At 55.2% G+C, this 57,671-nt stretch carries 52 protein-coding genes, 3 tRNA genes and 1 other annotated feature (1 of these 56 running past the window's edge); of the genes, 44 read left to right on the top strand and 11 right to left on the bottom strand.

From position 1 onward, the window contains the following. The 5 genes from TCARDRAFT_RS01835 to TCARDRAFT_RS01815 all read left to right on the top strand — a co-directional run. On the top strand, positions 1 to 846 hold the 3' portion of the coding sequence (locus TCARDRAFT_RS01835; protein WP_007288304.1) for a putative bifunctional diguanylate cyclase/phosphodiesterase. Its footprint begins 690 nt before the window's first position; the window shows 846 of its 1,536 coding nt (coding positions 691–1,536); its start codon lies beyond the left edge, outside the window; the stop codon is at positions 844 to 846. 60 nt (positions 847 to 906) lie between these two features. Further along, on the top strand, positions 907 to 2,166 hold the full coding sequence (locus TCARDRAFT_RS01830; RefSeq protein WP_007288303.1) for a methyl-accepting chemotaxis protein: 1,260 nt from the start codon (positions 907 to 909) through the stop codon (positions 2,164 to 2,166). 179 nt (positions 2,167 to 2,345) lie between these two features. Further along, positions 2,346 to 2,720 (top strand): response regulator transcription factor, encoded by a 375-nt coding sequence (locus tag TCARDRAFT_RS01825; RefSeq protein ID WP_007288302.1) that lies wholly within the window; start codon positions 2,346 to 2,348, stop codon positions 2,718 to 2,720. A 19-nt stretch (positions 2,721 to 2,739) separates the two neighbouring features. Continuing rightward, positions 2,740 to 3,078, top strand: coding sequence for a hypothetical protein (locus TCARDRAFT_RS01820; protein WP_040682945.1), 339 nt, complete (start codon positions 2,740 to 2,742; stop codon positions 3,076 to 3,078). A gap of 250 nt (positions 3,079 to 3,328) precedes the next feature. Beyond that, on the top strand, positions 3,329 to 4,117 hold the full coding sequence (locus tag TCARDRAFT_RS01815) for a flagellar motor protein MotB (protein WP_007288301.1): 789 nt from the start codon (positions 3,329 to 3,331) through the stop codon (positions 4,115 to 4,117). Positions 4,118 to 4,215: 98 nt separating this feature from the next. Here TCARDRAFT_RS01815 and TCARDRAFT_RS16135 read toward each other — a convergent pair whose 3' ends face one another. Next, entirely contained in the window at positions 4,216 to 5,064 is an 849-nt protein-coding gene (locus TCARDRAFT_RS16135) for a methyl-accepting chemotaxis protein (RefSeq protein WP_007288300.1), read from the bottom strand. A 652-nt stretch (positions 5,065 to 5,716) separates the two neighbouring features. On the opposite strand from TCARDRAFT_RS16135, the gene TCARDRAFT_RS01805 reads away from it, so the two are divergent. The 11 genes from TCARDRAFT_RS01805 to TCARDRAFT_RS01755 all read left to right on the top strand — a co-directional run bounded on the left by TCARDRAFT_RS01805 (position 5,717) and on the right by TCARDRAFT_RS01755 (position 18,260). Continuing rightward, positions 5,717 to 5,793, top strand: a tRNA-Gln gene (locus TCARDRAFT_RS01805). A 2-nt stretch (positions 5,794 to 5,795) separates the two neighbouring features. Continuing rightward, positions 5,796 to 5,871 (top strand) — tRNA-Lys (locus tag TCARDRAFT_RS01800). A 178-nt stretch (positions 5,872 to 6,049) separates the two neighbouring features. Then, positions 6,050 to 6,736 carry a BMQ_0737 family morphogenetic spore coat protein gene (locus tag TCARDRAFT_RS01795; RefSeq protein WP_007288299.1) on the top strand — a complete coding sequence of 229 codons (687 nt, stop codon included), beginning with the start codon at positions 6,050 to 6,052 and terminating at the stop codon, positions 6,734 to 6,736. An 87-nt stretch (positions 6,737 to 6,823) separates the two neighbouring features. After that, positions 6,824 to 7,348 carry a hypothetical protein gene (locus TCARDRAFT_RS01790; protein WP_040682944.1) on the top strand — a complete coding sequence of 175 codons (525 nt, stop codon included), beginning with the start codon at positions 6,824 to 6,826 and terminating at the stop codon, positions 7,346 to 7,348. Positions 7,349 to 7,692: 344 nt separating this feature from the next. Beyond that, entirely contained in the window at positions 7,693 to 8,823 is a 1,131-nt protein-coding gene (locus TCARDRAFT_RS01785; RefSeq protein WP_007288298.1) for an efflux RND transporter periplasmic adaptor subunit, read from the top strand. Then, a complete protein-coding gene (locus TCARDRAFT_RS01780; RefSeq protein ID WP_007288297.1) occupies positions 8,820 to 12,038 on the top strand; it encodes an efflux RND transporter permease subunit in 3,219 nt (1,072 codons plus the stop codon). The genes TCARDRAFT_RS01785 and TCARDRAFT_RS01780 overlap by 4 nt, the downstream gene beginning before the upstream one ends. A gap of 372 nt (positions 12,039 to 12,410) precedes the next feature. Next, positions 12,411 to 15,902: a helicase-related protein gene (locus tag TCARDRAFT_RS01775; RefSeq protein WP_007288296.1), complete on the top strand. Its 3,492-nt coding sequence runs from the start codon at positions 12,411 to 12,413 to the stop codon at positions 15,900 to 15,902. 30 nt (positions 15,903 to 15,932) lie between these two features. Further along, entirely contained in the window at positions 15,933 to 16,271 is a 339-nt protein-coding gene (locus TCARDRAFT_RS01770) for a DUF3800 domain-containing protein (RefSeq protein ID WP_198003877.1), read from the top strand. Between the two features lie 68 nt (positions 16,272 to 16,339). Next, entirely contained in the window at positions 16,340 to 16,666 is a 327-nt protein-coding gene (locus TCARDRAFT_RS01765) for a transposase (protein WP_007288295.1), read from the top strand. Positions 16,667 to 16,701: 35 nt separating this feature from the next. Next, entirely contained in the window at positions 16,702 to 17,622 is a 921-nt protein-coding gene (locus TCARDRAFT_RS01760) for an IS3 family transposase (protein ID WP_007288294.1), read from the top strand. A 218-nt stretch (positions 17,623 to 17,840) separates the two neighbouring features. Continuing rightward, positions 17,841 to 18,260 (top strand): DUF3800 domain-containing protein, encoded by a 420-nt coding sequence (locus TCARDRAFT_RS01755; RefSeq protein WP_083795362.1) that lies wholly within the window; start codon positions 17,841 to 17,843, stop codon positions 18,258 to 18,260. Between the two features lie 191 nt (positions 18,261 to 18,451). Here TCARDRAFT_RS01755 and TCARDRAFT_RS01750 read toward each other — a convergent pair whose 3' ends face one another. Then, on the bottom strand, positions 18,452 to 19,852 hold the full coding sequence (locus TCARDRAFT_RS01750) for an ISLre2 family transposase (protein WP_007288292.1): 1,401 nt from the start codon (positions 19,850 to 19,852) through the stop codon (positions 18,452 to 18,454). Positions 19,853 to 19,983: 131 nt separating this feature from the next. Between TCARDRAFT_RS01750 and TCARDRAFT_RS01745 the strand changes: the two genes are divergently transcribed. From TCARDRAFT_RS01745 to TCARDRAFT_RS01730, 4 genes are all read left to right on the top strand, one after another. After that, positions 19,984 to 22,782 carry a DUF1156 domain-containing protein gene (locus TCARDRAFT_RS01745; RefSeq protein WP_007288291.1) on the top strand — a complete coding sequence of 933 codons (2,799 nt, stop codon included), beginning with the start codon at positions 19,984 to 19,986 and terminating at the stop codon, positions 22,780 to 22,782. A 15-nt stretch (positions 22,783 to 22,797) separates the two neighbouring features. Then, on the top strand, positions 22,798 to 26,178 hold the full coding sequence (locus TCARDRAFT_RS01740; RefSeq protein WP_007288290.1) for a Swt1 family HEPN domain-containing protein: 3,381 nt from the start codon (positions 22,798 to 22,800) through the stop codon (positions 26,176 to 26,178). A gap of 7 nt (positions 26,179 to 26,185) precedes the next feature. Further along, positions 26,186 to 26,620 (top strand): gamma-glutamylcyclotransferase family protein, encoded by a 435-nt coding sequence (locus tag TCARDRAFT_RS01735; RefSeq protein ID WP_007288289.1) that lies wholly within the window; start codon positions 26,186 to 26,188, stop codon positions 26,618 to 26,620. A gap of 118 nt (positions 26,621 to 26,738) precedes the next feature. Then, positions 26,739 to 28,142, top strand: a complete 1,404-nt coding sequence (locus TCARDRAFT_RS01730) for an SLC13 family permease (RefSeq protein ID WP_007288288.1) — start codon at positions 26,739 to 26,741, stop codon at positions 28,140 to 28,142. A gap of 90 nt (positions 28,143 to 28,232) precedes the next feature. Here TCARDRAFT_RS01730 and TCARDRAFT_RS01725 read toward each other — a convergent pair whose 3' ends face one another. Genes TCARDRAFT_RS01725 through TCARDRAFT_RS01715 form a run of 3 tightly spaced genes read right to left on the bottom strand, consistent with a single transcriptional unit; the run spans position 28,233 to position 31,785 of the window. Beyond that, the gene (locus TCARDRAFT_RS01725) at positions 28,233 to 30,692 is read right to left on the bottom strand and encodes an ATP-binding protein (RefSeq protein WP_007288287.1); all 2,460 of its coding nucleotides are present in this window, start codon (positions 30,690 to 30,692) and stop codon (positions 28,233 to 28,235) included. Position 30,693: 1 nt separating this feature from the next. Further along, entirely contained in the window at positions 30,694 to 31,467 is a 774-nt protein-coding gene (locus tag TCARDRAFT_RS01720) for a metallophosphoesterase family protein (protein ID WP_007288286.1), read from the bottom strand. A 54-nt stretch (positions 31,468 to 31,521) separates the two neighbouring features. After that, positions 31,522 to 31,785 carry a metallophosphoesterase gene (locus tag TCARDRAFT_RS01715; protein WP_007288285.1) on the bottom strand — a complete coding sequence of 88 codons (264 nt, stop codon included), beginning with the start codon at positions 31,783 to 31,785 and terminating at the stop codon, positions 31,522 to 31,524. 294 nt (positions 31,786 to 32,079) lie between these two features. On the opposite strand from TCARDRAFT_RS01715, the gene recJ reads away from it, so the two are divergent. The 4 genes from recJ to TCARDRAFT_RS01700 are packed head-to-tail and all read left to right on the top strand — an operon-like array spanning position 32,080 to position 35,550. Beyond that, entirely contained in the window at positions 32,080 to 33,792 is a 1,713-nt protein-coding gene (recJ, locus tag TCARDRAFT_RS01710; RefSeq protein WP_007288284.1) for a single-stranded-DNA-specific exonuclease RecJ, read from the top strand. 16 nt (positions 33,793 to 33,808) lie between these two features. Next, positions 33,809 to 34,717 carry a CCA tRNA nucleotidyltransferase gene (locus TCARDRAFT_RS15680; RefSeq protein ID WP_007288283.1) on the top strand — a complete coding sequence of 303 codons (909 nt, stop codon included), beginning with the start codon at positions 33,809 to 33,811 and terminating at the stop codon, positions 34,715 to 34,717. Beyond that, entirely contained in the window at positions 34,626 to 35,273 is a 648-nt protein-coding gene (locus tag TCARDRAFT_RS15675; protein ID WP_232199075.1) for an HD domain-containing protein, read from the top strand. The genes TCARDRAFT_RS15680 and TCARDRAFT_RS15675 overlap by 92 nt, the downstream gene beginning before the upstream one ends. A 46-nt stretch (positions 35,274 to 35,319) precedes the next feature. Then, on the top strand, positions 35,320 to 35,550 hold the full coding sequence (locus TCARDRAFT_RS01700) for a hypothetical protein (RefSeq protein ID WP_040682943.1): 231 nt from the start codon (positions 35,320 to 35,322) through the stop codon (positions 35,548 to 35,550). A 55-nt stretch (positions 35,551 to 35,605) separates the two neighbouring features. Here TCARDRAFT_RS01700 and TCARDRAFT_RS14790 read toward each other — a convergent pair whose 3' ends face one another. Both TCARDRAFT_RS14790 and TCARDRAFT_RS01690 read right to left on the bottom strand, forming a co-directional pair. Then, a complete protein-coding gene (locus TCARDRAFT_RS14790) occupies positions 35,606 to 35,941 on the bottom strand; it encodes an MFS transporter (RefSeq protein WP_198003876.1) in 336 nt (111 codons plus the stop codon). Beyond that, positions 35,878 to 36,825, bottom strand: coding sequence for an MFS transporter (locus TCARDRAFT_RS01690; protein WP_007288281.1), 948 nt, complete (start codon positions 36,823 to 36,825; stop codon positions 35,878 to 35,880). Before TCARDRAFT_RS01690 ends, TCARDRAFT_RS14790 begins: the two co-directional genes overlap by 64 nt. A gap of 274 nt (positions 36,826 to 37,099) precedes the next feature. On the opposite strand from TCARDRAFT_RS01690, the gene TCARDRAFT_RS01685 reads away from it, so the two are divergent. Further along, a complete protein-coding gene (locus tag TCARDRAFT_RS01685; protein ID WP_007288280.1) occupies positions 37,100 to 37,777 on the top strand; it encodes a TerC family protein in 678 nt (225 codons plus the stop codon). Between the two features lie 55 nt (positions 37,778 to 37,832). On the opposite strand, the gene TCARDRAFT_RS15410 is transcribed toward TCARDRAFT_RS01685, so the two are convergent. Further along, complete coding sequence (locus tag TCARDRAFT_RS15410; protein ID WP_156784619.1) at positions 37,833 to 37,970, bottom strand: hypothetical protein; 138 nt, start codon at positions 37,968 to 37,970, stop codon at positions 37,833 to 37,835. 463 nt (positions 37,971 to 38,433) lie between these two features. On the opposite strand from TCARDRAFT_RS15410, the gene TCARDRAFT_RS01680 reads away from it, so the two are divergent. The 3 genes from TCARDRAFT_RS01680 (at position 38,434) to polX (ending at position 42,753) form a co-directional block, all read left to right on the top strand. Then, positions 38,434 to 38,952: a DcrB-related protein gene (locus tag TCARDRAFT_RS01680; protein WP_040682941.1), complete on the top strand. Its 519-nt coding sequence runs from the start codon at positions 38,434 to 38,436 to the stop codon at positions 38,950 to 38,952. Between the two features lie 72 nt (positions 38,953 to 39,024). Then, positions 39,025 to 41,010, top strand: a complete 1,986-nt coding sequence (locus TCARDRAFT_RS01675; RefSeq protein WP_007288278.1) for a penicillin-binding protein — start codon at positions 39,025 to 39,027, stop codon at positions 41,008 to 41,010. Between the two features lie 12 nt (positions 41,011 to 41,022). Next, positions 41,023 to 42,753 carry a DNA polymerase/3'-5' exonuclease PolX gene (gene polX / locus TCARDRAFT_RS01670; protein ID WP_007288277.1) on the top strand — a complete coding sequence of 577 codons (1,731 nt, stop codon included), beginning with the start codon at positions 41,023 to 41,025 and terminating at the stop codon, positions 42,751 to 42,753. Positions 42,754 to 42,798: 45 nt separating this feature from the next. On the opposite strand, the gene TCARDRAFT_RS01665 is transcribed toward polX, so the two are convergent. After that, positions 42,799 to 43,059, bottom strand: a complete 261-nt coding sequence (locus TCARDRAFT_RS01665; protein ID WP_007288505.1) for an alpha/beta-type small acid-soluble spore protein — start codon at positions 43,057 to 43,059, stop codon at positions 42,799 to 42,801. Positions 43,060 to 43,269: 210 nt separating this feature from the next. On the opposite strand from TCARDRAFT_RS01665, the gene TCARDRAFT_RS01660 reads away from it, so the two are divergent. The 9 genes from TCARDRAFT_RS01660 (at position 43,270) to TCARDRAFT_RS01620 (ending at position 50,778) form a co-directional block, all read left to right on the top strand. After that, on the top strand, positions 43,270 to 44,940 hold the full coding sequence (locus tag TCARDRAFT_RS01660; RefSeq protein WP_007288276.1) for a formate--tetrahydrofolate ligase: 1,671 nt from the start codon (positions 43,270 to 43,272) through the stop codon (positions 44,938 to 44,940). A gap of 22 nt (positions 44,941 to 44,962) precedes the next feature. Further along, a complete protein-coding gene (locus TCARDRAFT_RS01655; RefSeq protein WP_007288275.1) occupies positions 44,963 to 45,802 on the top strand; it encodes a bifunctional methylenetetrahydrofolate dehydrogenase/methenyltetrahydrofolate cyclohydrolase in 840 nt (279 codons plus the stop codon). Then, a complete protein-coding gene (locus TCARDRAFT_RS01650) occupies positions 45,799 to 46,263 on the top strand; it encodes a hydrogenase maturation protease (protein ID WP_007288274.1) in 465 nt (154 codons plus the stop codon). The genes TCARDRAFT_RS01655 and TCARDRAFT_RS01650 overlap by 4 nt, the downstream gene beginning before the upstream one ends. After that, positions 46,256 to 46,597 (top strand): hydrogenase maturation nickel metallochaperone HypA, encoded by a 342-nt coding sequence (hypA, locus tag TCARDRAFT_RS01645; RefSeq protein WP_007288273.1) that lies wholly within the window; start codon positions 46,256 to 46,258, stop codon positions 46,595 to 46,597. Before TCARDRAFT_RS01650 ends, hypA begins: the two co-directional genes overlap by 8 nt. Continuing rightward, positions 46,598 to 47,260, top strand: a complete 663-nt coding sequence (gene hypB / locus TCARDRAFT_RS01640) for a hydrogenase nickel incorporation protein HypB (protein ID WP_007288272.1) — start codon at positions 46,598 to 46,600, stop codon at positions 47,258 to 47,260. It abuts the gene before it with no gap. An 8-nt stretch (positions 47,261 to 47,268) separates the two neighbouring features. Next, the gene (locus TCARDRAFT_RS01635) at positions 47,269 to 47,448 is read left to right on the top strand and encodes an aspartyl-phosphate phosphatase Spo0E family protein (protein ID WP_040682940.1); all 180 of its coding nucleotides are present in this window, start codon (positions 47,269 to 47,271) and stop codon (positions 47,446 to 47,448) included. Positions 47,449 to 47,461: 13 nt separating this feature from the next. Beyond that, positions 47,462 to 48,652, top strand: coding sequence for an amidohydrolase (locus TCARDRAFT_RS01630; RefSeq protein ID WP_007288271.1), 1,191 nt, complete (start codon positions 47,462 to 47,464; stop codon positions 48,650 to 48,652). 540 nt (positions 48,653 to 49,192) lie between these two features. Further along, the gene (locus tag TCARDRAFT_RS01625) at positions 49,193 to 49,966 is read left to right on the top strand and encodes an OmpA/MotB family protein (protein WP_007288270.1); all 774 of its coding nucleotides are present in this window, start codon (positions 49,193 to 49,195) and stop codon (positions 49,964 to 49,966) included. Positions 49,967 to 49,992: 26 nt separating this feature from the next. Beyond that, positions 49,993 to 50,778 carry a CheR family methyltransferase gene (locus TCARDRAFT_RS01620; RefSeq protein ID WP_007288268.1) on the top strand — a complete coding sequence of 262 codons (786 nt, stop codon included), beginning with the start codon at positions 49,993 to 49,995 and terminating at the stop codon, positions 50,776 to 50,778. Here the strand turns inward: TCARDRAFT_RS01620 and TCARDRAFT_RS01615 are convergent. Beyond that, on the bottom strand, positions 50,773 to 51,927 hold the full coding sequence (locus TCARDRAFT_RS01615) for a D-alanyl-D-alanine carboxypeptidase family protein (RefSeq protein ID WP_007288269.1): 1,155 nt from the start codon (positions 51,925 to 51,927) through the stop codon (positions 50,773 to 50,775). The two genes, TCARDRAFT_RS01620 and TCARDRAFT_RS01615, sit on opposite strands and share 6 nt — an antisense overlap. Positions 51,928 to 52,207: 280 nt before the next feature. On the opposite strand from TCARDRAFT_RS01615, the gene TCARDRAFT_RS01610 reads away from it, so the two are divergent. Beyond that, on the top strand, positions 52,208 to 53,392 hold the full coding sequence (locus TCARDRAFT_RS01610; protein ID WP_007288267.1) for a pyridoxal-phosphate-dependent aminotransferase family protein: 1,185 nt from the start codon (positions 52,208 to 52,210) through the stop codon (positions 53,390 to 53,392). A gap of 9 nt (positions 53,393 to 53,401) precedes the next feature. Here the strand turns inward: TCARDRAFT_RS01610 and TCARDRAFT_RS01605 are convergent, their stop codons facing one another. Next, complete coding sequence (locus TCARDRAFT_RS01605; RefSeq protein WP_007288266.1) at positions 53,402 to 53,851, bottom strand: hypothetical protein; 450 nt, start codon at positions 53,849 to 53,851, stop codon at positions 53,402 to 53,404. A gap of 134 nt (positions 53,852 to 53,985) precedes the next feature. Further along, positions 53,986 to 54,240, top strand: a binding site (T-box leader). Between the two features lie 145 nt (positions 54,241 to 54,385). Here TCARDRAFT_RS01605 and TCARDRAFT_RS01600 point away from each other — a divergent pair. From TCARDRAFT_RS01600 to TCARDRAFT_RS01580, 6 genes are all read left to right on the top strand, one after another. Then, positions 54,386 to 54,949: a tryptophan transporter gene (locus TCARDRAFT_RS01600; RefSeq protein ID WP_007288265.1), complete on the top strand. Its 564-nt coding sequence runs from the start codon at positions 54,386 to 54,388 to the stop codon at positions 54,947 to 54,949. Beyond that, entirely contained in the window at positions 54,950 to 55,558 is a 609-nt protein-coding gene (locus TCARDRAFT_RS01595; RefSeq protein WP_007288264.1) for an energy-coupling factor ABC transporter ATP-binding protein, read from the top strand. Then, entirely contained in the window at positions 55,555 to 55,821 is a 267-nt protein-coding gene (locus TCARDRAFT_RS15900; RefSeq protein WP_232199067.1) for an ATP-binding cassette domain-containing protein, read from the top strand. Before TCARDRAFT_RS01595 ends, TCARDRAFT_RS15900 begins: the two co-directional genes overlap by 4 nt. Then, positions 55,814 to 56,656, top strand: coding sequence for an energy-coupling factor ABC transporter ATP-binding protein (locus tag TCARDRAFT_RS01590; RefSeq protein ID WP_007288262.1), 843 nt, complete (start codon positions 55,814 to 55,816; stop codon positions 56,654 to 56,656). Before TCARDRAFT_RS15900 ends, TCARDRAFT_RS01590 begins: the two co-directional genes overlap by 8 nt. Further along, the gene (locus TCARDRAFT_RS01585; protein ID WP_007288261.1) at positions 56,631 to 57,311 is read left to right on the top strand and encodes an energy-coupling factor transporter transmembrane component T family protein; all 681 of its coding nucleotides are present in this window, start codon (positions 56,631 to 56,633) and stop codon (positions 57,309 to 57,311) included. Before TCARDRAFT_RS01590 ends, TCARDRAFT_RS01585 begins: the two co-directional genes overlap by 26 nt. 154 nt (positions 57,312 to 57,465) lie before the next feature. Continuing rightward, positions 57,466 to 57,540: transfer RNA gene (locus TCARDRAFT_RS01580), tRNA-Val, on the top strand. Positions 57,541 to 57,671 lie beyond the last annotated feature (131 nt).

Here is a 57,671-nt window from a genome sequence, read left to right as displayed (position 1 = left end):
ATTCTTAAGGCGCAAAGCAGCGGACACAATACGTGGACGACCTATGACCAGACAATGAAACTGGATTTGACACAAGAGATGGCCCTGGTAGCTGATCTTCGCGAAGCAATTTTAACTGATAAGCTTGAGTTGTATTACCAGCCGCAGGTGCAAATTGCTACCGGCCAAGTGACCGGGGTTGAAGCGCTGTTACGCTGGAAGCACCCGGTGTATGGGGAGATACCGCCGGCTTGCTTTGTTCTGCTGGCGGAACGGTCCGGCCTTGCCAACCGGCTAACCGAATGGGTGCTTGAACATGCTTGTCGGCAGGGGAAAAAATGGCTGGATGCCGGGGTGAAATTTGGCCGGATAGCCGTAAATATTTCGGCGAACTGTTTTGCAGGAGGATGGTTAAATAAGGCGGTAAGAAGGGTACTTGCTGCTACCGGGCTTGAGCCACAATTTTTGGAATTGGAAATTACCGAAAATATTGAGATTGTCAGCACAGCCGTGGTGCGGGACATGCTGGCGGAGTTGCGCCGCAGCGGGATAACGATTGCATTCGATGATTTTGGCATCGGCTATTCATCATTTAAATATATAAAACTGTTTCCTCTGGACACGGTCAAAATTGACAGGTTATTTGTCGCTGATGTAACCCACGATGTCAGCAGTTACGCTATAGTCCAGACAGTTATAAGACTGGCGGCTGACTTGGGATTGAGCACTGTAGCCGAGGGGGTGGAAACGGTAGAACAGCTCACGCTTTTGCAAGCAGCCGGGTGCGATAAATACCAGGGCTATTTGTTAAGTCCGCCTGTGCCTGCTCGCGATGTTGTTGCTTTGCTCTGTCGCCATAGCAGGTAATGAATTTAGTCGTTGTAAAAAGACTATTAACAAGCAGGGTAAAAGGAGTAATACTGGGAAATGTCTCAATTATCTAAGGTTTTTGCGGGCTATTTTGCGCTAAGTTATTTGCTGGCTGCGCTGCTGCCGGTTGGCATATTGCTGGCGACCGGTCACCAGAGTATTATCACGACGGGGCTAGTGATAGTGACGCTTGGTTGTGCGGCAGCCGGGACGGTAGTTTCGCTGTGGCTGATCGGCCGACTAGTCCTTAGACCGGTAAATGAGCTGGTCGGCCGGGCCGAACAGATTACCAAGGGAGATTTGACCCAGGAGATCGCCGTACAGGCAACTGGCGAAATACAGGTGCTGGCTGACAGTATAAATGTTATGACCAAGTTTTTGCGGGACTTGGTCACTAAGATCCAGGAAGCGTCTCAAAAAGTTTATGACGCCAGTGCAATGGCGCAAACCAACAGCCAACAGCTGGCTCAGGCCGCTAATCAGATTGCGGCAATGGTGCAGCAGACATCGACGGCAGTGCAGGAACAAGCTCAGAATGTCCAGGACCTGGCCGAAATCAGCAATAAGATAATGGCCAATGCCAATGAGATCGCCACGGCCTGCCATGCTTCAGCCAACAATGCCCAGGCGGCAATGGAAAAGGCCCAAAACGGCGTGGCGGCGGTTGAAAATATTAATACTAAAGTACTGGCGACCCGGGAGACTCTTAAACAGGTCAACAGCCAGGTGCTCGAGATGCGGGAAAGATCAGAGGAGATCGGGCGGATTGCCGGCATGGTGAGCAGCATTGCCGGCCAGACTAACCTCCTTGCGCTTAACGCCGCCATCGAGGCTGCCCGGGCGGGCGAGCACGGCCGCGGGTTTGCGGTAGTGGCGGAGGAGGTCAGAAAGCTGGCCGAAGACAGTCGGCAGGCGGCCGGCGAGATCGCGAAAATAGTCAGTGAGAGTACCAAGGTTACCCAGGAAGTTATTGAACTCATTCCGAAAAGTTTGCAGGAAATTAATGAAAGTGTTGACATGGTAAATAATGCCAGAGAAGCGCTAGGGACAATAAATTCTGCGTCAGGTGAAATTGCTGCCGCTACCGAGGAGATCTTGGCGACGGTCGAGAATTTGTCGTCAGACCTAAAGACCGTTAGCGATAAGACCAATGCTTTGTCAGCAACCGCTCAGCAGATTGCGGCCGGCGCGGAGGAAGGCGGCGCGGCCGTTGAAGAGCAGACTGCCACTACGCAGCAGATAAGTAATGCGGCTGGAGTCACTTTGGGGATTGTTGACGAGCTACAGTCTCTGGTAAAACAGTTCCGGATAAAATAGCGACAGCGCCGCGATGCATTATTGACGAATTTGTGTTCAGCTAAGGTCTGGCCAAACAAATTGGGGATCTATCATCAGGGCCTCCGGCTTACGGCTGGGGGTTTTGTTATGCATAATTTAGTATAGGCATATATTATGTGCCTATTTTGAAAGGCCATTAGAGGAGGGTTAAGTAGCAGATGGCCAAGGTTCGTATTTTGGTGGTTGATGATTCGCCGTTTATTCATAAAGCTGTCGCTAGGTTTTTTGAAAATGATGAAAAATTTGAGATTGTCGGGTCAGCCTATAATGGCAAAGAAGGTAGTGCAATGTATTTTGAACTTAAGCCAGATGTTGTCATTATGGACATAGTCATGCCAATTATGGATGGGCTGGCCGCTGCTCAAGAAATTTTGAGTAAAGATAGCCAGGCCAGAATTATCATTCAAAGTGGGATGCAGGATGATGAACTGGTTAAAAAAGCTAGACAAATGGGGATTAAAGAGTTTATTCTCAAACCAGTCAAAGAAGGTGAATTGAAAAAAATTATCAGTGCACTCGTGTATAACCGATAGCTAGAAGGAAGTGAGCTATTTGGCTCAGTCGAAAAAAGATATATGGACAGCTTGTTTGCCAAAGGTCAAGCAGTTGTTGGGCGATATCACTGGTTCAGAAATAACGGTTACCGCTTGTCTGCCCCAGAATGATACATTTAGCTCGGCTGGGCTGGCGGTAATTACTAGATTTACTGGAAAAGCTTCAGGACGGATTATTCTGGATATGTCTAAGGAGACGGCACGCAAGCTGAGTGCTGTTATTAATGGCCAAGATAAGGGTGACGATGAATTTGTCGTAGATACCATTTGGTTTTACCCAGGTTCGCCGCGGGAAACTAGTACTGAAGGAAAAGCTTGTCGTTACCAAGGATGTTAATGTGGTTATTGACCTGAATATGGATTTGCAGGGTAATGTCGCCTATGCGATAGATGAAGCACCGCTACGGCAATTGACGATGCGAAAGTCAGTATGGTGGTTGAAAACAAAAAATGGATGAGGAACGGCTGGTGACCTTTACGCTGGCGGGCGAAGAATATGCATTCAATTAACGCCCTTGAGGCTAAACTGCTGGTATTTATACCGCAGAGTGAGCGGGCTGGCCTTAACAAAGACAGGGGGCAAACTAATGGCTAGAAAGCAGTATTCGCATCATGAGGAACATATTGACGAGACTTGGCTGATTCCTTATTCCGATATGTTGACTCTTCTTCTTGCTCTGTTTATTGTACTTTATGCGTCTTCCCAAATTGACCAGAAAAAATTTGAGCAGCTGGCGCAATCGTTCAGCTATGCTTTCCGGGGCAATACGTCCATTTTCGAAAGCGTCCGCACGGTGCCGTACGCGGTCGATGGTCCATCCCAGATGCCTGTTTTGCCTAAGACACCGGCAGTGGTATCCGGTATGGCCGGGGCCAACGAGCAGGCATATATGATAGAAACTGTCCAGCTTGTTGAACTGAAGAAACAGCTGGACCGGTATATTGCGGAAAATAATTTGGCCGGCGATATCCAGACCGCGCTTACCGATGACGGTTTGATGATAAGGATAAAAGACACGGCGTTGTTTGCCTCCGGCCGGGCCGAACTCAAGCCCGAGTCGCTGCGGCTGGGGACGGAGATCGCCCGAATGATAGCGCCGCTTCCGCAAAGGGTAATAGTAGCCGGACATACCGACAACATGCCGATAAATACGCCGGAGTTTCCGAGCAATTGGGATTTGAGCACCGTGCGGGCTCTTAATTTTATGAAATATATGCTGTCGCAGGCCGAAATCAAGCCGGAGCGGATAAGCGTCAGCGGCTATGGTGAATACCGCCCGGTCGCAAGCAATGACACGGAAGAAGGGCGGGCGAAGAACCGGCGGGTCGAGGTGTTGATCATGCGCAGTTATCTGCCGGATGGTATTAAACGGTAAAAGCGCAAATGACCTTACTCGACAAGGTCATTTGCGCTTTTTTCAATTGCCTTACATTTCCTGGGTTGTGCAACTTCTGCCCGGGTAGTGCCCCTTCTTTATTCCGTGAATTCGTACAAGGTTTTGGCGGACTCGGACAGGCGGCTGGCCATAACCGCCAGCTCCTGACTGGCCTTGGCCATTTCTTGGATGGCCGCTTCCTGGGACACGACGTTATGTTCAATGTTTTCAATTTTTTGCGTTAGCGCTTCAATGGCCCGGTACATGTTGGTCAAGGATTCGGAAATATTTTTCACCGATTCGGCGCTGGCCGCCGCCAGTTTTCGCACTTCTTCGGCTACGACTCCGAAGCCTCGACCCATTTCGCCGACGCGGGCCGCTTCGATCGCGGCATTCAGGCCGAGGAGATTGGTCTGGTTGGCCACCGTCCTGATAAAGGCAATGATTTCATCTGTTTTCCGCGCCGCATTGAGCAGATTCTTGCTCAGTTCCCTAAGTTCACCGCCGACTGTGGCCACTTCGGTTGCCCGGCTGGCAAGCTCCTGCATGCCGGCCGTCAGTTCTTCGGAAGAGGCCGCCAGTTCGCCGGTAACATGGTTAATAGTTTCGAAGGACTTTACGCTCTGGGTGGTTGTTACACAGCCGATTACCCGGCCGCCGTCTTTAATGGGCATGGCATTAGCGATATAAGGAACGCCGTAGGCCGATTTGTCACGCGGAATGTATTTAACAACCTGTTTGCCGGTTTCCAAGGCCTCCTTGGTAGCGCCTGATCGCACCGGTTCACCGACCCTGGTGCCCAAGTTTAGGTCACTGGCAGGAATATACAAAATATACTTTCCGTCCCGGGCGATAGTCACACCGACATCACCAGCAAACACATCGTTTAGATAAGGAGCTACCTTGCAAAACAAGTCAAGCAGCTCTTCGCCTGTCAATTGGCTCATCGTAACCCCTCCTTTTTAGTTGGCTACTTTTTCGACGTGTTTAGACAATTTCCCTTTTTCGCACAAATAATTTGGGAATTATCAGCGGGGCGGGCTGGCTATTTCGCAATTAAGCAGCTCTACAAACGCTCTGACGGGTAATAAATTTAAGGCTGAGTTTCTGAACAACAGCTACGTTACTTCGTGTTAGGGGCTCGCCATTTTTTCAGTACAGTTTTTTTGCATAAAAAGGGTACCATGGACGTCAGCAGTGCCCGGGATAGCGAACTGTACTTCTTGGAACGGCAAGGAGGGCTTACCGGCCCGACCACATTGCTCGAAAAACCTTGGTTCTTTTCGTTGTCAATTATTCCTGGCATAAACTCGTTCGCATTGTGGGAGTGCGGGCAGCCGGCTTGGTGACGTTCAGCCCGTCCCAAACTGAAAACACTGATATACACGATTGATATCGTCAGGCAGTGTTTTGGTCATTATAGCATTCAGCAGGCGTGATGTTATGTGATCAGCGACTAACAGACCTTAATCTGCAAGTTGGCCATGTAATTAATTCATGCTCGTTTTTTCGTAAAAAAAACGATTTGACAAGGGTATTAAGTGCTTGTACAATAAATAAGCGAAAGAGAAAACTTATTACTAACATTTAAATAGTCTATGGGGAGTCGCCAAGTTGGTTAAGGCATCGGACTCTGACTCCGACATTCGAGGGTTCAAATCCTTCCTCCCCAGCCACTGACTCGCTAGCTCAATTGGTAGAGCAACTGACTCTTAATCAGTAGGTTCTGGGTTCGAGTCCCAGGCGGGTCACCAGTCAAAAAAAGCTAACCCCTTGCTAGTGCGGCAAGGGGTTTTTGTTATATGCGGCTTTGTCAGATATGAAAGATATTATATCACATAACAACTTTACCATTAATATAATATACCGTAGAGCGTTCCTACTATAATTGTAGAACGTTTCTATGAATAATATTACTGAGGTGATGTATGTATGTTTGATTATCAAGTTGTTTCGGAGAAAAATTCTTTGTCACGCCAAGGTACAGAATTTACAAATGAATGTATACGAGTTAACAAAGTGTATGACTGGGTTTTACTAAATACTGATGAAATTAAAAACATTGCGATTCCTGCAGCTAGTCTTACCGTGTTACAGCCACTTATTGATGCCGGAAATGTATTGCGGGTTGTTGGTAAGCTCACCCCTGCCGATGTAACTACCAAAATCGTAAGTATTGTCAGGAAAACTGTAATTATTAACGAAAAGGAAATTGAAATAGGTTGTGCCCAAATCCTGATAACGGCTAATCTAACAGTAGAAGTTTACAATAACACTACTGGTTCAACTATCCCGGTAGTAACTTTCCCTGTTACTTTCCAGATGTTGGAAAGAGTAGGTTTGTGTTTTCCGCAACCATTTACCTCTAACAATATTACAACAAACGTTCTTAGCGCAAATGCCGTTGCGCTTAGTGATGTGCCGATTGATGGCAACTTTATTTTTGAAATTAGTATTTGTCAGGACGTGTATGTGGAAACTGAGGTTAAACTGGAAGTGCAAGGTAAGTTCTGCGAACCGAGAGATAATACCCTTGACTGTGGAACTGGCAGCTTAAGTTTGGCATGTAATAAACCTACTTTTCCGCCACAATGCCCTGACATTTTCCCCAGTAGCTAACGTGATTTCCGGGAGGGGCCTTTGTGCCCCTCTATACATATACTAGAAATAAAAAGAAATATAAAATTTAAGCAAGGAGGGATATATGTGCTGACAAACAATGTTAGTATACAGATAATATTAATTGCTTTAGCCTCAGCCTTTACGTATATTCTAATTAATACATGGTTACGACGATTAGGATCATCTGATTGGACATATAAAAATATGCTGCTATTGTTTTTTATTGCGTCTACTATAGGGGCGATGTGGAGTTTTTTACCATATACACAAATCTTGATTGTTATGTTGGCAGCGTCCGCAGTTAGTTATTGGATCATTCAGTCCAACATAGTTAAATCTGAAACATATATCAAGAAACAACAAGAATATCACGAAAAAATTCCAAAGGAAAATCAAAATCTAGTACCTGCTCAGAAAGAAAATAGTCAAGTCTCCAATTACCAAATAATAAATCAAGACAAAAGGTATAGTCAAATTGAATTCTTACGTGAGGCAAGTAAGCAAAATATCACTCTAAGTTCATCCTTAATTTCCCAATTGAAAGATTTTCAAATAAAATCAGATAAAATTAGGGGCTTTGAACCCAACAAAAAGAAATTTCATTCCTGATTGTGCCGAATTTGTTAAAAGTGCGCGATATTTCGACGAAACAATCTTCTTTCACCATGTGTATAAAACCATATAATACGGGTTTTGCCTTGATGCTGCCAGCCAAGTTCTTAAACAAGCGAATAATATTCTGGAAGACATCACCTCTGAGTAATCATTTTTTGGTTACTCATCCCGGTCAGGAGGTGATGTCTTTTTCGTACCGTATATAATATCATATACACTTTACCCCACCCCTTCGGGACGGGTAAACAGACGGTTACCTTTACAGGCCGGGTAAAAGAGGTTTGCCACAAAATATGCAGAACATTTTATAAATGTGTAGATGGGGGAGGTAAGCAAGCATGGACAGAAAATATCTGATGGTAACCGGACTGATAGTACTGGTGCTGGTTGGTCTATTTGGGGCCGGCTGCGGCAAGATAAAGCCGGGCACAGCAGAGGTCCGGCGCCCGGAAGTGGCGCAGGTGGTGGTCAGCCCGGTACGGGAAGAGGCGGTGGAGGACTTCTACGAGACCGCCGGCACGGTGCGGGCCCGGGCGACAGGCAGCATCGCCAGCAAAGTAACCGGTACGGTGGTGACCGTGCACTTCCGGCAGGGAGAGCCGGTCCGTGCCGGCCAGCTGCTAGTAACCATTGCGGCGGACGAAATGGCCAAGAAAGTGGCGGCGGCTGAAGCGGCTTACCAGGAGGCCGTCAAGGCCCAGGCCGCATCCGCGGAGAACCGCCGGCTGGCCGACATTACTTATCGCCGCTATGCCCAGCTGGTCCAGGACGGGGCCATTTCCCGGCAGGACTTTGACAGGGTAGCCGCTCAGAAAAAAGTCGCTGATTTCGACTACGAACGGGCTCAGGCTGCTGCCGTCCGGGCGGCCGCCGCGCTGGAAGAGGCTAAGGTTTACCAGGGATTTACCCGGGTTACGGCACCGTTTGACGGTATTGCTCGGGAGAAAAAAGTGGAGGAAGGCAGCACCGTTGTTCCCGGCACGCAGCTGGCGGTGATCGAAGACGCGGCAGAATTTGAGGTGGACGCCGGTGTTGATGAGCGCTATGCCTCTTTTGTTCACCCGGGGATGAAGGTCTTTGTCACCGTACCGGCTGCCGGCCGTCAGCTTGACGGCACGGTAAAAGAAGTAGTGCCGGCGGTCGACGTCAAGTCCCGTAACTTTTTGGTCAGGGTCAGCGTGCCGGGTGAGGGGTTAAAGAGCGGGCTGTACGCCAAAGTGCGCTTGGCGGTCGGTGATCGGAAGACGTACTTGGTGCCGCGGACGGCGGTGGTGGAAAAAGGTCAGCTGACCGGAGTGTATGTTGTCGGTAATGACAATGTCATTCGCTATCGGCTGGTCAAAACCGGCAAAGACTATGGACAGCAGGTGGAGATATTGACCGGGTTGGCGGCAGGTGACCAGGTGGTGGTAAGCGACGTTGACCGGGCCCTGGACGGCGCGGTGGCTAAAGAGGTGGTAGTGCGATGAACAGCGGTCTGGCCGGCAGAATTGCCAAGGCGTTCATAACTTCTAAGCTGACGCCGATTATTGTAATTGTTTCCCTTTTGGTCGGGGTTTTTGTCACGGTTATCACCCCACGTGAGGAAGAGCCACAGATAGTCGTTCCGATGGTCGACGTGTTGGTCAGCTATCCTGGTGCATCGGCGGAAGAAGTGCGTGAGCGGGTTACGCGGCCGCTGGAGCAGCTATTGTGGGAAATAACTGGGGTGGAATACGTCTACTCTATCGTCCAGCCCGGCCAGAATCTGACCATTGTCCGGTTTTACGTTGGCGAAAACACCGAGGCCAGCCTGGTCAAACTGTACACCAAGTTGATGGCCAACTACGACCGCATCCCGCCCGGTGTATCGCAGCCCCTGGTCAAGGCGCGGTCGATCGACGACGTGCCGGTGCTGGCTCTTACGCTATGGAGCGATGCTGGCCACTACAGCGGTTATGAGCTTCGGCGGGTAGCGGTGGAGCTGGCTGCTGAATTGAAAAAGGACGACAATGTGTCCGAGTGCACGGTTATCGGCGGTCAGCGGCGCCAGTTCAAAGTAACGCTGGATGCCGGCCGGCTGGCCGCCTATAATACCAGCGTTCCGGAACTGGTGGCGGCCTTGCAAAAGGCAAATGTCGCCCTTGCCGCCAGCACCAGTAAAGACAACCGGGAGTACAGCGTTAAGACCGGTGCCCTCTTATACAGCGCCGCCGACCTGGCCGACGTGGTGGTCGCCGTGCGGGACGGCCGGCCGGTATACTTAAAAGACGTAGCCACAGTCGACGACCGGCCCGGCGAGCCCGACCAGTACGTCTTCATGGGCCTGGGACCGGCTGCCGCCTATAAGGCCGGCATACCGGCCGCTGCCCGGCCCGAGGCCGACCGGGAGGCGGTGACGGTAGCGGTCGCCAAGAAGAAAGGCGCCAACGCCAGCCTTATTGCCGACCGGGCCCTGGCCAAGGCGGAAGCCCTCCGGGGCGTGCTCATACCGGGTGACATAAATATAACAGTTACCCGTAATTACGGTGAAACGGCCAAGGAAAAGTCCGACGAGCTTTTGGAGCATATGCTGATCGCTACTTTTTCTGTCGTTATCCTGATGGCCCTGGCGCTGGGCTGGCGGGAAGCGGCGGTGGTGGCGGTGGCTGTGCCGGTGACGCTGGCATTGACGCTATTGGTAAACTACCTGTACGGTTATACCCTCAACCGGGTGACGCTGTTTGCCTTGATTTTCTCTATCGGCATACTGGTCGATGACGCTATAGTGGTGGTAGAGAATATTCACCGCCATTTTCGGCTAAACGGCGTAAGCGTCAGGGCGGCGGTAGCGGCGGTGGACGAGGTGGGCAATCCTACCATCCTGGCTACTTTTACGGTTATTGCCGCGCTACTACCCATGGCCTTTGTCTCCGGACTGATGGGACCGTATATGCGCCCCATCCCGGTGGGGGCATCGGCGGCCATGCTGTTTTCCTTGCTGGTGGCGTTTATCGTCAGTCCCTGGCTGAGTTATAAGGTGTTGAAAAATACCCGGCATCACAAAACCGAGACCGAAGCGGCCGGCCGCCTGCACGCCTGGTACACCGGGATGCTGGCCGCCCTGGTGGATGATGCGCGGCGGCGGCGCCTGGTCTTGGGTGGGATGGTTGTCTTGCTGGCCGCCGCTGTAGCATTGATACCGCTAAAGGCCGTTATGGTCAAGATGCTGCCATTTGACAACAAGAGCGAGATCGAACTCATCGTCGACCTGCCGGAGGACGCCCCGCTGGAGCGGACGGCGGCCCTGGCACGCGAGCTAGGCGAGTACTTGAAGACTGTGCCGGAAGTAACCGACTACCAGGCCTATATCGGCACTGCCGCTCCTTATAACTTTAACGGTCTGGTACGCCATTATTATATGCGTCAGGGCGCCAGCACCGCGGATATCCAGGTCAACCTGGTAGCCAAAGACAAACGGTCGGCCCAGAGCCATGACATTGCTAAAAGACTGCGGCCGGTCCTCACGGCAATAGCCGACCGGTACGGCGCTCGCCTGAAAGTGGCGGAAGTCCCGCCCGGACCGCCGGTCCTCAGCACCCTGGTCGCCGAAGTTTACGGCCCGGACCGGGCGGGGCAGCTGGCCGTAGCCCGCCGCGTAAAAGAGATATTCGCCAGCACGCCTGGGGTGGTTGATGTGGACTGGTATGTCGAAAACGACCGTCCCAAGCTGGTGTATGAGGTGGACCGGGGAAAAGCCGCTTTAAGTGGCGTGGATGTCCAAACCGCCGCCCAGACGGTGCAGGCGGCGCTTGGTGGCTTTACCGCCGGCCTGGCCCATGTGGATAAAGACAAAGAACCGGTAGAGGTGGTCCTCCGCCTGCCGCCGGACGAGCGGGGGGACGGCCAGCTTCTGGCCCGGCTGACCGTGCCGACCGCCGACGGCCGCCAGGTGCCCCTGGCCGGCCTGGTGCAAAAACGAGAAACGGTGGAGGACAAGACCATCTATCATAAAAATCTGCGCCAGGTGACCTATGTGGTGGCCGATGTCGCTGGCCAGGAGGAAAGTCCGGTCTACGCCATCCTCAAGATGCGCGACCGCATCAGCCGGATTGGGCTTTCCGGCGGCGATGAGCTAAAGCAATATTCAGCAGTGCAGCCCTGGCTGGAAGACAGGTATGCCATCAAGTGGGACGGCGAATGGCACATCACCCAGGAGGTTTTCCGGGACATGGGCCTGGCTTTCGCCGTCGTGCTGGTGCTCATCTATATTCTGGTTGTCGCCTGGTTTAAAAGCTTTGTCACCCCGGTCATCATCATGGCCCCGATACCGCTTACCCTGGTCGGGATTTTGCCTGGCCACTGGCTGTTTGGCGCTTTCTTCACCGCCACCTCGATGATCGGATTTATCGCGCTGGCAGGCATTATTGTCCGTAACTCGATATTACTGGTAGACTTTGTTGAGTCCGCCCGGCAAGAGCAGGGCGATGTCCGGCAGGCGGTTATTGCGGCTGGCGCTGTCCGTGTCCGTCCGATTGTCCTGACGGCTTTGGCCGTGGTCGTCGGCTCGTTTGTAATGCTGTTTGATCCGATATTCCAGGGCCTGGCCATCGCCATGATGTTCGGGGCGGTAGCCGCCACGGTCCTTACGCTGTTTGCCGTGCCGCTGTTGTACTATGAACTTTACGGTCGCCCGGCTAAAGATAAAGCTTTAGGCGTTCGTTGATTGTCTTCGACCGTTTCATCCAAAAAGGCTTTGATCATCCCACACTCATACTTATTTAGGTGTTTAAAAGACCGTGCAGATGTGCTATGCCGTTTATAGACGCCCATGGCCGAAACTTTCTGTATGGTTTTGATTGAGCACCCTTATCATACCGGAATTCTACATGGGAGCATTTTTCTCATCTTCTACTGTTGCATTTTATTTTACAATAAACCATCCGAATTAATCCCAACCCCCGCTAGTAGCGGGGGTTTTAGTTATCTGGTTATTGCGGCCAATTTGCAGGAGATAATATTGGTCGCGAGAATTTCTACAATAATAAATACTATTTGCTGATTATAGTAGCAATAACTGTCCAGGGGAGGCGATAACTTGGCACGTCTGGAGGAACTGACGCGCGGGGCGAAGGTGAAAGGCCTTTTGCCTGACGGCTTAGCCACGGTGGTGGATGTAAAATGGTATGGTACGGCCGTGGTGGAACTGACTTATAAAGACCCGGCGGGCCGACCGCACAGTGAACTTATTTACCGCGACCGGGAAAGCAGCCTGGAAATCGCCGAAAACGGCCTGCCCTGGAGTTTCGACGGCGACGGCGGTCTGCTCAAGCTTGTTTCCGAGGCGTACCGCATTCGGCTGGCCTATCTTTTTGACCCGCAGATGGCGGTACATACGTCGCTTGTTGAGCCGTTGCCTCACCAAATCACGGCCGTGTACGGTGAACTATTGACGCGGCAGCCGCTCCGTTTTCTCCTTGCTGACGACCCGGGCGCCGGCAAAACCATCATGACCGGCTTATTTATCAAGGAACTGATGGTCCGAGGCGATTTGTCCCGCTGCCTGATTGTGTCGCCGGGCAATCTCGCCGACCAGTGGCAGGATGAAATGTATTCCCGGTTTCAACTCCCGTTCGAGATTCTCACCAACGACCGGATTGAGGCGTCGCGGACAGGCAACATTTTTAACGAAATACCGATGTGCATCGCCAGGCTTGACAAGCTGGCGCGCGATGAAAATTTACAGGTCAAGCTGGGCGAGACTGAATGGGATCTCATTGTGGTGGACGAAGCGCACAAAATGTCGGCCAGCTTCTTTGGCGGCGAAGTGAAGTTTACCAAACGATACCGTCTTGGGCAATTGCTCGGCCGGATAGCGCGACATTTTCTGCTCTTGACGGCGACGCCCCACAATGGCAAAGAAGAAGATTTTCAGCTATTTATGGCCCTGTTAGACGCCGACCGGTTTGAAGGCCGGTTCCGGGACGGCGTACATACGGTGGATGTATCCGACCTCATGCGCCGCATGGTCAAAGAAGAGCTGTTAAAATTCGACGGTACGCCGCTATTTCCCGAACGGATGGCCTACACCGTCAATTACACCTTATCTGATGCCGAAGCCGACCTGTATAGCGAAGTTACCGGCTATGTCCGGGACGAGTTCAACCGGGCGGAAGCGCTGGCAAGCGACAGCCGTAAGGGGACCGTGGGCTTTGCCCTGACCATCCTCCAACGACGGTTGGCCTCGTCGCCGGAAGCCATTTACCAATCGCTGCGTCGGCGACGCGAACGCCTGGAAAAGCGGCTGCGGGAAGAAAAAATTCTGAGGCGTGGCCACCAGCTGCGCCAGGAGCGAGAGCGGCTAATTAGCCTATCGGCGGAAGATCTGGCGGATTTGGAAGACGCGCCGGGCGCCGAAGTGGAAGAAATTGAAGAAATGGTGGTCGACCAGGCTACGGCCGCGCAGACCATCGCCGAGCTGGAAGCCGAAATAGACAAGCTCCGCTACCTGGAGAAGCGGGCCAAAGAACTCAGAGCCAGCGGCGCCGACCGCAAATGGGATGAGCTATCCAAACTGCTCCAGAATGAGACCGCCATGTTTGACGCCGGCGGCATGCGCCGTAAGTTGGTAATATTCACCGAACACCGCGATACACTTAATTACTTGGCTGAAAAAATCCGGTCGCTCCTTGGCCGTGACGATGCCGTAGCAACCATCCAGGGCGGCATGGGACGGGAAGAACGGAAAAGAGTGCAGGAACTATTTACCCATGATAAACACGTCCATATCCTGATCGCCACCGATGCCGCCGGTGAGGGCATCAACCTGCAGCGCGCCAACCTTATGATCAACTATGATTTGCCGTGGAACCCCAACCGGCTGGAACAGCGGTTTGGCCGCATTCACCGTATCGGCCAGACCGAGGTCTGCCACCTGTGGAATATGGTAGCCGTCGACACCCGCGAGGGGGAAGTTTATTTTCGCTTGCTCAAAAAGCTGGAAGAGGAGCGGGAGGCCCTCGGCGGCAAGGTCTTTGACGTGCTGGGGAAAATCACTTTTGACAACCGGCCGCTGCGCGATCTGTTGATCGAGGCCATTCGCTACGGCGACCGGCCGGAAGTAAAGATGAGACTTTATCAGGCCGTCGATCAGGCGCTGGACAGGGACGCGTTGGTCAATCTGCTGGAAGAGCGGGCCTTGTCGCACGACGTGATGGACGTCCACAAAGTCATGAAGATCCGCGAAGAAATGGAGCGGCTCGAAGCTCGCCGCCTCCAGCCCCATTTTATTGCCGCGTTTTTCAAGGAAGCCTTTAAACTGTTTGGCGGCGTTTTGCGCGAACGCGAACCGGGCCGGTATGAAATCACCCATGTCCCGGCCGTCATTCGCGCCCGCGACCGGCAGATCGGGACAAGAGAGCCGGTAATGACCCGCTATGAACGGGTATGTTTTGAAAAAGACCTTATCTATGTCCAGGGTAAACCACAGGCTGCTTTTATCTGCCCTGGGCACCCTTTGCTTGATGCCACGATCGACCTGATCCTTGAGCGCAACCGGGATTTATTAAAGCGTGGCGCCATTTTAATCGACCCGAACGATGGCAGTGACACGGTGCGGGCCCTGGTCTACCTCGAGCACGCCGTCCAGGACGGGCGGACGACCAAAGACGGCAGCCGCCGGATTGTTTCCCGCCAGGTCCAATTTGTAGAAATAAGCGTCGACGGCAGCGCCCGCGCGGCCGGGTACGCTCCGTACCTTGACTACCGCCCGGCAGAAGGTAGCGAGAAAGAACTAATCCTTCAATATATTAACAAAAACTGGCTGCAGGCCGATTTGGAAGCGCAGGCCATGACTTACGCGATTACCACCATGGTGCCGGGGCACTTTGCTGCCGTGAAGCGCCGCAAGGAAGAACTGATTGCCAAGACCATGGCGGCGGTCAAGGACCGCCTAACCAAGGAAATTAACTACTGGGACCTGCGGGCGGAAGAACTCAAGCTGGCCGAGCAGGCGGGCAAAGTCAACGCTAAAATCAACTCGGCCAAGGCGCGCCAGCGGGCCGACGAATTGGAGGCCCGCTTAAAGCGGCGGCTGGACGAGCTGAATGAGGAGCGCAACCTTTCGCCGCTGCCGCCGATGGTCATCGGCGGCGCGCTGGTCGTGCCGCAAGGTCTAATCGACCGGTTGACAGGCAGCAGGCCGCCGCTGTTTGCTCATGATACTCAGGGCAGCGAGCGCAAGGCGATGGACGCCGTGATGGCCTATGAACGCAGCCTCGGCTACGAGCCGCGGGACGTGAGCAGTGAGCGGTGCGGCTATGATATCGAGTCCCGCATTCCCGGCACGGGGAAACTGCGGTTTATCGAGGTCAAAGGGCGGGCACCGGGGGCAACGACGGTGACCGTGACCAAAAACGAGATCCTCACGGCGCTCAATAAGCCGGACGATTATTTTCTGGCTATTGTCGAAGTAGGGGAAAGCGTCGGCCAGCCGCAGTATATCAAGTGCCCGTTCCGGAGTGAGCCAGACTTTGCCGCAACCAGCGTGAATTATAGTATTGCGGATTTATTTAAGGGCCAATCTTCATAGAAAGGCAGTGGTATCATGAGGTATTATCTTTTGTATGTCGATGAGTCTGGGGATATAGGTGCGTATAATAAGGCTGCTGGCCAGACCGGCTGTAGTTATTATGCCTTAGCAGGCATAATTTTGCCTATGGATAAATGGCAGGAAAACTTGATTGGTATGGTAAAACTTCGCCGAGAATTAAAACAGATTTTTGGCTTCCCCCAATCCGAAGAGTTGCATGGTGCAGAACTATTTAATCCGCGGGGAAAGCGTAATTATCCCAATCCTAAACTGCAACATAGGTCGGAAAGAATGAAAATTTATCACTACTTTCTTGAACGTCTGTCTGCTGCTTTGCCTGATGCCAAAGTATTGACGGTATCTATTTAGCCCCCTAATCCAATTGGAGTCTCGTCTCAAAATAGGATAAAATGAAAACATGAGGGGAGAGACGAGACATGAGATCGACTCGGTATACTAAAGAATTCAAAGAAATGGTAATTGAAGAAATCAAACAAGGTGCTGATGTAGCCCAAGTTGCCAGAAAACATGAAATTAGCCCTAAAACTGTTTATAACTGGTTAAATCGGGCCAAACACAAAGACTGGGAAAACACGGATCCTAGCGCCAAGAAAACCAGCTCGTATGTTCCGACTCCTCAAGAATTTAGGCAACTTGAGACTGAAAACGAACGGCTTAAACGCATTTTGGGCGATAAAGATCTCGAAATTGCAATATTACGTGATCTTTTAAAAAAGACCAACCCCGGCTATCGGACAAAATAGCCGTGGCCGATAAGTGGATAAGCCGGGGATATCCTGTGGCCCAAGTGCTGCGCATTATCGGCATTAACGCATCAACTTATTACGAGCGGCGAAAACATCAGCAATCATTAGAACATACAGAAACAAAAACACAAACGGCACCAAAAGTAACACGCGGCGGCCGGCCAGTCCCTGGTTATTCGTATAATGAATTGGGAGAACGGATATGCGATGAACAAATTAAGGAGTGGCTGCTCGAACTAATCTCGGGCGAAGAAAGTGTTTATGGTTATCGTAAACTTGCCAAGTGCCTGACGCAAGAATACAAGTTAATCATCAACAAGAAAAAGGTATACCGGCTCTGTAAAGAACTTGATATTTTAAGACCACAGCGTAATAGACATATTCGTCATATCCGCCGTCTGGCTCGTAACCGGACAGTTAGCAAAATCAACGAACTATGGGAAATTGATATAAAATATGGCTATATTGCTGGCGAAGACCGCTTTTTCTTCGTAATGTGCGTAATCGACATCTATGATCGAATGATCATAGACTACTATATTGGTCTGACATGTGAAGGTGTACACGCTGCAAGCTTGCTCAAACGAGCACTATTCAGGCGCAAATTGCTGCAAACGGATGTGCGTCCAGTTGTTCGGACTGATAATGGACCGCAATTTACGTGCCACGCATTTGAAGAAGCGTGTGCCGCTCTAAGTATCGAACATGAGCGCATACCACCCAAGACACCCAATATGAATGCCCATATTGAGGCTTTCCACCGTTTACTTGAAGATGAATGCCTGTCGCGGCATGAGTTTGAAAGCTATCAGGAAGCTGTTAAAGTAGTAGCAGAATACATTGACTTTTACACCAATCGGCGTCTCCATAGCAGTTTGCGATATATGTCACCAGCTAGGTTTAACGGCTTGGTTGCAGCAACTGGAGAAAGCCTGTTTACAGTTAAGGTCTAATAAGCTTTCGCTGATGACCGTAAAAGCATGTGCGCAGTCATAATGTCAAGGCCTGCCATTAGCAGAGCGAAGCGTGCCTTGACATATGACAAGCATGGGCTACACTCGCATATGCGAAAGCGTAAGAAAAAGCAATCCTGTGATTTTATGAGCATTTTAAGACAGGACTCCAAAATTAAGGGGTTAATCCGGTATTCTTAGACAAAGTCAATACAACTCTGAAACAGGAAAAGTGGTATGATACAGCGTGGCGCTGTTTACTGGAAAGATTTCAGACGTATATGCTAAAGCAAGATGCCAATGCTTACGGCATGGTAATTACTGATGAGGGTAACGAAATTCACTTGCGAAAAATTCAAAGACGGTTACGGCAATATAATCCTACTAGCAGCAAATTTGGCGAATGGTACAATAACCGGTTAGACCGGATAATTGAAGACCCCTTTGAACGGCAGTCGCATCACAGTTTTCTTATCCAGGCTGCGGATATGATTGTTCATGCTCTTTATCGGCAGGAGAACCCGAAAGGGTCTTATAAAAAGTTTAATGCTGATAGATTATTCCTTCATATTAAGCCTATGACCATAAAAGAAGCAGCGGCTGACGATCCGCTGCAGATGGGCATAAAACGAATATGAGTATAAAAAAATAAAACCCGCTACGAGCGGGCGTTTGGCAGAACCTACACCGCCAGTGCGGCGGTTCAGCTCCGCACTTCTATTATAAAATATTTTTCGGCAATTTGTCAAAAGAAATAACTTAAAAGATAGTGTCAAGACATTGTAGGATTTTTTAGAAGACATACCATCGCGGATGAGTTAACATAATATTAAGCATAGGCAAGCGAAAGCTCCCGCAAGGCCTTATATAAGAAGTTTTTCGGCCCCTTTAATACAGGAATATTGTCATGTGTTTCACAGGTTGCTTTTGTTTTCTTTTGCCGTTCAACTTCTACAGTTTCTGCCGGGCTTGTTGTCATTATCTCAATTTTGTAATTTACTTGTTGTTGTCTTAGATATTCCTCGGCTACTGACTGACCATTTGCCTGACATACGCGTATGTATGCCATATGCTTGGCGCCTTCTCGGCTCCACCCCATCGGCCGGCTGCTCATGCGCGCCGATAATACATGACTGATATGCCCTTCTGCACTGCATTTTATCTCTTTGTGACTATATGTTCTGGTTATCCCTTCCCAGTTGCTTCGAATGTAGCTCCAGGATTGTATAATTGCCTGTTTCCGACTTGCCGTTGGCGCCCTTTTTAGTAGCTTTTCAATGACTTCTTGTGCTTTTTCAAAGTTGCCAAACCGCAATGCTCCCATTAGTGTCTTGTTGAGTTCTTTGTTACCGCCTAACGCTCGCCGAATGTACTTCATTAAGTGGAACTTATCTGAAATAAATTCTGCCTTCGGAAAAACAAGCTGAGCACACTTAATCCATGCTGCACCATCACCTATTACATAGATCTTTTCGATACGATCAAGGTCATAGCGCTTGTTTACTTCGTCCCATACTTTTTCCCAAAATTCATCTGCTTCTTTATCCATACCGCTTAGATATACCGGATTTTTTAGTGACCGTCTTCCGTCTTTTTCTTCCCAGCCCTCATGTATATAAACCAGCCGGGATTCCAACGCCCGCCCATGCTGGCAGGCTACATGGTCTTCATCTGCTTCTATGTAGAGTCTTGGCACTGCTTTACGCTCTTGTACCGGCATCTCGGGCTCTTTGAATTCGCGAACTGCCCGCAAGACTGTCTGCCCGCTTAATGCTACCCCGCCACATGCCGCTCCTACTTTTTCGGCGCTTTTGCGGTAAGACATTTCGGCTGCATGCTCGATCAGTTTTGCCTTGACCGTTGGGTCTAATCGCATATGCGGCGCGTAACCTGCTTGTTCATCAACTAAATATGCGTATTGCCCTGTTTCCTTATGTCGGTAGTAGGTTCTGGCATAGCTTACAGTCCCAAAACAGGTTACTACTTCTTTAACGTCATCTTTTCGGCAAACTACCCAGCCAGGACGAAGCGTCTTATCTTGTTTGATCAGTTGGTCCATTTTTTCTAAAACCGCCTTGATGATTGTGCGCCCTACGTCATGTAGTTTATTTTGTAACAGCCGCTCAAAATTCTGAAAATCCATCTCATACAATAAACGCTCAAATTCTTTCTCGTCTTCTTCCAACTTCGAAAGGATAATTTCTTTGATATATCGAATAATTACTGACATGAAGACATCACCCCTGGGTAATCTTTTTGGATTACTCATCCCGTCGAAGGATGGTGATGTCTTCTTCTTTTTTCTTCCTCAAAAATCCTACAGTAATTTTACACTAACACTTAAAAACAGGAGCGTATCATATGTCCTACAAAAAGAAGCTCATCGAAGTGGCCCTGCCGCTGGATGCTATTAACCAGGCGTCGGCCCGGGAAAAGTCTATCCGCCACGGCCACCCATCCACCCTGCACCTGTGGTGGTCACGCAAGCCCTTGGCAACCTGCCGGGCAGTGCTGTTTGCCACGCTAGTGGACGACCCGTCCAGCCATCCGGACAGGTTCCCCACCGAAGCCGACCAGGAAAAGGAGCGGAAACGGTTATTTGGCATAATCGAAGAACTGGTCAAGTGGGAGAACACGAATAACGAAGAAGTGCTGGCGAAAGCCCGTAAAGAGATCATGAAGGCTACCAACAACAATCCGCCGCCGGTGTACGACCCCTTCTGCGGCGGCGGTTCCATCCCCCTCGAGGCCCAGCGGTTGGGCCTGGCGGCGTACGCCAGCGACTTAAATCCGGTGGCGGTGCTGATCACCAAAGCGCTTATTGAAATCCCGCCCCGGTTCGCGGGGCGAGCGCCCGTCAACCCCGAGGCGCGGCGGCAAATCGGCGCCGGCCAGGGGTGGCAAGGGGCGGCCGGTCTGGCCGCCGACGTGCGCTACTATGGCGAATGGATGCGCCGTGAGGCCGCCAAGCGCATCGGCCATTTATACCCCAAGGTGAAACTGCCGCCCGAGCATGGCGGCGGGGAGGCCACCGTCATCGCCTGGCTATGGGCGCGCACCGTGCGGTGCCCCAACCCGGCCTGCGGCTGGGAAATGCCGCTGGCAAGCAAGTTTTGGTTATCAACAAAAAAAGGCAAAGAGGCGTGGGTCGAGCCGGTGGTGGACGGCGCGGTAAAACAGGTGCGGTTTGTCGTAAAGACGGGGAAAGGCAAGCCGCCGGAAGGGACGGTGAGTCGTCGCGGGGCTAAATGTATATGCTGCGGCACGCCGGTGGCCTTTGACTATATCCGCGGCGAAGGCCAGGCCGGACGGATGGGCGTTCGCCTGATGGCGATCGTGGCGGAAGGCCGTAACGGGCGGGTATATGTCGGGCCGGACGAGGAGCATGTACAGACGGCCCTGGCGGCGCGGCCGCAAAACGTTCCTGACACTGACTTGCCGGAAAAAGCATTAGGTTTTAGAGTTCAGCAGTACGGAATGACGAAACATAAAGACCTCTTCACTCCCCGCCAGCTGGTCGCGCTAACCACCTTCAGCGACCTGGTGGCGGCGGCACGGGAGCAGGTTTATCAGGACGCGGTAGCGGCAGGGATGGCTGATGACGGTACACGCCTTAACGACGGCGGCGCCGGTGCGGCGGCTTATGCCGACGCCGTGGCGACATATCTGGCGCTGGCGGTGGATAAGGGAGCGGATTACTGGTCTAGCATGTGTAGTTGGCATACTTCCGGCGAAAAAATGAGGAATACTTTTGGTAGACAGGCAATTCCAATGGTTTGGGATTACGCGGAATGTTGTCCATTTAGTACCTCAACAGGCAATTGGACTGCTTGTGTTGATTGGGTATGGAAGGTTATACATCAATTAGGAAGTAGAATTCTAGGAAAAGTATACCAACTTGACGCAACGGAACCTAATTTTGGTTTTTCGGCCATCATTTCCACCGACCCGCCCTACTACGACAATATCGGTTATGCCGATTTGTCCGATTTTTTCTATGTTTGGCTGCGGCGGGCGCTGCACGGCATATATCCTGATATTTTCAGCACCGTGCTGGTTCCCAAAGCGCCGGAACTGGTGGCTACTCCTTACCGGTTTGGCGGCGATAAGGACAAGGCCAAGGCGTTTTTTGAGCATGGGCTAGGTGCGGCCTTTGCCACGATGCGGCAAATGGCCCACCCGGACTACCCGCTGACGGTCTATTATGCCTTTAAGCAGGCTGATACCGAAGCTGGCGATGAAGGCGCCGAAACCCACGGCAGCACGGCGTCGACGGGCTGGGAGACAATGCTGGAGGGATTGCTAAAGGCCGGGTTTGTCATTACCGGTACCTGGCCGATGCGGAGCGAATTATCAAACCGGCCAGTTGCGAACGGCACCAACGCCCTCGCTTCGTCCATCGTTCTGGTCTGCCGCCCGCGGCCGAATGATGCGCCGCTGGCCACCCGGCGGGAGTTTTTGAGCGCCCTGCGGCGGGAACTGCCCCAGGCGCTCCACGAACTGCAGCAAGGGAGCATTGCTCCAGTCGACATGGCCCAGTGCGCGATCGGCCCCGGCATGGCCATTTTCTCCCGCTACAAGCGAGTACTGGAGGCGGACGGCCAGCCCATGCCGGTACGGACGGCGCTAGCATTGATAAACCAGGAGCTGGACGCTTATCTTGCTGCCCAGGAAGGAGCCATGGACGAAGACACCCGGTTCTGCGCCGCCTGGTTTGAACAGTTCGGCCTGGGCGAGGCGCCGTTTGGTGAGGCCGACGTTTTGGCCCGGGCCAAGAACACGGCGGTGGACAGGTTGGTGAGTGACGGTATCTTGGCGGCGGCCAAGGGCAAGGTGCGCCTGATCAAGCGGGACGAGCTCGCTGACTTTAGCCCCGAACACGACAGCCGCCTAACGGTCTGGCGCTCTGCCCAGCAGCTGGTCAAGGCGCTGCTAGAAGGCGGTGAAGACGCCGCCGCCCGGCTCGCTTTGCGCCTGGGCGGCGAACGGGCCGAACAGGCGAAAGCCTTGGCCTACCGCCTGTATACCATTTGCGAGCGGCGAGGCTGGACCGATGAGGCTTTGGCCTACAACACGCTGGTCGTTTCCTGGCCGGCTATCCAGCAGAAGATGGTGGAATTTGCCGCCCGGCCGGCCGTTCAGGTTGAACTGTCTTTATAGCGGAGGGAAGGAAAAATGGCCGATAATTATACGTTAATCACCAAAGGGTTTCACCTGCTTACCGAAATCCTGGCGCCGTATGTGGCCCAGCAGCTGCGGGCCTTTTTCGGCAATAATTGGTGGCAGGACGGGGTGCTTGCCGTGCTCTACGATGAGCAAAAACGCGACCTGCCCGATGATGGCGACTGGGGCATGCTGGTCGATTCGCTCGATGCCGCCCGATGTCTTGTTCTCATCGATATCCACTGGAACCAGATATTCAAACTAAAACTCAGCAAGGAACACCGCCACTGGGTGAAAGAGCTTATTACCACCCGCAATAAATGGGCGCACAAGGGGAGCGGCGATTTTTCCGCCGACGATGCCTGGCGGGCGCTGGACACCATGGCCCGCCTCACCGAACAGCTGGATGCCGAGACGACGGAAGCGCTGCGGGCCCTGGTGCGCCAGGTGCGGTACGGGACGACGGGCGCGTCGACAGCGGCTGCCGGGCTGGCGTCTCCACCGGCAGCGTCCCGTCATAGCCTTGAAGTGCTGCGGACAGTGCCCCGCGGCGGACTAAAGCCCTGGCGTAACGTCATCCGGCCCCACCCCGATGTGGCCGAAGGGCGGTACCGGCAGGCGGAGTTTGCTGCCGACCTTTCCCAGGTTGTGCGGGGGACGGCGCAAATCGAGTACCAGGACCCGGTGGAATTTTTCGCCCGCACCTATATCACTGAAGGGATGAAGGACCTCTTGGTGCAGGCCATCCGCCGCACCGGCGGCGCCGGTGGCGAGCCGGTCATCCAGCTTAAGACGGCCTTTGGCGGCGGCAAGACCCACAGTATGCTGGCCTTGTATCATCTGCTGCGCTCGGCGACGACCGTGGCGCGGCTGCCTAATCTTCAGCCGGTGCTGGCAGCGGCCGGCGCGGCGGAAGTGCCGCGGGCGCGCATCGCCGTGCTGGTCGGCACGGCCCTCAATCCGTCCAAAGCGCGGCGCCCGGCCAATTTACCGGGTATTACCATTAATACCCTGTGGGGGGAAATGGCGGCCCAGCTGGCCGAGCAGGTGGCCGAGGGCGATGCTGCCACCGCCAATAAGATTTACGACATTGTCCGCGACGCCGATAAAAAAGCGGTGCCGCCCGGGTCGGCGGCGCTGGTCGAGCTCCTCGACACCTGCGGCCCCTGCCTGATCCTGATTGACGAATTAGTGGCCTATGCCCGGAAAATTTACAAGGTCGACGGCCTGCCGGCCGGCAGTTTTGAAGCCGTCCTGACCTTTGTCCAGGAACTGACCGAAGCGGCCCGGGCCAGCCAAAACAGCCTCGTCGTAGCCTCTATTCCCGAATCGGAGATCGAAATCGGTGGGGAAGCAGGGAAGATAACCCAGGAGCAAATCGAGCATACCTTTGGCCGGATGGAATATATCTGGAAGCCGGTCGGCGCGGACGAGGGGTTTGAAATTGTCCGCCGCCGCCTGTTCCTGGACGTGGAAGACGAGGTGGCCCGGGACGAGGTCTGCCGCGCTTTTAGCGAAATGTACTCAGGCGGCGGCCGCGACTTTCCGCTGGAGACGAAGGAGCTGGCCTATTTGGCCCGCTTAAAGGCGTGCTATCCCATTCACCCCGAAGTTTTTGACCGGCTGTACAATGACTGGGCGGCGCTCGACCGGTTTCAGCGCACCCGGGGCGTGCTCAGGCTGATGGCGGCGGTCATTCATGAACTGTGGCTCAACCAGGATGCCGGTCTAATGATTATGCCCGGGTCGATCCCGCTAAATAGCGCCATTGTCCGGGAAGAACTGACCCGCTACCTGGATAACGGCTGGAACAATGTGGTGGAGACCGATGTGGACGGTCCGCGGTCACTGCCGCAAAAGTTGGAAAAAGAAAACCCCCGCTTCGGCCAGTGCATGGCGGCGCGGCGCGTAGCCCGGTCCATTTTCCTGGGTAGCGCCCCGTCGGTGCGGGAGCAGCGCAACCGGGGCATTGAAGACGTGCGCGTGCGCTTAGGGGTGGTCCAGCCCGGGGAAGCGGTGGCGGTGTTTAATGACGCGGCCGGTCACCTGCTGAGTCGCTCGACCCACCTCTATGTCAGTGGTCAGCGCTTTTGGTACGACCTGCCCCCGAACCTTCGGCGCACCGTCGAAGACCGGGCCCAGCAATATAAAAGCGACGATGTGGAGCTCGAGCTGGAAAAGCGCCTGAAAGCAATGCGCGACCGCGGCGAGTTTGCCGGCGTCCATGTCTGCCCTGCCTCTTCCGCCGATGTGCCGGACGAGCAGGCCGTGCGGCTGGTGGTGCTATCCCCCCAGCAGCATCACCGCCTGGGGAGCGCGGACAGCCCGGCGCTGGCGGCGGCGGGCGATATCCTGGCCAGCCGCGGCGCTGGCCCGCGACTATACCGCAACATGCTGGCCTTTGTCGCGCCTGACCGGGAGCTTATTGCCAGTCTTGACATGGAAGTGAGGCGGTACCTGGCCTGGCAATCGGTGCTGGACGAAGCGGAAGCATTAAATCTGGACGCCCACCAGCGGCGGGAAGCGGCGGAAAGCAAAAAGCGGGCCGACGAAACGGTCGACATCAGGCTGAAAGAGGCGTACTCGTGGCTGCTCACGCCGTATCAGGAAGGCGCCGGGCCGGTTATGTGGGAAACGGTGCGCATCGGCGGCAGCGCCGACAGCCCAGTAGTGAAAGCATCGCAGCAGATGCGGACAAGCGAATATCTCATTACCCGCTGGTCGCCGGCCCTTCTGTTTATGGAGCTGGAGCGCTGGCTCTGGCGGGACCAGGAGTATATTCAGATCAAGAAAGTATGGGAGTATTTGGCCAGCTACTGCTATTTGCCCCGGCTAAAGGACGTGAATGTACTCATCCACGCGATCGCGGAAGGCCTGCGGTCGGACGAATACTTTGGCTATGCCGCGGCGGTTACGGAGGCCGGCCGGTTTCTCGGGCTGTCTTTAGGTCCACAGGGCAGCGCCGGTTTCCCTGAGATAAGCGGCTTTTTGGTCAAACCGGCGGCAGCCAAGCGGCAATTTGCCCAGGATGAAGCAGAAGCCAGCCGCATGGCGCCGCCTGTTGATTATCCGCCGCAGCAAGACGGGGCAGCCGGGACGGCGGGCGTGCGCGATGGCCGCGACGTGCCGCCCGTTACCCCGCCGCCGTCGCCAGCGAAAAAAGTGCGCCGGTTCTTCGCCACCGTGGATTTAGATACGGCGCGCATCGGCCGGGACGCCGGCAAGATTGCCGAAGAAGTTATTCAGCACCTGGCGCTATTAAACGGGGCCCGGGTCAGGGTCAGCCTGGATATTCAGGCCGACTTTTCCGAAGGCGTGCCTGATAATGTGGTGCGCACCGTTACCGAGAACTGCCGGACGTTACGGTTTAAGCACCATGAGTTTGAGGAGTAGCTCGCCAATGATTAAGCATGTTTTTGTGTACGGCACGCTGATGTCCGGTCTGGCCAACCACCATGTGCTTAAGCCGTATATTAAAGCGATTGAGCCAGCGAAAACGGCAGGGCGAATATATCATCTCCCTTATGGCTATCCGGCCTACTGCGACGATGACGGTAACGGCGAGGTCACCGGTGAGCTGGTGGAGCTAAAGGACATTGACCAGGCGTTAGTTAGCCTTGACCAGCTGGAAGATTACTTTGGCCCCGGCTGTGCCAACAATCTCTATGACCGGATTGTTCGACCGGTTATCGCTGCCGATGGCCGCATAGTCGATGCATACATCTATGCGTGGCATGACCGGGAAAGCCTTGCCGTGCTCGGCGAGCTAGTGCCGGGCGGCGACTGGCGGGAATATATAAGGAATGTGTCGGCACCACCATGGCGGCTTGGGTGAGTTTTTGACCGCTTTGTCGCTGGTTTTGATCCTTTTGTCGAGAAAAAATACCCAATTAACGGAATGTTGACTACAATAACAATGTTAAGACAAATCGTGAAATGAGGAGGAGTTATCCATGTCCCGACAAAAGTGGCTTGCCCTCGCCATCGCGTTTGCCGCTCTGGCCGCTATCGTCTGGTTCACGCCCGCGGTTGCGGGACTGAAGGCGTCTGGCAAAGCGGCGCTGGGGGTGGCGGTGTTTGCCATCGTCATCTGGGCGACGCAGGCCGTAGATGATGCCCTTAGCGGTCTTATGATTGTTTTTCTGCTTGCTTCCCTCAACGCAACGAGCTTGGGCGGCGCTTTCAGCGGTTATGCCAATACTGCCCTTTGGCTCATCGTTATCGGGTTTATTATGGCCGCCTGTATGGAAAAATCGGGGCTTTCCAAGCGGATTGCCTTAATTTTGGTCAACGCCGCTGGTGGTTCGGCCGGCAAAGTATACTGGGCGGTGGCGGCCGTCATGGCGGTCATGAGCTTTCTTGTCCCGTCGATTACGGCTCGCACGCTGCTTATGCTGCCCATCATCCTTGGGATCGGTCAGGCCTTTGATGCCAAGCAGGGGCAGAGCAATATCGTGAAAGCCCTGCTGTTCATCGTTGCGATGAGCGGTACCATGATGAGCATCGGTATTTTGACGGCCCATGTGGGCAACCCGATTACGGCCGGCCTAATCGAAAGTGCGACCAAAAAAGCCATTTCCTGGTCGGAATGGTTCCGTGTCGGCGGACCGCCGGCTTTTACGCTGGCCTTCATTTCGGTCTATGTCCTTCGCCTGATGTGGAAGCCGGAAATCGAAAGCCTGGGCCAGGGCCAGGACTATGTCCGTCGGGAGCTGGCCGCCCTGGGGCCGCTTAGCAAACAAGAGCTGTATACGCTGGTCGTTTTCCTGGTAACGCTCGTCTTGTGGGCCACCGACTCGCTCCATAAAGTCAACGTTGTCATTGTTGGCCTGCTGGCCGTGCTGCTGCTCCTCTGGCCGGGCCGCGGCGTCATGAATTGGAAAGAGGCCCAGCAAAAGGTGCCATGGAATGTTTTTATCGTGTACGGCGCCGGCCTGTCGATGGGAACGGCGCTGGTTAGCTCCGGCGCGGCCAAGTGGTTGGCCGGTACGATGCTGTCCCCGATCGCGAACATGCCCCACGCCATGCAGATCATTGTTCTTATCTGGATCGTCACCGCGCTGCAGGTTTTCTTTACCGGCGGCGGGCCAAAAACGACGGCCCTTACCCCGGTCGTCATCGCCCATGCCGTGGCCATCGGCGCCGATCCGCTGGTATTTGCCCTGATTTTGGGTATGAACATGCAGCACCAGTACCTCTTGCCGGTCAGTAATATGCCTAATGCTGTCGCCATGGGCACCGGCCATATTACCGCCGGCGAGCTGTTTAGGACCGGCCTGGTTATGAGCATCCTGGGCGCGGCGTTCATGAGCGCCATGGTTGTGACCTATTGGAAATGGATTGGCATCGTGCAGTAAGGCTTTAAGCGAAGCCATCTCCTTATTGTGGTATACGAAAAGCTGCCCCTAGGGGCAGCTTTTCGTGTTTTGTCTAGTTCAGAGCGATAATTACAGATTTATGACGGTATCGGCATAGGCGTCGCAGCCGTCGCCGCAGGTAAACAACAAAATTTGGTGGTCTTTCGCCAGTTCCTTGAGAAGGGCAAAGGCTTTGGCCCGCCGGTCGGGATCAAAGTGGACAAAGGGGTCGTCGAGCAGTAGCGGCGGCTTTTTCCCCTGGCTGATTGCCGGGATGAGGGCCAAGCGGGTGGCGAAGTAGAGCTGGTCGCGGGTACCGGTGGACAGTTCACTGCCAATATCCACATGGTCGCCTTTGTCTGCCGAAAACACCATCGGGCTGAGGTCGGGACTGAGGCCGACCTGGTTGTAGCGGCCCTCGGTCAGGGTATTAAAGTAACGCAGCAAAGCGTCGCCGATGTCGCTGGTGATTTTCGCCACCGTGTTATTGCGGGCTTCGCTAAACCACTCTTTGAGAATGGAGAGCACTTGCACTTCTTCCTGCAGGGCGCGTAGCTGCTCCTGGCAGGTTTCGATTTCCTCGCGTTTCGTTTCAATATCTTCGATGCCATAGCGCACGGTGGCCAGGTAGGCTTCTAGCTTGGCCTGGGCGATTTCTTTGTCCCGCAGTTCGTGCTTTAGGTCGGCAACTTCTTTCTCCAGTCGGATGAGCTGCTCGGGGCTGATGGCGGGGAGATTTAAGTCGTCAAAGGCGACTTTGGCGACAAATACATCGCGGGCAGCCGCTTTTTGGTCTGCTTCTAACTTGTCTGCTGGGGGAAGCTGTTTGAGTCTGCCCTGTACTTGCTGCAGCTCGTTATTTTTGTCGCGCCACTGGATGCGCAATTTATCACGCTGATCGGTGAGGGCGGCGTGAAGCGTTTGCAGCCAGGCAAGGGCGGCCGGCAGGTCGCTTGCCGCCGGAGCGGTGGTGCCAGTTGAACTTGCGGCTGCCAGCGCTGCTTGTATCTGCGTCTGGAGTGCCTGTTCTTGGCCTTCGATCGTGCGGGCCCAGGCGGCTTGTTGCTGGTGGTAATGTTCGAGCGGGTGGCCGCCCAGCAGGGCGGTTAATGCTGCCTGCTTGGCCTGCACCTGGGCGCTGGCCTGGTCATAGGCCTCTTTCAGCCGGGCCAGTTCATCGGGGTCGCTCGCGCCATAGCCAGCTAGGAGGGCAGCCAGGTTGGCGCGAGCCTGGCGTTCGGCCGCCAGGCGCTTGGCGGCGTCGGCATTTTTATTGCCAATGCGGATGCGGGCAACGCCGGGCAGCTCAATTTCCACGCTGGCGCGGGCCTCGACCGTTTGGGCCGGATTGGTCAGTGGTTCGCCGTCGACAATGACGGTTGGCAGTGCAGCGGTCAGCGGCGTGATGTCGACGACAAACCCCTCGTTTTTCCCGGCTTGGGCCAGGCCGTGAATTTCGCTGGCTAGTTTCTGGGCGGTTTTTACATCAGCCGGTTTTACCGCCACACAGCCGGCCAAAACCGTTTGCGCCGCCTCGAGGTCGGCCTGGGCCGCCGCGATTTTGGCCAGTACGGTCGCCAGGATTTGGGCGTCGGTGCGGGAGCGCGCCAGCTCGGCGGCGGTCTGCAGCGCCTGGTCAATGGCGGCAACGACGGCCGCGATTTGCTGGCCTTGGGTTTCGATTTGCGTTAACTCGTCGGCGAGCTGTTTTGCCACCGTTTCGTAGTTGGCGCGTTGCGCCAGCTGGTCGGTGAGCGTGTTTAAGCGGGCGGTGGCATTATCCCACATTTCTTTGGCTTTTTTATACTGGACGTATTTTTCGTTTTCCGTTTCTTTGATCGCCAGTTGTTCTTTCAGGGTGGCGATTGCCTGCGACGTTTCGTAATACTCGGCGTATTTGGCGGCGGCCTGGCGGACGGTTTCTTCCATTTCTCGCAGTTCGGCCTGTAGCGCATCTAGTTTGTCGGTGAGCCGCCGGATGGGGCCGGGATTTTTGGCTGTGCCTTTTAGGCCTTTGGTGAGTTCGCTCAGGTGGTCGTCAATGTCTTTGAGCAACTTGGACACCACGACGCCATCTAGACCGCTCAGTTTTTCTTCCAGCCGTTTGCGCAGCTCTTCGGCATTCTTGAGCTGGATCATTTCTTCCGCCGAGAAATAAACGGTATTCAAAAACAGTGTGGCGGTCGGCAGGCCGAGAATTTCGGCCAGTTTTTCTTCAATCCGTTTCTTATCGGTCAGTTTTTTGCCGTCAGCTAAGTTTTCCAGCACTGACGTGCGGGCTTCAAAATCGCGCACCAGGCGGTAGCGCTTCCCGTCGGCGGAAAAGTCCAGGCGGATTTCGTACAGGCTATTCTGGCCCCAGGTCTGGTGTTGATAGACTTTGGCGGCGGCCGAACGGGGGTCGCCGAACAGGGCTATTTCCACGGCCTTGCGTAGCGACGTTTTGCCACCCTCATTTTTGGCTTTGATGAGGGTGATGCCAGGCTGTAAGGTGAGGTTTACGTCGGCTAAATTGCGGAAGTTTTTGACAGCGATCTGTTCGATCAGCATCTTAGTCCACCTCCCCGGCCGTCAGGATTTGGCAGCCGCGCGCCAGCACCTTGGCCAAGAGGTTCTTGTCTTCCGGCGCGGCCTGGGCCAGCCGCTCTTTCGCCAGCAGCAGGAACTGGCCGGCAAAAGTGTTTTCGTTTACTTGATCAAGGTTTACCGCGACGGACGGGCTGGCCGGGCTCCTAATTTCAAGGTAGAAAAAGGCGTTTTGCCAGCGCTTGGTCAGTTCGGCCAGTTTGGCCGCACCGCCTTCCGGCAGGTCGCCCCGCACCGTAAGCCGCAGCAGGCTGGTATCGCCCTTTAGTTCGGTCAGGCGGGCTTCGACTTCGTCAAAGGCGCACTCCGCATCGTGCCAGCGGTGATAAGCCACCGACAGGCGGGTAACACGCACGCCACTGTCGTCCAAATCCACCAGGCAGACCGTGCCGCTGTCCGCTTCCGTCCAGCTCAGGGTACCGGCAGCGCCGGCATAGCAGGCCAGGGGGGAGGTGCTGGTTACTTCGTAAAAGTTATGCCAGTGGCCGAGGGCCACATAGTCCATGCCGGAGGCGGCTAGCTGGTCGAACGTAATAGGGTAATCGTCGGCAGCCGCTTTACCGGGAATTTGCAGTGAGCCATGGGCGACGGCCACATTCCAGCGAAAATCGGCGTGAGGGGTAAGGCCGGCCAGCGGGCTGACCGGGCTGCGGTTAGCGGTATTGGCCTTGATATGTACAGCCAGCGAGAGGCTTGGAAATTCAAAGGTTTGGCCTTCTTCGGCCGTGGCGATTTGCACGTTTGGAAGCCGGGCAAAGACCTGGCGTTATAGACGGCCTGGCGGTCATAACAGTCATGGGTGCCTGGTTGAATAACGACCGGTACGTCCAATTTGCCAAACGTGGGCGGCGATAAAGTCTACCGTCGCCGGCGACACCTGGTTAGCGTCTACTAAATCGCCGGCACACAGCACCAAGTCGGCCCGCTCTTTTTGCGCGGCGGCGATAATGTTTTCGAGTGTTTTTTTCAGTCCTTCGCGCAGCAGCTTGCCGCGCGGCCCGAACTGGCGAAAGGGCGCGCCCAGGTGCAGGTCGGCGAAATGCAGTATTCGCGGCATCCGATCACCTCATAATATTATGCTTCTGTAAATATTATACAGCTTGGCGCAGGCGCTGGATAGTCCTGGGCAATTTATTGGTCTGACAATAACTGGGACAACTTTTTGTTGCGGTAGGCGGCGAGGGGTAGGACTAGCGGCTTGCGGCGGCGAATTAATTTAATTTAAAGTATGAGGTATGAAGTATGAGGTATGAGGTATGAGGTAAACGGAAAGTGGTTAAATATCGGTTTTCATGCTTTGTGGTGCCAATTTATCGGCATGATTAACTTTGCGGTTTAGGAGTTGTTGGTTGTGGCTCATGTTAGTTCAATCTGGCGGGTTGCCGCTGCTGACCGGGCGCTGCAGGCCGAGATTGCCGGGCAGCTGGGAATTACACCGCTGGTGGCGCAGATCCTCATTAACCGGGGAATTAACTCGGTAGAAGCGGCCGACGCATTTTTAAACGCCGGGGTTGAGCGTCTGCATGACCCCTTTGCCCTTAAAGGCATGGCGGCGGCGATCGAACGAATCCGTCAGGCATTACATTCCAAGGAAAAAATCGTTATTTACGGCGATTACGATGTGGACGGCATCACCGCGTCCGCACTTTTATATCGTGTACTCAGCCAGCTGGGGGCGGCAGTCGCCTATTATGTGCCTGACCGGTTCAGCGAAGGTTATGGGCTGAACATAACGGCCCTGCAAAACCTTTGCCGGGCGGGGGCTGACCTCATTATTACCGTGGACTGCGGCATTACGGCGGTGAACGAGGTGGCGGCGATTCGGGGGGAAGCCGATATTATCATCACCGATCATCATGAGCCGGGGGCGGCGGTGCCGGCGGCTCTGGCGGTGATCAACCCGAAACAGCCTGATTGCCCGTATCCGGAAAAGGCGCTGGCCGGGGTTGGTGTGGCTTTTAAGCTCTGCCAGGCTTTGTGGCAGGACGCGGGCCGGCCGGTGGACGAACTTTATAAATATCTTGACCTGGTGGCAGTGGGGACAGTGGCTGACCTTGTGCCGCTCGTAGGCGAAAACCGAATTATTGTTCGCGAGGGCTTAAACCGGCTGCCGGCGACTGAGAACGCCGGCCTGCGGGCGCTAGTTGCCGTATGCGGGTTTACCGACGGACGGATGGACACCGGCCGCATTGCCTTCGGACTGGCGCCGCGCCTTAACGCCGCCGGCCGGGTAAGCCACGCCTTGTCAGCAGTGGAAATGCTGATTACGGACGATGCGCTGTTTGCGGGGGAAGTGGCCAAAGAACTGGACGCCGCCAATGCCGAGCGCCGCCGCATCGAGGACGCCATCCGCGTCCAAGTGGAAGAGATGCTGGCCGGAACCGATCTGGAAGCAAACAAAGTGCTGGTCGTGGCTGCCGAGGATTGGCACCATGGCGTTATCGGCATTGTGGCTTCGCGCATTGTCGAGAAATTTTACCGCCCAACCCTGATTATCAGTATCGAAAACGGCGTTGGCCGCGGGTCTGCCCGCAGTATCCGCGGTTTTAACATCTTCGAAGCTCTCTGCCGCTCTTCCGACTTGCTACTCAGGTTTGGCGGTCACAGCGCCGCGGCGGGGTTTAGCATTCTGCCGGAAAATGTTGACGAATTGCGCCGGCGGCTTAATGCCTTAGCGGCTGAAGTGCTGACGCCTGACGATTTCCGGCCGGTAATTCAAATCGACGTACCGGTCATGCTGCGGGACATAACCCTGCCGCTGCTGGCAGAACTTAACCGTCTTGCCCCCTATGGCTTTGGCAACCCAGCCCCCGTCCTGGCCTGTAAGAACATTCAGGTGCTCGAAGCGCGTCGCATTGGCGCCGATGGCAGTCATCTCAAGCTCCGGGTGTGTCATGAAGGTTGTCCGGGCGAGGTGGTGATGTGGAACCGGGGGGATCTGGCGGACAAAATCCCTGTCAACAGCTTGGTTGCCATGACCTTCTTCCCGGAAGTCAATGAATGGCAAGGCCGCCTGTCTATCCAACTCCGGGCTAGTGATATTAAACGGCAAAGCGCGGGGTAAAGGTGGGACGGTTGGCATGATTGAACGAGTTCCGCAGGCGGTGCAGTTAATTTTAACCGCCCTGGGAGCAAACGGCTATGCCGCTTATATTGCCGGCGGCGCGGTGCGCGACCTTGTGGCCGGCCGGCCGGTCAACGACTATGACATTGCCACCAGCGCCCGCCCGGAGGCGGTGAGGGAGATTGCCGCCCGCCAGGGCTGGCAAGTAGTAGACAAGCTGGGGACAAACTACGGCGTCGTCATGGTGGTGGTTGACGGTACGGGAGTGGAGGTGGCTACCTTTCGCGGCGAGCGTTATGGTGAAGACAGCCATCGCCCCGCCGAGGTTTGGTATGCCGATACCATCACCGACGATCTTAGCCGGCGGGATTTTACGGTCAACGCGATGGCGATGGACGTCGCCGGCAACATCATTGATCCGTTTGGCGGTCGCCGCGACTTGGCGGCCCGCCTAATCCGAACGGTCGGCGATCCTAACCGGCGGTTTGGCGAGGACGCGCTTAGGATGTTGCGCGCCTGCCGGTTTGCCGCCCAGCTTGGTTTTGCCATTGATGATGTAACGCTGGCGGCCATTCCCGCCAATCTGGGGCGAATGGCCGGATTGTCTTTGGAGCGGGTACGGCTTGAACTGGATAAGCTGCTGCTTGGTGATTATCCGCATCTTGGGCTGGCTGCGCTGGTGGCTACCGGGCTGGCCGGCGCTTCCTGCCGGGTCAAAGAAAAGGGGGAGTACCAGGCGGTAGCCATTTTGCCCGAGCTCAATCACCTCGTCGGCCTGCCGCAAAATCCTGCTTACCATGCCTGGGACGGGTGGTGGCAACACTTTGGAGACGGTGCGCCAGACACCGCCCGATTTGACGCTGCGTTGGGCGGCGCTTTTTTTTCACGACATTGGCAAAGGCTTGCCGGGAGTGCGCGCTTTTAGCCCGGACGGACAGCCCACCGACCATGGCCATGACCAGGCGGGGGCGAAACTAGCGGCGGCCATCGCTTCCCGGCTGCGCTTTCCGGCCAAGCGGCGGGAACTGCTCGTCTGGCTGGTGGCCAACCATATGCGGTTTCACTTTTATGCGGCCCAGTCACCAGCGGCGGTCGTGCGTTGGGTGCGGCGCGAGGCGCGCTCCGGTCGTTTTGCCAGTTCGGCCGAACTAGCGGCCGCCTTTGCCCAGTTGGCCGCGCTCGGTGCGGCTGACGCCGCGGCGACCGGTCAGGGGAGCCGGCCGGTCGTCGCGGCCAAGCAGTTCGGGGGCTATCTCGCGCAGCTGGCGGCGGCGATGCCGGTCCATACCCGTGATCTGGCTTACGACGCCGGAAAGCTCAAAGCGGTGCTGGGCGATGGCCGCGCGATGGGCGAATTTCTGCGCATCGCGCTGCGGCGCGTACAGGACGGCCAGCTTGCGAACGAACCGGCGGCCCTGTGCGCCGCGGCGAGCAAGTGGCGACAGCGGCGGCAAAATTCGGGTGGCGGTGAAACAGGATAATTGCCGCTGAAAATGCAAATATTAAGCCTGTAAGGAGGCGATTACAATGAAAATTTGCATCATGACGCTGATCGTCCTGATGGTGATTGCCGCCCAGCCGCTGGTTTTTGCCAATCACGGCGGCAGCGGCCCGGCGCTGATAGCAGATGAGGGCGGTCAAGCCGTTGTTGCTTTTAAGCTATCCTCCCGCCGTGATCTTATCGCCTTCGCGCAAGGTGAGCGGTCTGATTGGCAAATTGTGTTGGCAACAATGAAGCGCTACGCTTTGGCATATTAGGTATTGTAAAATGCTAAACCCTCGCTGGCCGCGAGGGTTTGCCGGTTTTTGTCCGCTAATTAAGATTTTCACATTCTTGCAGGCGCGGGTCGCGGACGCGCCACGCCACCCAGACAGCCACGATGGCGAACAGGCTGGCCGTAAGCCAAAACACGGCGGGGATGGACAGGGAAAGGGCGATGGCGCCGCCAATGACGGGGCCGAGCACATTGCCCATTTGGGAGGCGGCGGTGGTGACACCGAAGGCGACACCGCGTTTGGCTGACGGGATTAATAGCGAGATAAGGGCGTTGACGCTGGGAAGCATCGCGCCGATGAACAGACCACTCACGCCGCGAAGCACGCCCAGCGTGAGGACGCTGCCCGCGAGCGCCTGACCGGCGAAGGACAAGGCGGCCAGGCTGGCGCCAATAAACAGGAATGATGTGATGGGCGATGCGGCTGGACCAGGCTGCCGACGACCGCCGACGCCAAGGCGCTGGTAAGGCCGGCGGCGGAGATAATGGCGCCGCAAATGCTGGCTACATAGGTGATGTTAGGGGCCAGGGTTTGGACATAAAGTGGCAATACTGGCGCAATGACCTGGACGGCAAACTGGACCAGAAACTGGACAAATAGCATGCCTTTCAAACCGGGGATGGCTAAGACCTGCAGGACTTGGCCGCGAACCGAGGGTTTGGCTTCAAGCTCTACCGGCACGAAGCGCTCACTGACAAACAGGTGGACCGTGACCAGCGAGACCAGGCAAAGCAGGCTAAAGGCGACAAAGGCGCTGCGGTAGCCGAAGTGGTCGGCGACCAAGCCGCCGAACATGGGGCCAAAGGCGCTGCCGGCAATCATCGCCGTCTGGAAGACGCCCATGGTAAAACCCAGCTCTTCCGCGGGGGTGATACTGGTGACCAGGGCCAGCGCTGCCGCCGTAAAACCACCGAAAATGCCCTGAATGATGCGAAGCACCAGCAGTTGGTAGACGCTCGTCACCAGCGCCATAAGGCCCATAATAATAGCGAAGGCGAGCATGACCCGTTCCACCATGGGTTTGCGGCCTTTCCGGTCGGCGAGGGCTCCCCAGTGAGGGCCGGCCAGCGCCGCAAACAGTGATGATACACCCATCAGGATACCGGACCAGAACTCAACTTCTTCCAGTTGGGTGATGCCGAGCTCGGGCACATAAAGCGGCAAAAAAGACATAACGCCGGTGATGGCGCCCATACCGGCCAGCTGGGCGAACCACATAACGGCGAGGTTTTTCTTCCATTCAGGCAGTTTGATCATCTGCATACCTTCTTTATTATCGGTTTAAAGAATATTATATCAAAAATCGTGGCCCTGCTCCAACCTGGAAATTTATGCTATATTTGCCGGACAAGTATACAGTATATATTGTTATCTAATGCTTGCATGGTGGGAGTGACAGTGCTAAAATATCTTTAGGATGAGGTACTAAATTGTATGGCGATTTACCGGAGGGAGTGAGGCTTTAATTTTTTAATTAGTGATTGATTAGCATAATTTGCTCCTAAAGTCAAACAATTGAGAGGTGCAGAAAATGGAGTTCTTAGTCGCACTATTTAGCATCATGATGGTGAACATCGTGCTTAGCGGCGACAACGCGGTGGTTATCGCTATGGCGAGCCGGTCGCTCCCCGCTAAGCAGCAAAAGATGGCCATCCTGTGGGGTAGTGCTGGGGCAATAGGGCTGCGGGTGATTTTAACCGTCGTGGCGGTTGCACTGCTAAAAATACCGTATTTACAGTTTGCCGGCGGCGTTCTGCTGGTGTGGATTGCCGCCAAACTTTTGCTGGAAGAACAGCATGACGAAACCATTGAAGCCTCCAAGTCCTTCTGGGGTGCCATCAAGACCATTATTATCGCTGACTTGGTGATGAGCCTGGATAATACACTGGCGATTGCCGCTGTGGCTAACGGCAACTATCTTCTGCTGGCCATCGGGTTGGCGCTGAGTATTCCCCTCATTATTTGCGGCAGTCGCCTTATTATGATGCTTATGGAAAAGTTTCCGATCATTGTCTATGCCGGCGCGGGCCTTATTGCCTGGACAGCCGGGGAGATGATGGTAGATGACCACCGTCTGGGCGTGTTTATTACCCAGCTCATGCCGGAATGGCTGTTGCCGGCCCTTATTACCGCCGGGGTACTGGGAGTGGGCGTGTATGTCAAGCGCCAGCGCGCCAAAACTGCTTCGCGCCAGACGGCTGTTATGTAACAAAAAACGGGATGCATGCTGTAGGATGCATGTATCCCGTTTTTTTGCGTCATTATTATTGCACTGTATAGCATTCCGGATTGGCCGGCGGCTCTTTGGCAGCAATCGCGGCGGCCAGGGCAATGCTTTCTTGGTGGCAACACGTCCAAAGATCACATCCGGGACCGAGGCAGTAGGTTGAACAATCGTACATAACTTTCCCTCCACCCTGCTTTTAATAATATTATACGCAATATTGTGACATTTTGCAGCCCGTTTGAGTCAAGTTAATTAAATAACTTAAAAAAGTTATGTGAATAACGTACTTTATTTTACTTTATCTAACTACTCCGAAAACTCTACACCTGTTTTCATTCTTTGTTGGTGTCGTGCTAACGACATGGGGGGTCTACCCTGAAAAATAGGTGGCTTCAAGATGGAAAATATAGGGAACCACAGAGAACACGGAGGAATTTAAATTATATTATATTCTTCGCGTGATGGATATCACGTGCTCTGTGTCTTCCGTGGTTAAACTTCAAATTTTTCATGTTTTGTGGTGACATTTATGTCATGAATATCTTTGCTGAACCAGCGGCGGGACGGATTCAATGTTTTTGCGCCAACGGCAGGGAAAATCGCGCTGGCGTATAGAAATGCTAGCAAGGGGGGAGAGCATGGGAAGGGTAGTTGTGGTACTAGCGATGCTGGCGATGTTGACTGCCGCTACTTGTCCGGCAGCCGAGGCCAAGGTGTTCCGCCAGTACGACCACCGGTTGCAGTTTGAGGTGCCGGACGAGTGGCTGTGCACCAGTCAGTCGCCCCACCAGTTTTTAGCCATATTTACGGCGCCGGAAATGCGCTATGAGATTAATACCCTCACGTTAGTACATCAAATTCTGCCGGCCACTCATACGCTTACCGATTATGTAGTAAGCACGGTGGCCAGTCAGGAGAAAATGCTCTGGCAGTACCGGCTGCTGGACAAGCAGCTGCTCGACAACGCCTACGCGCCTTATTACCGGTTGGCTTTTACCTGGCGCCTGTCGTGGGAACAGCAGTATTTCGTGCTGCAAATGATTATCTGCCGGTATCCCGACGTCTATGTGCTGACCGGCACCTGTCCGGCTTCACTGCGCGAGGTATACGAACCGCTGTTTCAGCGCGTGTTTGATAGCTTTGCCTTTGTCGGCTAGACGGCAAAGGGAATTTTGCCGCGCCGGCGAATATACCGGAATAAGTTGTTGCTTGGTAAAGGACGGAGAATTATGGCAAAACTGGCGGACACGCCACGCAAACGCATCTTTTGGTTTATTTTTGGCGTCATTGTCGCCTTGGTGGCGCTCGGCGGGCGCATCGCCTGGATCCAGTTTGTGCAGGGCGACCAGCTGGCGGAAAAAGTGCGCTATCAGCTGCAGGACAGCCTAGTGCTGCAATCGCCGCGGGGCGCGATTTTCGACCGCAGCGGCCGGCCGCTTGCGATCAGCAGCATGGCGAAGTCGCTGTATGTTAATCCTGACCAGTTTAAACAGGCCGGGCAGGACGCTGAGGCCGTGGCCGCGCTATTGGCGCCGCATCTTGGCCTGCCGGCTGCGGAAATCAAGGAGCGTCTGACGGTGAACGGTAGCTTCATTTGGCTTAAGCGGACGCTGGAGCCGGAAGCGGCTAACGCCGTGGCGGCCCTGATCAAGGAGCATGGCCTCAAGGGGTTCGATTTTGTGGAGGAAAATAGGCGCTATTACCCCAATGACAGCTTAGCCGCCCATGTCTTGGGGTTTGTCGGTACCGACGACCGCGGCCTCGAGGGGATTGAGCATGCGCTGGACAAGCTCATCAGAGGCGAGAGCCAGCGGCAAATCATCGAAACAGACAGCTATGGCACGCCGATTTTTAAGTCCATCTTTGCGCTCAAGCCCCGTCAGCCGGGCAAGAGTGTCTATCTTACCATTGACAGCACCATTCAGTTTATTGTCGAGCAGAGCCTCGACAAGGCCATGGCGAAGACCAAAGCCAAAGGGGCCACGGTAATTGTGATGAATCCCCGCACCGGCGAGATTTTAGCCATGGCCAGCCGACCGACCTATAACCCCAACCAGTTTTGGCGATATAGCGCGAATGAGCGCAAGAACCGCGCCATATCCATCGTTTATGAGCCCGGTTCCACTTTTAAGGCGGTTGTGGCCGCCGCCGCCCTGCAGGAGGGATTGGTGCGTCCGGACGAACGCTTTGTGGATCAAGGTTATATTGAGGTGGCCGGCCGCCGCATCAAAAACTGGAGCGGCGACAGCTATGGCTCGGTCACGTTTACCGACATCATCAAAAATTCAATCAATACCGGCTTTGTCCAGGTTGGCATGCGCCTGGGCGCCGTGCGGCTTACTGAGTATGCCCGCCACTTCGGGTTTGGCCAGGCGACCGGGATTGAACTGCCGGGTGAGGAAGAAGGCATTCTCTTTAACCCGCGGGAAATGCGCGAAACCGATCTGGCCACCATGGCCATCGGCCAGAGCATCGCCGTTACGCCACTGCAATTACTTACCGCCATGGCGGCGATTGCCAACGATGGCGTACTGTTAAAACCGCACATTGTCAAGGAAATTCGCGATGAAAGCGGCATGGTGGTCAGTGCTAGCCCCACCATGCCGGTGCGGCAGGTAATAGGTCCGGACACGGCCCGGACGCTTACCGCCATGCTGGAAAAAGTAGTCGCTGAGGGCGGCGGGAAAAAAGCAACCGTTCCCGGCTACCGTTTTGCCGGCAAAACGGGAACGGCCGAACGCCTGAAAGAAGGAGGCGGCGGCTATGAGGCCGGTCACTACATCGCCTCGTTTGCCGGCTTTGGTCCGGTCGAGGATCCGCAAGTTGTCGCGTTGGTTGTTATTGACGACCCTCAAGGCGCATACTATGGCGGGGAGATTGCCGCACCAGTCTTTAGTGAGATCATGACCCAGGTTATGCGTCACCTAAATATTCGTCCCACAAACGACCTTGCTATGCCGCAGCCTAAGCCAGCCAATCCGGCAATTGTCCCGGGCGGGGGGGCGGACAAAGGCGAAAAGCGCCCGGCGCCGCCGGGCAAGGTGGTAGTGCCTGACCTGCGAGGTAAGTCGATGCGGGAAGTGGCCCGCGAACTTAGCCAGATCGGTCTGGCCTTGACGCCGGTCGGCACAGGCGTGGCCGTCGGGCAGGGTACGCCGGCCAATACTGTTGTTGACCCCGGTACGGAGATTACCGTTTATTTTGAACCGCGATAAGAGGTGGTTGGGATGGCTGATGCCCGCACTTTAGCCAAAATGCTCGCCGAAATAGCAGTGCTATTGGAACTCAGAGGGGAAAATAGCTTTAAAATCCGGGCCTATGAGAACGCGGCCCGTGCCCTCGGCCAACTGGACGCCGACTTAGCCGAGCTGGTGGCCCAAGGGCGGCTGCAGGGCATCAAAGGCATTGGCAAAACCATGACCCAGCATATCAAAGAATATATCGAAACCGGTCGGGTAACCTATTATGAAGAACTGCGGGAACAAGTGCCGCCTGTTCTCTTTGAACTAGTGAAGATCCCCGGCCTCGGACCGAAAAAGGCGTTGCTTCTTCACGAGCAACTGGGCATTAATTCGGTTGGCGAACTGGAATACGCCTGCCGGGAAAACCGCCTGAAAACCCTGAGCGGCTTTGGGGATAAGTCGCAGGATAAGATACTCGCAGGGATCGACTTTCTTAAGAAGTATCAGGGCCGGTTTTTACTCGGCGATGCCTGGCCAGTGGCGGAAAAAATCGCCGAATACCTGCGCCAGCATGAAGCCGTCCTGCAGGCGGAAGTGGCGGGTAGCATCCGCCGCCGGGCGGAAACGGTGAAAAATATTGATATTGTTGTCGCCGCTGATGCCGAAGCGGTAGCTGACATCGCTATCGCCATGCCGGGGGTGCAGCAGGTATTAAGCCGGGAAGGAAACGATATCAGGGTGCGACTGACGACCGGCATGGAGCTGGCGGTGCACGTCGTGAAACCTACCGCGTTTGCCGCGGCTCTGCATCGCTATACCGGCAGTAAAGACCACCTCGACTTGCTGGGCGCAGTGGCCGGCGAACAAGGGTGGCGCCTTGATGCCGAGGGTTTAATTGACGCCACTGGCCGGCGGCAGGGTGTGGCCAGTGAAGAAGATCTTTATCAACGGCTCGGACTAGCCTATATTCCGCCCGAACTGCGTGAGGGTCTGGACGAAGTCCGGTTGGCAGCGCGCTCCCTGCCGGCATTGGTAACCGCCCAGGATATTCGCGGCGTCTTTCATGTCCATACCGTTTATTCCGACGGTACGGCGACCATTGCCGAAATGGCGCGAGGCGCCCAGGCGCGGGGTTGGCAGTATATCGGCATTACTGACCACAGCCAATCGGCCGTCTATGCCCATGGCCTGCGGGTGGAAACGGTGCGCGAGCAGCGGCGGGAAATTGAGCGGCTCAATGTCGCGAGCAGCGATTTTACCATTCTCGCCGGAATTGAGAGCGATATTCTGCCTGACGGTTCGCTCGACTATCCGGACGAGGTGCTGGCCGAGTTTGATTTTGTCATTGCTTCGGTTCATTCGGCCTTCCGCCTGAGTGAAGCGGAAATGACGCGCCGGATTGTACGGGCTATGGAAAACCCTTATGTGACCATGCTGGGACATCCCACCGGCCGTATTTTGCTTGCCCGCGATGGGTATGCCCTTGATATGGAAGAAGTCATAAGCGCCGCGGCCGGTACCGGCACGGTTATCGAAATTAATGCCAGTCCCTACCGCCTCGACCTTGACTGGCGGTGGTGCCGGCGCGCGAAAGAAAAGGGCGTCCTTTTATCAGTCAATCCTGATGCCCACGCCTTGGATGAACTGGATTATCTGGACTACGGGCTGGCGATGGCGCGTAAGGCCGGTCTTACGGCCGCCGACATCCTGACCAGCCGTTCGCTCCCCGACCTGCTCTCGCTGCTTAGCCGCAAGCGGGCCGGCCGCCGACAATAGCAGAAAAGGACGGCTGCTGCGCCGTCCTTCATGATACCTAGGAAACTAGGAATTGATGTCGCTTTTGGCAGTCATGGTTCCAGTTGAGGCAGTAGTGGCGCTGGTACCGGCAAGACTGCTTTCATACTGCTCGATCATCCGGCGAACCATGTGACCGCCAACGCGACCGCAGTCGGCAGACGTCATGGTACTCCAGCCACTTTGGCGCACTCTTTCCGCAATGCCAAGCTCGGAAGCTACTTCGAATTTCATGCGGTCGAGCGCGTTTTCAGCTGCCGGGTTAACAGGCTTTTTGCTTCTTGCCACTTTTCAACACCTCCTTATTGCTTGGTACTAATATTATCGGTTTCGTATGCCTCTTTTATGCCATTATTGTTATGTTAAATAGTGGCAGGATCGGAAATGCTTATTTGTCATTTAGCAGGATTTTCTGGACGGCAAAGCGAAAAGTGTATGCTCTAGGCAATTTTATCCTTAAAACAGCTAAAACAGCTAAAACAGCGAGGTGTTATGACTGTGCTGAGCGACATTGAAATCGCCCAAGCCGCGAAAATGCGTCCCATCGACCAGATTGCGGGTGCGCTGGGTATTGACGCCGATTATGTGGAACATTACGGTCGGTATAAGGCGAAAATTGCGCTCGACTTCTATGACAAGGTAGCCGGGAGGCCGGACGGTAAACTTATTCTGGTAACGGCGATTACGCCTACGCCGGCCGGCGAAGGCAAGTCGACTACGACCGTTGGTCTGGCGCAAGCTATTGCCAAACTGGGCCATAAAGTGGCGGTGGCGCTGCGGGAACCGTCGCTCGGCCCTTGCATGGGCGTTAAGGGAGGCGCCGCCGGCGGCGGTTATTCTCAGGTCGTGCCCATGGAGGATATTAATCTGCATTTTACCGGCGATCTGCATGCCGTCGGCAGCGCTCACAATTTGCTGGCAGCGATTATTGACAACCATATTCACCAGGGCAATACGCTCGGCATTGATCCGCGGCGCATCACTTGGCGGCGGGTGGTCGACATGAACGACCGGGCGCTGAGGAACATCGTCGTTGGTCTGGGCGGCAAAGCCCACGGCGTGCCCCGGGAAGACGGCTACGACATTACCGTTGCCTCGGAAGTTATGGCCATTCTGTGCCTGGCCACCGATTTGGATGATCTTAAAGAGCGTTTGGCGCGCATCATCGTCGGTTACAGTTATGACAATAAGCCTATTACTGCGGGTATGCTCAAGGTGCAGGGGGCGATGGCCGCCCTCTTAAAAGACGCCATTAAGCCTAACCTGGTGCAGACGCTGGAGCATGTGCCGGCCTTTATTCACGGCGGACCTTTTGCCAATATTGCCCATGGCTGCAACAGCGTCATGGCCACCCGCCTGGCGCTGAAGACGGCTGATTATGTTGTTACCGAGGCGGGCTTCGGTGCTGACCTGGGGGCCGAGAAGTTCTTCGACATTAAGTGCCGTTATGCCGGTCTAAAACCTGAAGCGGCGGTGGTGGTCGCTACGGTTAGGGCGCTCAAGATGCATGGGGGCGTCGCGCGGGCGGCGTTGACCGCGCCGAACGCCGACGCGGTGCGGCGCGGAGCGGCTAATCTCGAGAAACACATCGAGAATGTGCGTAAATTCGGCGTCCCGGCCGTAGTTGCCGTTAATATCTTCCCCACTGATACACCGGACGAACTAGCGGCCGTGGTCGAACTTTGCGACCGCATCGGTGTGCCGGTCGCCCTGTCCAATGTGTGGGCCGAAGGCGGCCAGGGCGGGATCGAGCTGGCGGAGAAGGTGTTGGCGGCGGCTAATAGCGGCGAAAGCCACTTTGCGCCGCTCTACCCGCTCGAGCTGCCGCTTGCCGACAAGGTGCGCGTCATTGCGCGGGAAATCTACGGCGCGGACGATGTTGCCTTCACCAAGGAAGCGGCCAACACCATTGCGGAGTTGGAAGCCATGGGGTACGGCCGCCTGCCGGTCTGCATGGCCAAGACGCAGTACTCATTGTCTGACGACCCAACCCTGCTTGGCCGTCCGGAAGGCTTCACCATCACCGTGCGGCAGGCGCGGGTGTCAGCCGGCGCGGGTTTCGTCGTCATGCTCACCGGCGAAATTATGACCATGCCTGGACTTCCGAAAGTACCGGCCGCCGAGAAGATTGATATCGACCGGAGCGGCCGTATCACCGGTTTGTTCTAAGAAACTAGGAGGTATTCGAAAATTGGCCCTGATTCTTGACGGCAAAGCCGTTGCCGCCGCATATAAAGCCAAAATAAAAGCCAAAGTCGACGCCCTGGCGGCGCAGAACATAACGTGCGGCCTCGCCATCCTGCTGGTAGGCAATGACGCCGCATCCCGCATCTATGCCGACCGGCTGGTTAAACTGGCCACTGGCTTAGGCGTGCAGGCCGTAGTGCGCCACCTGCCGGCGGACGCAACCGAGGAAGAGGTGCTCGCCCTGGTGTGCGAGCTTAATGAAGACGACCACATCCACGGCATCTTGCCAATGATGCCGCTGCCGCCGCATCTGGCCACCGACCGAGTCGCGGCCGCACTGGCACCAGATAAGGATGTGGATGCGCTTCATCCCTTAAACGCCGGTTTGGTGGCGACCGGCAAGAGCCGCTGGGCGCCATGTACGCCCCGGGCGGTGATGGCTATTCTCGACTACTATCAAATTGATGTCAGCGGTAAGCATGCCGTAGTAATCGGCCGCAGCAATGTGGTGGGCAAACCGCTTGCTCACCTCCTGCTTGGCCAAAACGCCACCGTCACGGTGTGTCATTCGAAGACCCGTGATTTGGCGGCTCTGACCCGGCAGGCCGATGTGATTGTCGCCGCCGTAGGCCGGCCGGCGCTCATCGGGCCGGACATGGTGCGGCCCGGGGCCGTCGTCATCGACGTTGGTATCAATGAAGTAAACGGCGCCGTTGTCGGTGATGTTGACTATGATGCCGTCTTCCCCATCGCGGGGGCGATTACGCCCGTACCGGGTGGCGTCGGCGCGGTAACGACGGTAATGGTCGTAGAGGCCGCCCTGCGCAGTTTTGGTGACTTATGAACGAAACGGTCGTTGTTGGTTTTGGCAATCTCCTGATGGGTGACGACGGGGCGGGCATCAGGGTGGTGGAGCGGCTCAATGCCCTGGGTCTGCCGCCTGGCGCGAGGGCTTTGGACGGCGGGGTGGCGTCGTTTGAGGTGTTGGCCGGTCTTCGCCAGGCGCAAGCCGTTATCATTGTCGACGCGCTGGCCGCCGGCGGCGCGCCTGGCGCCATTTACCGCTTGACTCCGGCTGACCTCGGGGCGGCGGCACCGGACCGGGTTTACTCGCTCCATGACTTTACCTTGCTGGAAGCGCTGCACCTGGCGGCAAAAGTAGCGCCGCTGCCGCGGATCGTTATTTACGGCATCGAGCCGGCCAGCGTCGAGCTTGGCCTGGAGCTCACGCCGCCGGTGGCGCAGGCGGTAGAGCGGGTAGCCCACCTGATTTTGGATGAGCTCAGGAGTGAACTAAATGCATGAAATGGCGATCGCCCAAGGCATTTTGGATATTGTCCTCGCCGCTGCCGCCGAGCACGATGCGGCAGTGGTGCGGCGGATAAAGCTGCGGGTAGGGGAAATGACCGAAGTAGAGCCTGATGCCCTGCGCTTTTGTTTTGCGGCGCTGGCGGCCGACACACCGGCCGCCCCGGCCGAGCTTGACATCGAGGTAGTGCCGCTGGCAGGGCGCTGCCAGGACTGTCAGTGCGAGTTTGCCGTGGCGCGCTACCGGTTTTTTTGTCCGGTCTGCGGCTCTGCCGACGTGGAGATAATTTCCGGGCGGGAACTGCAAGTGGAGCATTTGGAGGTAGATTAGATGGAAATCAAAGTAATGGCCAATATTTTGGACAAAAACGAGCAAATTGCGGCCGAAGTGAATAAGCTGCTCAGCGAGCGGGGGATTTTCGTCTTCAACCTGCTCGGCTCGCCCGGTTCAGGCAAGACTTCCCTTCTGGAGCGCACCATTGCCGCCCTTAAGGACGAATTGAGGATGGCGGTAATCGAAGGCGACCTCTTTACCTCCAAAGATGCCGAGCGCATTGCGCGCCATGGTGTTCCGGTAGTGCAGATTAACACCGGCGGCGGTTGCCATCTGGACGCTAGCATGGTTAAAAACGTGCTGGATAAGCTGGCCCTTGACGACCTTGATCTCATTATCATTGAAAATGTGGGCAATCTGGTATGTCCGGCCGAATTTAATATTGGCGAGGATGTTAAAGTAACGGTTCTCAGCATTACCGAAGGCGAAGACAAGCCGCTGAAATATCCGCTTATCTTCAAACAATCCTGCGTGGCTATTCTTAACAAGATTGACCTTTTGCCATACACTGAATTTAACCTGCAGGCGGCGGTGGACGATATTACTAGTATCAATCCCCATATTACTCTGCTTGAGGCCTCCTGTCGGACTGGTGAAGGGCTGGACCGCTGGTTCGACTGGCTGCGGCACCAGGTTGAAAGTAAAAAGCGAAGGAGTTAAAGAAAACCATGTCAGAAATTGACCGGTTGGCGGAGAAAATCGAGGAGCTTCGTCAGCGGCTCGCTATTTTGGTAGATAGTAAGCAGGGCAATTTAAAGGACCCTGAAGTAATGACGCTCAGCGCCGAGCTTGACCGCCAGATAGTCAATTACCAGCGGATCAGATGGATAGCAGCCGGCCAAAAGTAAAGGAGGAAACATTTTGCTTGCCATTATTGGAGGCGCCATTTTGCCAATTTGCGAGCCGCCGTACACCGGCGGCGTTATTTTTGTCGACAAAGGCAAAATCATTGGTATCGGGCGGGAGGGCGATATTCCCGCCGGGGCGAAAATAATCGACGGCCGGGGCAAATACATCACGCCCGGCTTGATTGACGCCCATACGCATCTGGGTATTTATGCCGAGCAGCAGGCTTGGGCGGGGGAAGATGTTAACGAAACCAGCCAGCCGGTTACGCCGGGAATGCAAGTCATTGACGCTATCAATCCCGGCGATGTGGGCCTGGCGGACGCCTGTGCTGGCGGCGTCACTACCGTTATGGTTGCTCCCGGCAGCGCCAACCCCATTGGCGGTCAGGCGGCCATAATTAAAACGCGCCGACAACTCACCGTGGAAGATATGCTCGTCAGGCGTTATGCCGGGTTAAAAATTGCCTTTGGGGAAAACCCTCGCCGCGTTTACGGCAAACACAAAAAGATGCCGGTGACGCGTATGGCCACGGCCGCTCTTATTCGGGAGACGCTGCTCAAAGGCCGGGAGTATATGGCCAAAGCCGAGAACAAGGAGCGGCAAATTGATTTAGGTATGGAAGCGGTGGCGCGCGTATTGCGCCGGGAGATGCCGCTCCGGGCCCACGCCCATCGTGCTGATGACATTGTCACCGCGCTGCGCATCGCTCGGGAATTTGATGTGGACATAATCATCGAGCATGCTACCGAGGCGCACCTTATTCCCGAGGTGCTGGCCGAGCGCCGGGCGCGGGTGGTACTGGGACCGCACCTGATTACCCGTAGCAAGCACGAGCTGAATGAACGCAGTTTTGCCGCGCCGGCGGTGCTTGCGGCGCATGGCGTTCCGTTCGCGCTCATGAGCGACCACCCGGTCGTACCCTGTGCCTTTTTGACGGTTTATGCCGGCCTCGCCGTGCGGTTTGGCTTGGGTGCGGAACAAGCCTTGCGGGCCATTACGCTGGATGCCGCCGAAATCCTCGGGATTGCTGACCGTGTCGGTAGTATTGCTCCCGGCAAGGATGCGGACCTGGTGGTGTGGCGTGGCCATCCGCTCGAGCTCACGGCCATGCCGGAATGGGTCATCGTTGACGGCTATGTTGGCAAGGTTAGTAGGGAGCAAAAGATTGTCAGCTGGGAGCCGTGGGCGCCGGCCACCAGGTAGGCTACTACTGCGCTACCTTGAAAAGTGACGAAACCGCGAAGATAATCATGCCAATAAATTGGCACCACAAGCGATGAAAACTAATGTTTAACCACAGAGATAATCATGCCGATGAAGCGGCACCACAAAACATGAAAACCGTTATTCAACCGCGGAGAACACAGAGAGCGCGATATTCATCGCGCTAAAGTTAAAAAATATCCCCTCCGTGTCCTCTGTGGTTCCATTTTATAAATTCAAGCGCGACAGTTGTGGCGGCGGGCTAAACTAAATGCTTATTTTCATCACTTGTGGTGCCGAAATCGGCATGAGTATCTTTGCGAAGAAACTACCCGCGCTCTTGGGCGCGGGTAGCGCTTTTGGCAGGAAACGGGCCATAAAAGGCGAATAAACAGCTATACAGTTGCTGTTTACTCAGTTAATTTATTTTTTATTTTTTTCTCTACTGGTCTTACCACTTTCTACTTTCGACTTTTTACTTTTCGATTTCCACTTCCCATTTTTCGATTTCCACCTACATTACCAAAGAGGGCGATAGCTATGGCCAGAAAACGGGGAGCAGGCAGCGGAGGCGGCGGCCATGACGCCACGGGCATGATGCGGTGGCTGTTGACCTACGCCGACTTAATTACTTTGCTGATGGTCTTTTTTGTCGTTATGTATGCAATGAGTTCGGCCGACCAGAAGAAATTCAACGCGCTTAAGGCGTCGCTGGCTGCGGCGCTGCGCACCGAGGGCGCGGGCACCAACCTTATCTTCGAATATTCCGGCAACCGGCCGTTCAATCAGGTTGTCAATCCTGAGGGGACGGAAAAAGATCTGGAGACGTTTCGGGAAATTATCAGCCAGATACAGCAGCGGGTCAAAGATCCCCAGGGGGTGGGTTTTACCGTCAGTGAGCGGGGTCTTACCATCCGCTTCCTTGACAGCATTCTCTTCGATTTGGGTCGGGCCGAGCTGCGGCCGGACGCTCTGCCGCTACTCGATGCCGTGGCGGATGCGCTCAAACAGACCGATAACTATATCCGGGTCGAAGGACACGCCGATAACTTGCCGATTAACACCGCCCAATTTCCTTCCAACTGGGAGCTTTCGGCGGCGCGGTCGATTGCCGTTACCCGCTATTTTATCGACAAGCACGGCCTTGAGCCGCGGCGGCTGTCTTCTCTTGGCTACGGCGAGTACCGGCCGCTGTATCCAAATACATCCGAGGCCAACCGGGCGAAAAACCGCCGGGTCGATATTGTCATTCTCCGTAGTAGCTTGGCCGGCGGTGAAGTCGACGCGCCGCTGCCGGCGCCGCGCCAGCAGTAAGTTCAGTTTTTCAGGAGGTTTAATCTGTGCCGAGTGAACGTGACTGGGAGCAGTTTAAGCAAAAGTTTTTTGCCAAATCCGGCATCAATCTCAACGATTACAAGCCCACGCAAATGCAGCGGCGGATCACCAATTTCATGACCCGTCACGGCGTCAATACCTATCTGGATTTTTATGCCCTTATTGACCGCAATCCCGGGCTGTATAAGGAATTTATCGACTTTCTTACCATTAACGTCACTGAGTTTTTTCGCACGCCGGAAAAGTTCGTCGAACTGGAGACCAAGGTGCTGCCTGATTTGCTGGCCAAATCGGCGCGGCTATCCGTGTGGAGCGCCGGCTGTTCGACCGGGGCGGAACCTTATTCGCTGGCAATAATCCTTGCCGACCTGACGCCAAACACGCGGCACCGCATTTTGGCCACCGATCTGGACGTGGAGATGCTGGCCAAGGCCAAAAAAGGGCAGTATGCGGCGAATGAGCTGAAGAACGTTTCGCCGGCCCGCCTGCAGAAATACTTTAAGCCTCTAGCGGGCGGTCTTTATGAGATCAGTGACAACATCCGCAGCCGGGTGGAGTTTCAGCGCCATAATCTGCTGCTCGACCGCTTTGAGAGCGGTTTTGACCTCATTGTCTGCCGCAATGTCGTTATTTACTTTACCGAGGAAGCCAAGGACGCCTTGTACCGCCGCTTCTTCGCCGCGCTTAAGCCGGGGGGCGTACTGTTTGTCGGCGGCACCGAAGCAATTTTGAATTTCCGTGACATTGGTTTCGCCAGTTACCTGCCGTTTTTCTACCGCAAACCGCTATAGCACGCCCCAATTGGCCAGCAGCCTAAACAGGCGGAGCAGCTGGTCAAAAAAGACGGTGGCCGGCGTGCGCTCGGCAATATCTTTGTCGGCGATAACGTCCACCGTTTTTACCGCTTTGTCATGAACATAAAAGATAATTTCCCCGATTTTTTGCCCCTGATATACCGGGGCTTTAATTTTTTCCGGCAGGTCAACTTTGACGGTCACATGCGGGTAGGCGGCGGCTTCAACCACCAGCGCGGCCGGGGTGGCAACGACGGCGTCCACCATGCCGTGCTGGCCGTTTTCCACTGGAATGGCGGCCAGCACGGCCCCTTCGTCGGCGTAATCGTAGAGATCATAATTGTCAAAGCCGTGCTTGAGGAGCATCATGGAGTTGTACCACCGGGCGTGGTCGTGAAGAACTACGGCAATAAGCCGCTGATTGCCGCGGGTAGCGCTGGCGACCAGACAAGGCCCGGCCTCGCTGGTGGTGCCGGTTTTGACGCCGTCAGCCTCCTCCAGCATCCAGAGCAGCTTGTTGGTGTTGCGCAAATTGCGGTCCCGTTCGCGGCCGCTGCGGTCCAGCCATTCGATAGTCGTTTCTTTCGTACTGACAATTTGGCCAAAAACCGGATTGGTGAGGGCGTAGCGGGCCAACCAGGCCAGGTCAAAGGCGGTGGAAAAATGCCCTGGCGCGGTAAGGCCATGGGGGTTGACGAAATGACTGTTCACGGCGCCGATTTCCTGGGCCCGTTTATTCATTACCGCGGCAAAGGCTTCCACCGAGCCGGCCAAATGCTCGGCGATGGCTACGGCGGCATCGTTGCCGGAACGCAGCATCAGGCCGGTGACCAGTTCGCGTAGGGTCAGCGTCTGGCCGGCGTAAAGGTTCATAGACGAGCCGCCGGTACCGGCGGCGCGGGGGCTGACGCGCACCACCTCATCCAGACGGCCGCTCTCAATGGCGATGATGGCGGTAAGGATTTTTGTCGTGCTGGCCGGCGCGCTGCGTTTATGCATGTCTTTATCATACAGCACCTGGCCGGTCTTAGCGTCCATGAGCACGGCGGCCCGGCAGTTAAGTTTCGGGACAGCCGCCTGTGCTGCCGCCACCAGCAGCAGGACCAAGACAGTCAGGGCTGCAAGCACTTTGAAAATTAAGCGCATAGTACCCCTCCCCTGCAATCATTTAATTATATGACAGGACCGCCCAATCATTCGTTGCTTTAATAAATGAGTCCTAGCGGTGCAGCAGGCGGGGCGCAAGTATAATATTTACAAGATGGAGATACTGTGGAAGAGGCGCCCGGCGGCGCCATAGCGATGGATTAATGGCTAATAAATAAAAATTTTGTATACAATAAAAGGAATTTTTGCCCAATTAACGTATTTAAATAATTAAAAGAAGTAAATATCAGCCAACTTTATAAAATAAAGGAGTGATCATATGACCAAGAAAGCGCCCCTTGTCATGATTCCTGGTCCGACGCCGGTGGCCGAACCGGTCCGCCAGGCTATGGCCGTGCAAACTTACGGACACAACTACAGCGGTTTTGTTGAAATATACCGCGAGTGCCTTAGTGGCCTGAAGACGATTTTCCAGGCTGACCACATGGTTGTCATTGGCGGTTCAGGAACCCTGGCAATGGAAATGACGCTTATTAACACCGTTAAGGCCGGCCAGGACCTCTTGGTCGTGTCCCACGGCGCCTTTGGTGACCGGTTTGCCGCCATTGCCAAAGTGCTTGGCATTAACGCCGACGTGCTGAGCTGTCCGCCTGGCAGCCGCGTGCCGCTTGCGGAAATTGAAAAGGCCCTGGCCAGCAAGCGCTACGCTGCCATGACCCTCACCCATGTGGATACTTCCACGGGCGTGCTGGCGCAGGCCAAAGAAGTAGGCGAACTGGCGAAAAAATATGATGTCCTCTACATTCTTGACGGTGTGTGCGCCAGCGCGGGCGTACCCGAACCGATGAAAGATTACGGTATTGACGTTATCGTCACCACCTGCCAGAAAGCCTTCGGTACGCCACCTGGTTTAACCATGATCGCCTTTAACGAAAAAGCTGCCGCCCGTCGCGACGAACTGGGTACCGTGCCCGGCTATTACACCGACTGGAAGAACTGGATGCCGATAATGGAAAATCCATCGCTGTACATTTCCACACCGCCGGTTAACCATATCGTGGCCCTCAATGAGGCGGTCAAGCTTATTTTGGCCGAAGGTCTCGAGGCCCGGTATGCCCGGCATGAGCGCATCGGCCGCAGTTTCCGCGCTGGCCTGGCCGCACTTGGCCTGGAAACGGTGACGGAGAAAGAAGCGCTTGCGCCGACGCTCAGCGTTGTCAAGTACCCGCCTAACGTGGACGATGCCGCCTTCCGCGCCAAAGTGGAGGAGAACGGCGTGTTTATTGCCGGCGCCCTTGGGCCTCTGAAAGGAAAAGCCTTCCGCGTCGGTCATATGGGGATTATCGGCATGGATGAAATCGCGATTACTCTTACCGCCATTGAGCGGGCGTTGACCGCCCTTGGCGTCCAGGTCACGCCCGGCGCCGCGGTCGGGGCGGCTTGGCAAGAGTGGGACAGCGTCCGCGCCGCGCAGGGCTGTGCGTGCTGCTGTTGTGGCGAGTAGCTATTAATTTTATGGCAAAGTGCCTTCCGGATAACCGGGGGCGCTTTTACTTTCCCTTGGCCTTTTTGCCTCTGCCTGATAGGGCTTAAGGTGCTGCCAGTGAGACTGGATTAGCTGATCGAAGCGCCGGATGGTGGCTGTCCGTTCGTTGCGCAGCGCTTGAATGGCGTTATAGATGCTTTGGTCAAAGGCATATACTTTGTGCTTAGGTACGGTTACCGGCTTAGCATATTCCAGCAGCCGGGTAGCCACTTTCACATTACTTTTTCCTTCTTTGAGCAGCACCGCCGGTTCAAGCATGTCCGAACCTTCATAGCGGTGGATAAGACAGTTGGGCTGGATGCGGTCAATGACATTTTTGTGTTCGCCGTCGAGGTTGATGGTCGCGCCGCAATTAGGACAAGCAGGAGTATCGAGCGTCATCCAGGTGTGGCAGTTGGCGCAGACAATTCCGTCCACGAAAATCCCTCCTGGTCAAGCTTTGTTTTATTGTCGCCGGAAAATGGGCGAAGTATCCGGCAAAATTTTTTATCGGTTAGGGGATTGACAACTGCCTGCCCGAGTTGTTATACTCTGCTTAAACGGTACGCTGATAAAGATCGATGACCAGGAAGAGTACACATGAAAAGAGGGTTACAGCGAGCCAATGGCAGTGGGAGTTTGGCACTACTCGGCATGTGGAATGGGCCTGGGAGATGCAGTCCGAGCCGCGCAAGCGGGGTAGGCGCTGCCGGAGACTCCCGCCGTTATCAGGGAGCGGGTATCGGATATTGTTTCCCGTACCTAGTGAGCTGGGCTGCTTGGCAGCCAATTAGGGTGGCACCGCGAGTTAACCCCTCGTCCCTTACTTCGGGATGAGGGGTTTATATTTTCTGCTCTGCTTGTCCGCCTTTGGCGCTGCTGCCAGCGTCTCCGGCGGCCGTGCATGACGGCCAGGCTTGGCCGGGTGGCGATGAGCAGGAGCAACGAAGAAAATGTAAAGGAGGAATAAGCATGGAACACAAACAGCAGGAAATGGTTCGGTTCGAAAAGGCGCAAGGGGGGCAATTTCGCTGGGTGGCGGTAACGGCCCTGCTTTTGGCGATCGGTGCGATTCTTCACCTGGTTACTCCTAACGTAGGCGGGGTGACGCCCAACTGGACCATCGCCATGTACTGTATCGCCATAAATCTTACGCGACCTTCGTTGGGGCAGGCCGCCGGCATCGGCCTGGTCGCCGGTGCAGTCAACATTCCTACTTCCAAGTCCGCGTTTCCTTACGGCAACTTAGCGAGTGAACTGGTCGGCGCCTTGATCTGTGCCGCTATCGTCAATAGTGCAGTGAATTTTACTGTAGGCCGTTTTAATTTCCGGCCGGCCGTATGCGCCCTCATCAGCACGCTCGGCAGCGGGTTTACCTTTATTACGATTTTGAAACTCGTTTTGTCGCTACCCATGACGGTGTACCTGTACGCCATGGTGCCGGTCGTGCTGGCCGTTGCCGCTGTTAACACCATCATCACTCAGCTGCTGTATTTCCCGGCGCAAAAACTGTTTGCCGCCAAAGGAGGCCAATAAATGTCTGCCGTTGTCTTCGAAGCCTTTTCCTACGCCTACCCGGGTACGGACAAGGTGCTCGACCATATTGACCTGACCGTGCCGCGCGGGGCCTTCACCGTTATTACCGGCCCAAGCGGCGCCGGCAAAACGACACTGTGTCTGGCCGTCTGCGGCGCCGTTCCCCACTATTTTGGGGGCGCCCTGGCCGGTACGGTACGGGTAAACGGCGGCAAAACGACGGACAGTACGATGTATAACCTGGCGCGGCAGGTAGGAACGGTGCTGGAAGACTATGAAAGCCAACTGGTAACGATGACTGTCTTCGAAGAAGTGGCCTTTAGTTTGGAAAACCGGGGAATTGATGAAAAGGAGACGGCCCGCCGGGTGGCTGACGCCCTGGCGCTGGTAGGTTTAAGCGGCTTTGAAGACCGAGAGGTAGCTTCTCTGTCGGGCGGCCAAAAACAGCGGCTGGTTATCGCCAGTGTACTGGCCGCCGAGCCTGACATTCTGGTCCTTGACGAACCGGCGTCGGCTCTCGACCCGCAGGGGGCTGAGGAGCTATACCGGCTTCTCGGCCGCCTTAATGTCGAACAGGGCATTACGATTATTGTGTCGAACATGACTTGAGCCGGGTGCTGCCATATGCCAGTGATTTTGTGCTTATGACTGGCGGCAAGATAATCGCGAGCGGGCCGCCAAGCGATGTGCTTTACTATATGGGGCGGCGCCAGGTCTACCAGGAAGGGGTGCCGCCACTGTGGCAACTAAAGCTGAAGCTGGAAGCGGAAACCGGCATGTCTTTTGGCAACTGGCGCAGTGAGGCGGAGGCGGCGCAAGAAATTAAGGCATGGCTGAGCGCCTGCCGGCAGGGGGCGGCGAAAAGTGCTTGAAGTCCGAAATGTTTCTTTTGCTTACCGCCGTGGGCGATCGGTTCTCCATGATGTGTCGCTTATCGTCGGCGCTGGCGAGTTTGTGGCCATTGCCGGCCGCAACGGTAGCGGCAAGACAACGCTTACCCGCTTGATTATGTCGTTACTTGCGCCGGATAGCGGCGCCATCCTGGTTGATGGCCAGGATACCCGCAAAGCGACGCCGGCCGATATGGCCCGTCATATCGGTTACGTGTTCCAAAATCCGGACCGCCAAATTTTCCGGGAGACGGTCGCCCAGGAAGTGGCCTTCGGGCCGGAGCAGCTGGGGCTGGCGCCGGCGGAAATTAAGGCGCGTGTGGCAGAGGCACTCGCCCTGACGGGCATTAGCGATTTGGCCAATGCTTACCCGGCTATCCTGACGAAAGGACAAAAGCAGCGGGTGGCCATTGCTTCGGCATTGGCCCTCAAGCCGCGCATGCTCATTCTCGATGAGCCGACCAGCGGCCAGGACGCGGTGGAACGCGAAGCGCTGCTTAAGCTGCTGACGGAATTATGCCGACAGGGGCTAGCCATTTTGCTGATTACGCATGACATGGAAATTTTAGCCCGTTATGTCGAACGAACGGTAGTAATTGCCGATGGCCGCAAAGTATTCGATGGGGCCGTAACCGAGCTTTTTTCCGGCCGGTACCCTGTCGGGAAATGGGGCTTGCGTCAGCCGACGGCTGCCGCTATTTCCCGGGAAATAGCAGTTTTTGGCGGGAAAACGGTTGTTACCGTCGATGAACTTTGCACCAATCTACTTGAGTATGCCCGAGGTGACGGACATGCAAAAACTGGCCCCGCTCACTAAACTAATTCTGACAATCGCCGTGTCGGTTTGGGCCATGCTGCTCCAGTCGCCGGTCGCCCTGGCACTGCTTGCCGGAGCGCAATTGGCAGTTATTGGTCTGGCCCGCGTCAGCAGTAGCGCCCTTAAGGCCGTAGGGAGCATTTGCCTGTTTGGCGCGCTGCTGGCCGGCCTGCAGTACTTGCTTGGCAGCGGCGCTACTCTGGCGGCCGTTACCGGTTTGCGCATGGTAGCTATGACACTGGTTTTCGTTATTCTCCTCACAACCACCCGTATCCAGGATCTTACCGCCGCTCTGGTCAGCCAGTGCCGTATTCCTTATGAATATGCCTTTATGTTTACGGCGGCGCTGCGCTTTATTCCCGACTTTATCGCTGAGAGCAAGGCTGTGCAGGAGGCGCAGGCCTGTCGGGGCTACTCGCCCCGGGGCAACCCGCTGCGGCGGCTATTGAACTATATTGCCGTTGTCCAGCCGCTCGTGCTGCGGGCGATCCACCGTTCCGAGACCATGGCTATGAGCCTGGCGCTGCGTGGCTTCGGCGGTCGCACGCGTACTTTTTCCGCCAACATTGCGCTTGCCGGAAAAGACTATGGCGTGATTGCCGGTATGCTGGCGGTGACCGCAGGTATTGTGGCAGCGCGGGCACTGGGACTGTGAACAACAAAAGCCGGCTTAAATGCTAAACGTTTGTAAGCCGGCTTTTTAGCCAGATAATTGCGACAGAACGCTGTTAACGGCAAAAAAACGTCAATTTTGCTTAACTTAGTTTGTGGTAGAACGGTAAATATTGTGGTATAATATTTCCCGTTATGGGGCATTAGCTCAGTGGGAGAGCGCTTGACTCACATTCAAGAGGCCACTGGTTCGAAACCAGTATGCCCCACCAGGAAAATCAAGGCCTGCGAGGTTATCCCCGCAGGCCTTTTTGTATCCTACTGTAGCATAACTGTAGCATATAACTGTAATCGTTTTGTCGCATTTTATTCCCCCTCCCGGTCAACGGGAGGGGGTCAGGGG

The sequence above is a fragment of the Thermosinus carboxydivorans Nor1 genome (genome assembly GCF_000169155.1).
GTDB classification, from domain to species: domain Bacteria; phylum Bacillota; class Negativicutes; order Sporomusales; family Thermosinaceae; genus Thermosinus; species Thermosinus carboxydivorans.
The sequence above is the reverse complement of the archived record's forward strand: the minus strand, read 5'-3'. Positions and strand labels throughout refer to the sequence as shown.

Bases quoted from the DNA above. Each gene is read 5' to 3' on its own strand.
- TCARDRAFT_RS01830 (WP_007288303.1), top strand. From the start codon at position 907: ATGTCTCAATTATCTAAGGTTTTTGCGGGCTATTTTGCGCTAAGTTAT.
- TCARDRAFT_RS01825 (WP_007288302.1), top strand. From the start codon at position 2,346: ATGGCCAAGGTTCGTATTTTGGTGGTTGATGATTCGCCGTTTATTCAT.
- TCARDRAFT_RS01815 (WP_007288301.1), top strand. From the start codon at position 3,329: ATGGCTAGAAAGCAGTATTCGCATCATGAGGAACATATTGACGAGACT.
- TCARDRAFT_RS16135 (WP_007288300.1), bottom strand. From the start codon at position 5,064: ATGAGCCAATTGACAGGCGAAGAGCTGCTTGACTTGTTTTGCAAGGTA.
- TCARDRAFT_RS01795 (WP_007288299.1), top strand. From the start codon at position 6,050: ATGTTTGATTATCAAGTTGTTTCGGAGAAAAATTCTTTGTCACGCCAA.
- TCARDRAFT_RS01785 (WP_007288298.1), top strand. From the start codon at position 7,693: ATGGACAGAAAATATCTGATGGTAACCGGACTGATAGTACTGGTGCTG.
- TCARDRAFT_RS01780 (WP_007288297.1), top strand. From the start codon at position 8,820: ATGAACAGCGGTCTGGCCGGCAGAATTGCCAAGGCGTTCATAACTTCT.
- TCARDRAFT_RS01765 (WP_007288295.1), top strand. From the start codon at position 16,340: ATGAGATCGACTCGGTATACTAAAGAATTCAAAGAAATGGTAATTGAA.
- TCARDRAFT_RS01750 (WP_007288292.1), bottom strand. From the start codon at position 19,852: ATGTCAGTAATTATTCGATATATCAAAGAAATTATCCTTTCGAAGTTG.
- TCARDRAFT_RS01745 (WP_007288291.1), top strand. From the start codon at position 19,984: ATGTCCTACAAAAAGAAGCTCATCGAAGTGGCCCTGCCGCTGGATGCT.
- TCARDRAFT_RS01740 (WP_007288290.1), top strand. From the start codon at position 22,798: ATGGCCGATAATTATACGTTAATCACCAAAGGGTTTCACCTGCTTACC.
- TCARDRAFT_RS01735 (WP_007288289.1), top strand. From the start codon at position 26,186: ATGATTAAGCATGTTTTTGTGTACGGCACGCTGATGTCCGGTCTGGCC.
- TCARDRAFT_RS01730 (WP_007288288.1), top strand. From the start codon at position 26,739: ATGTCCCGACAAAAGTGGCTTGCCCTCGCCATCGCGTTTGCCGCTCTG.
- TCARDRAFT_RS01725 (WP_007288287.1), bottom strand. From the start codon at position 30,692: ATGCTGATCGAACAGATCGCTGTCAAAAACTTCCGCAATTTAGCCGAC.
- TCARDRAFT_RS01715 (WP_007288285.1), bottom strand. From the start codon at position 31,785: ATGCCGCGAATACTGCATTTCGCCGACCTGCACCTGGGCGCGCCCTTT.
- TCARDRAFT_RS15680 (WP_007288283.1), top strand. From the start codon at position 33,809: ATGATTGAACGAGTTCCGCAGGCGGTGCAGTTAATTTTAACCGCCCTG.
- TCARDRAFT_RS01700 (WP_040682943.1), top strand. From the start codon at position 35,320: ATGAAAATTTGCATCATGACGCTGATCGTCCTGATGGTGATTGCCGCC.
- TCARDRAFT_RS01690 (WP_007288281.1), bottom strand. From the start codon at position 36,825: ATGATCAAACTGCCTGAATGGAAGAAAAACCTCGCCGTTATGTGGTTC.
- TCARDRAFT_RS01685 (WP_007288280.1), top strand. From the start codon at position 37,100: ATGGAGTTCTTAGTCGCACTATTTAGCATCATGATGGTGAACATCGTG.
- TCARDRAFT_RS15410 (WP_156784619.1), bottom strand. From the start codon at position 37,970: ATGTACGATTGTTCAACCTACTGCCTCGGTCCCGGATGTGATCTTTGG.
- TCARDRAFT_RS01680 (WP_040682941.1), top strand. From the start codon at position 38,434: ATGGGAAGGGTAGTTGTGGTACTAGCGATGCTGGCGATGTTGACTGCC.
- TCARDRAFT_RS01675 (WP_007288278.1), top strand. From the start codon at position 39,025: ATGGCAAAACTGGCGGACACGCCACGCAAACGCATCTTTTGGTTTATT.
- polX (WP_007288277.1), top strand. From the start codon at position 41,023: ATGGCTGATGCCCGCACTTTAGCCAAAATGCTCGCCGAAATAGCAGTG.
- TCARDRAFT_RS01650 (WP_007288274.1), top strand. From the start codon at position 45,799: ATGAACGAAACGGTCGTTGTTGGTTTTGGCAATCTCCTGATGGGTGAC.
- hypA (WP_007288273.1), top strand. From the start codon at position 46,256: ATGCATGAAATGGCGATCGCCCAAGGCATTTTGGATATTGTCCTCGCC.
- hypB (WP_007288272.1), top strand. From the start codon at position 46,598: ATGGAAATCAAAGTAATGGCCAATATTTTGGACAAAAACGAGCAAATT.
- TCARDRAFT_RS01635 (WP_040682940.1), top strand. From the start codon at position 47,269: ATGTCAGAAATTGACCGGTTGGCGGAGAAAATCGAGGAGCTTCGTCAG.
- TCARDRAFT_RS01625 (WP_007288270.1), top strand. From the start codon at position 49,193: ATGGCCAGAAAACGGGGAGCAGGCAGCGGAGGCGGCGGCCATGACGCC.
- TCARDRAFT_RS01615 (WP_007288269.1), bottom strand. From the start codon at position 51,927: ATGCGCTTAATTTTCAAAGTGCTTGCAGCCCTGACTGTCTTGGTCCTG.
- TCARDRAFT_RS01610 (WP_007288267.1), top strand. From the start codon at position 52,208: ATGACCAAGAAAGCGCCCCTTGTCATGATTCCTGGTCCGACGCCGGTG.
- TCARDRAFT_RS01600 (WP_007288265.1), top strand. From the start codon at position 54,386: ATGGAACACAAACAGCAGGAAATGGTTCGGTTCGAAAAGGCGCAAGGG.
- TCARDRAFT_RS01595 (WP_007288264.1), top strand. From the start codon at position 54,950: ATGTCTGCCGTTGTCTTCGAAGCCTTTTCCTACGCCTACCCGGGTACG.
- TCARDRAFT_RS01585 (WP_007288261.1), top strand. From the start codon at position 56,631: ATGCAAAAACTGGCCCCGCTCACTAAACTAATTCTGACAATCGCCGTG.